The sequence below is a fragment of the Pseudomonas sp. Leaf127 genome (assembly GCF_001423155.1).
GTDB lineage: Bacteria > Pseudomonadota > Gammaproteobacteria > Pseudomonadales > Pseudomonadaceae > Aquipseudomonas > Aquipseudomonas ovata.
Map to the genome: position 1 here is coordinate 683,237 of NZ_LMOA01000021.1, position 57,671 is coordinate 740,907.

At 63.5% G+C, this 57,671-nt stretch carries 44 protein-coding genes and 1 pseudogene (2 of these 45 running past the window's edge); 15 read left to right on the forward strand and 30 right to left on the reverse strand.

Features of this window, described 5'->3' with window-relative positions; translation table 11 throughout:
* Window positions 1–3,056, forward strand: partial view of an efflux RND transporter permease subunit gene (locus ASF84_RS16420; RefSeq protein ID WP_056839872.1) — the 3' portion only. Its footprint begins 46 nt before the window's first position; the window shows 3,056 of its 3,102 coding nt (coding positions 47–3,102); its start codon lies beyond the left edge, outside the window; the stop codon is at window positions 3,054–3,056.
* 211 nt (window positions 3,057–3,267) lie between these two features.
* Here the strand turns inward: ASF84_RS16420 and ASF84_RS16425 are convergent, their stop codons facing one another.
* Genes ASF84_RS16425 through ASF84_RS16440 form a run of 4 tightly spaced genes read right to left on the reverse strand, consistent with a single transcriptional unit; the run spans window position 3,268 to window position 7,944 of the window.
* On the reverse strand, window positions 3,268–4,719 hold the full coding sequence (locus ASF84_RS16425) for an amidase (RefSeq protein ID WP_056840178.1): 1,452 nt from the start codon (window positions 4,717–4,719) through the stop codon (window positions 3,268–3,270).
* Window positions 4,720–4,724: 5 nt separating this feature from the next.
* Window positions 4,725–5,954: an MFS transporter gene (locus ASF84_RS16430; RefSeq protein ID WP_056839873.1), complete on the reverse strand. Its 1,230-nt coding sequence runs from the start codon at window positions 5,952–5,954 to the stop codon at window positions 4,725–4,727.
* A gap of 10 nt (window positions 5,955–5,964) precedes the next feature.
* Complete coding sequence (locus ASF84_RS16435) at window positions 5,965–6,897, reverse strand: SphA family protein (RefSeq protein WP_056839874.1); 933 nt, start codon at window positions 6,895–6,897, stop codon at window positions 5,965–5,967.
* Between the two features lie 60 nt (window positions 6,898–6,957).
* Window positions 6,958–7,944, reverse strand: coding sequence for a helix-turn-helix domain-containing protein (locus ASF84_RS16440; RefSeq protein ID WP_056839875.1), 987 nt, complete (start codon window positions 7,942–7,944; stop codon window positions 6,958–6,960).
* Window positions 7,945–8,176: 232 nt separating this feature from the next.
* Between ASF84_RS16440 and ASF84_RS16445 the strand changes: the two genes are divergently transcribed.
* The 7 genes from ASF84_RS16445 to ASF84_RS16475 all read left to right on the forward strand — a co-directional run bounded on the left by ASF84_RS16445 (window position 8,177) and on the right by ASF84_RS16475 (window position 14,027).
* On the forward strand, window positions 8,177–8,770 hold the full coding sequence (locus tag ASF84_RS16445) for an amino acid synthesis family protein (protein ID WP_056839876.1): 594 nt from the start codon (window positions 8,177–8,179) through the stop codon (window positions 8,768–8,770).
* Window positions 8,771–8,825: 55 nt separating this feature from the next.
* Window positions 8,826–9,659 (forward strand): alpha/beta fold hydrolase, encoded by an 834-nt coding sequence (locus tag ASF84_RS16450; protein ID WP_056839877.1) that lies wholly within the window; start codon window positions 8,826–8,828, stop codon window positions 9,657–9,659.
* Window positions 9,656–11,137, forward strand: a complete 1,482-nt coding sequence (locus tag ASF84_RS16455) for an aldehyde dehydrogenase (RefSeq protein ID WP_056839878.1) — start codon at window positions 9,656–9,658, stop codon at window positions 11,135–11,137. Before ASF84_RS16450 ends, ASF84_RS16455 begins: the two co-directional genes overlap by 4 nt.
* Before the next feature lie 14 nt (window positions 11,138–11,151).
* Window positions 11,152–11,637, forward strand: coding sequence for a flavin reductase family protein (locus tag ASF84_RS16460; protein WP_056839879.1), 486 nt, complete (start codon window positions 11,152–11,154; stop codon window positions 11,635–11,637).
* Between the two features lie 203 nt (window positions 11,638–11,840).
* Window positions 11,841–12,593: a GntR family transcriptional regulator gene (locus ASF84_RS16465; RefSeq protein WP_056839880.1), complete on the forward strand. Its 753-nt coding sequence runs from the start codon at window positions 11,841–11,843 to the stop codon at window positions 12,591–12,593.
* Between the two features lies 1 nt (window position 12,594).
* The gene (locus ASF84_RS16470; protein ID WP_056839881.1) at window positions 12,595–13,158 is read left to right on the forward strand and encodes an NUDIX hydrolase; all 564 of its coding nucleotides are present in this window, start codon (window positions 12,595–12,597) and stop codon (window positions 13,156–13,158) included.
* 41 nt (window positions 13,159–13,199) lie between these two features.
* On the forward strand, window positions 13,200–14,027 hold the full coding sequence (locus ASF84_RS16475; protein ID WP_056839882.1) for an AraC family transcriptional regulator: 828 nt from the start codon (window positions 13,200–13,202) through the stop codon (window positions 14,025–14,027).
* Between the two features lie 393 nt (window positions 14,028–14,420).
* On the opposite strand, the gene ASF84_RS16480 is transcribed toward ASF84_RS16475, so the two are convergent.
* On the reverse strand, window positions 14,421–15,008 hold the full coding sequence (locus ASF84_RS16480; protein WP_056839883.1) for a LysE family translocator: 588 nt from the start codon (window positions 15,006–15,008) through the stop codon (window positions 14,421–14,423).
* 211 nt (window positions 15,009–15,219) lie between these two features.
* On the opposite strand from ASF84_RS16480, the gene ASF84_RS16485 reads away from it, so the two are divergent.
* Window positions 15,220–15,714, forward strand: a complete 495-nt coding sequence (locus ASF84_RS16485; protein WP_056839884.1) for a hypothetical protein — start codon at window positions 15,220–15,222, stop codon at window positions 15,712–15,714.
* 14 nt (window positions 15,715–15,728) lie between these two features.
* Here the strand turns inward: ASF84_RS16485 and ASF84_RS16490 are convergent, their stop codons facing one another.
* The 15 genes from ASF84_RS16490 to ASF84_RS16560 form a co-directional block, all read right to left on the reverse strand.
* A complete protein-coding gene (locus ASF84_RS16490) occupies window positions 15,729–15,953 on the reverse strand; it encodes a DUF6555 family protein (protein WP_056839885.1) in 225 nt (74 codons plus the stop codon).
* Between the two features lie 247 nt (window positions 15,954–16,200).
* Entirely contained in the window at window positions 16,201–17,757 is a 1,557-nt protein-coding gene (gene norR / locus ASF84_RS16495) for a nitric oxide reductase transcriptional regulator NorR (protein WP_056839886.1), read from the reverse strand.
* A gap of 257 nt (window positions 17,758–18,014) precedes the next feature.
* Window positions 18,015–19,052, reverse strand: a complete 1,038-nt coding sequence (locus ASF84_RS16500) for an NADP(H)-dependent aldo-keto reductase (protein WP_056839887.1) — start codon at window positions 19,050–19,052, stop codon at window positions 18,015–18,017.
* Between the two features lie 58 nt (window positions 19,053–19,110).
* Entirely contained in the window at window positions 19,111–20,175 is a 1,065-nt protein-coding gene (locus ASF84_RS16505) for a DUF1615 domain-containing protein (RefSeq protein WP_056840179.1), read from the reverse strand.
* A gap of 66 nt (window positions 20,176–20,241) precedes the next feature.
* Window positions 20,242–21,150 carry a glutaminase B gene (gene glsB, locus ASF84_RS16510; protein ID WP_056839888.1) on the reverse strand — a complete coding sequence of 303 codons (909 nt, stop codon included), beginning with the start codon at window positions 21,148–21,150 and terminating at the stop codon, window positions 20,242–20,244.
* A gap of 61 nt (window positions 21,151–21,211) precedes the next feature.
* Entirely contained in the window at window positions 21,212–22,042 is an 831-nt protein-coding gene (locus ASF84_RS16515; RefSeq protein WP_056839889.1) for a class II aldolase/adducin family protein, read from the reverse strand.
* A gap of 644 nt (window positions 22,043–22,686) precedes the next feature.
* Window positions 22,687–23,637, reverse strand: a complete 951-nt coding sequence (locus ASF84_RS16520) for a D-isomer specific 2-hydroxyacid dehydrogenase family protein (protein WP_056839890.1) — start codon at window positions 23,635–23,637, stop codon at window positions 22,687–22,689.
* Window positions 23,638–23,729: 92 nt separating this feature from the next.
* Window positions 23,730–25,385 carry a dipeptide ABC transporter ATP-binding protein gene (locus ASF84_RS16525; protein WP_056839891.1) on the reverse strand — a complete coding sequence of 552 codons (1,656 nt, stop codon included), beginning with the start codon at window positions 25,383–25,385 and terminating at the stop codon, window positions 23,730–23,732.
* The gene (locus ASF84_RS16530) at window positions 25,382–26,257 is read right to left on the reverse strand and encodes an ABC transporter permease (RefSeq protein WP_201783681.1); all 876 of its coding nucleotides are present in this window, start codon (window positions 26,255–26,257) and stop codon (window positions 25,382–25,384) included. Before ASF84_RS16530 ends, ASF84_RS16525 begins: the two co-directional genes overlap by 4 nt.
* Window positions 26,254–27,252, reverse strand: a complete 999-nt coding sequence (locus ASF84_RS16535; protein ID WP_056839892.1) for an ABC transporter permease — start codon at window positions 27,250–27,252, stop codon at window positions 26,254–26,256. Before ASF84_RS16535 ends, ASF84_RS16530 begins: the two co-directional genes overlap by 4 nt.
* A 208-nt stretch (window positions 27,253–27,460) precedes the next feature.
* Window positions 27,461–29,062: an ABC transporter substrate-binding protein gene (locus ASF84_RS16540; protein ID WP_056839893.1), complete on the reverse strand. Its 1,602-nt coding sequence runs from the start codon at window positions 29,060–29,062 to the stop codon at window positions 27,461–27,463.
* The gene (locus ASF84_RS16545) at window positions 29,059–30,420 is read right to left on the reverse strand and encodes an LLM class flavin-dependent oxidoreductase (RefSeq protein ID WP_056840181.1); all 1,362 of its coding nucleotides are present in this window, start codon (window positions 30,418–30,420) and stop codon (window positions 29,059–29,061) included. The genes ASF84_RS16540 and ASF84_RS16545 overlap by 4 nt, the downstream gene beginning before the upstream one ends.
* Window positions 30,421–30,514: 94 nt before the next feature.
* On the reverse strand, window positions 30,515–32,950 hold the full coding sequence (locus tag ASF84_RS16550) for a TonB-dependent receptor plug domain-containing protein (protein WP_056839894.1): 2,436 nt from the start codon (window positions 32,948–32,950) through the stop codon (window positions 30,515–30,517).
* 6 nt (window positions 32,951–32,956) lie between these two features.
* Window positions 32,957–33,916, reverse strand: coding sequence for an ABC transporter substrate-binding protein (locus tag ASF84_RS16555; RefSeq protein ID WP_056839895.1), 960 nt, complete (start codon window positions 33,914–33,916; stop codon window positions 32,957–32,959).
* 4 nt (window positions 33,917–33,920) lie between these two features.
* Window positions 33,921–34,751, reverse strand: coding sequence for a class II aldolase/adducin family protein (locus ASF84_RS16560; RefSeq protein WP_056839896.1), 831 nt, complete (start codon window positions 34,749–34,751; stop codon window positions 33,921–33,923).
* A 547-nt stretch (window positions 34,752–35,298) separates the two neighbouring features.
* On the opposite strand from ASF84_RS16560, the gene ASF84_RS16565 reads away from it, so the two are divergent.
* On the forward strand, window positions 35,299–36,339 hold the full coding sequence (locus ASF84_RS16565) for an ABC transporter substrate-binding protein (protein WP_056839897.1): 1,041 nt from the start codon (window positions 35,299–35,301) through the stop codon (window positions 36,337–36,339).
* An 81-nt stretch (window positions 36,340–36,420) separates the two neighbouring features.
* Here ASF84_RS16565 and ASF84_RS16570 read toward each other — a convergent pair whose 3' ends face one another.
* The gene (locus tag ASF84_RS16570) at window positions 36,421–37,167 is read right to left on the reverse strand and encodes an outer membrane beta-barrel protein (protein WP_056839898.1); all 747 of its coding nucleotides are present in this window, start codon (window positions 37,165–37,167) and stop codon (window positions 36,421–36,423) included.
* Between the two features lie 202 nt (window positions 37,168–37,369).
* Here ASF84_RS16570 and ASF84_RS16575 point away from each other — a divergent pair, with 202 nt between their 5' ends.
* Both ASF84_RS16575 and ASF84_RS16580 read left to right on the forward strand, forming a co-directional pair.
* Window positions 37,370–37,609, forward strand: coding sequence for a hypothetical protein (locus tag ASF84_RS16575; RefSeq protein WP_056839899.1), 240 nt, complete (start codon window positions 37,370–37,372; stop codon window positions 37,607–37,609).
* A 1,121-nt stretch (window positions 37,610–38,730) separates the two neighbouring features.
* Window positions 38,731–40,584: an ABC transporter ATP-binding protein gene (locus tag ASF84_RS16580; protein WP_056839900.1), complete on the forward strand. Its 1,854-nt coding sequence runs from the start codon at window positions 38,731–38,733 to the stop codon at window positions 40,582–40,584.
* Window positions 40,585–40,694: 110 nt separating this feature from the next.
* Here the strand turns inward: ASF84_RS16580 and ASF84_RS16585 are convergent, their stop codons facing one another.
* From ASF84_RS16585 to ASF84_RS16595, 3 genes are all read right to left on the reverse strand, one after another.
* Window positions 40,695–45,833, reverse strand: coding sequence for a RecQ family ATP-dependent DNA helicase (locus ASF84_RS16585; RefSeq protein ID WP_056839901.1), 5,139 nt, complete (start codon window positions 45,831–45,833; stop codon window positions 40,695–40,697).
* A 273-nt stretch (window positions 45,834–46,106) separates the two neighbouring features.
* On the reverse strand, window positions 46,107–47,042 hold the full coding sequence (locus tag ASF84_RS16590) for a hypothetical protein (RefSeq protein ID WP_056839902.1): 936 nt from the start codon (window positions 47,040–47,042) through the stop codon (window positions 46,107–46,109).
* Between the two features lie 180 nt (window positions 47,043–47,222).
* Window positions 47,223–49,418, reverse strand: coding sequence for an OsmC domain/YcaO domain-containing protein (locus ASF84_RS16595; RefSeq protein ID WP_056839903.1), 2,196 nt, complete (start codon window positions 49,416–49,418; stop codon window positions 47,223–47,225).
* Window positions 49,419–49,641: 223 nt separating this feature from the next.
* Between ASF84_RS16595 and ASF84_RS16600 the strand changes: the two genes are divergently transcribed.
* Window positions 49,642–50,544 carry a LysR family transcriptional regulator gene (locus ASF84_RS16600; protein ID WP_056839904.1) on the forward strand — a complete coding sequence of 301 codons (903 nt, stop codon included), beginning with the start codon at window positions 49,642–49,644 and terminating at the stop codon, window positions 50,542–50,544.
* Between the two features lie 2 nt (window positions 50,545–50,546).
* Here ASF84_RS16600 and ASF84_RS16605 read toward each other — a convergent pair whose 3' ends face one another.
* Window positions 50,547–51,710, reverse strand: a complete 1,164-nt coding sequence (locus ASF84_RS16605; protein ID WP_056839905.1) for a porin — start codon at window positions 51,708–51,710, stop codon at window positions 50,547–50,549.
* 385 nt (window positions 51,711–52,095) lie between these two features.
* Between ASF84_RS16605 and ASF84_RS16610 the strand changes: the two genes are divergently transcribed.
* On the forward strand, window positions 52,096–53,388 hold the full coding sequence (locus tag ASF84_RS16610; RefSeq protein ID WP_082481646.1) for an MFS transporter: 1,293 nt from the start codon (window positions 52,096–52,098) through the stop codon (window positions 53,386–53,388).
* Between the two features lie 24 nt (window positions 53,389–53,412).
* Entirely contained in the window at window positions 53,413–54,588 is a 1,176-nt protein-coding gene (locus ASF84_RS16615) for a M20 aminoacylase family protein (protein WP_056839906.1), read from the forward strand.
* 33 nt (window positions 54,589–54,621) lie between these two features.
* Here the strand turns inward: ASF84_RS16615 and ASF84_RS29935 are convergent, their stop codons facing one another.
* The 5 genes and pseudogenes from ASF84_RS29935 to ASF84_RS16635 form a co-directional block, all read right to left on the reverse strand.
* Window positions 54,622–54,756: a hypothetical protein gene (locus ASF84_RS29935; RefSeq protein WP_269084920.1), complete on the reverse strand. Its 135-nt coding sequence runs from the start codon at window positions 54,754–54,756 to the stop codon at window positions 54,622–54,624.
* 71 nt (window positions 54,757–54,827) lie between these two features.
* Window positions 54,828–55,016 (reverse strand): hypothetical protein, encoded by a 189-nt coding sequence (locus tag ASF84_RS16620; RefSeq protein ID WP_056839907.1) that lies wholly within the window; start codon window positions 55,014–55,016, stop codon window positions 54,828–54,830.
* A 55-nt stretch (window positions 55,017–55,071) separates the two neighbouring features.
* Complete coding sequence (locus ASF84_RS16625) at window positions 55,072–55,632, reverse strand: GNAT family N-acetyltransferase (RefSeq protein WP_056840183.1); 561 nt, start codon at window positions 55,630–55,632, stop codon at window positions 55,072–55,074.
* Between the two features lie 44 nt (window positions 55,633–55,676).
* On the reverse strand, window positions 55,677–56,078 hold the full coding sequence (locus ASF84_RS16630) for a DUF1850 domain-containing protein (protein ID WP_056839908.1): 402 nt from the start codon (window positions 56,076–56,078) through the stop codon (window positions 55,677–55,679).
* Window positions 56,075–57,671 (reverse strand): annotated as a pseudogene (locus ASF84_RS16635) (TRAP transporter permease); its annotated part runs 173 nt beyond the window's last position; the annotation flags it as partial. The pseudogene ASF84_RS16635 and the gene ASF84_RS16630, both read right to left, overlap by 4 nt.

Genomic DNA, 57,671 nt, shown 5'->3' on the forward strand with positions numbered 1-57,671 from the left:
CCTTGTTCATCCTGCTCGCCGGTCTGATCGCCCTGCCGCAACTGCCGGTGGCGCAATACCCGGTGGTCGCACCGCCGCAGATCACCATCAGCGCCAGCTACCCCGGCGCCTCGGCGCAAGTGCTGGTCGACTCGGTGACCAGCGTCATTGAAGAGGAGCTCAACGGCGCCAAGGCGATGCTGTATTTCGAGTCGACCAGCAACGCCAACGGCATTGCCGAGATCAACGTGAGCTTCCAGCCCGGCACCGACCCGGACCTGGCCCAGGTCGAGGTGCAGAACCGCATCAAGAAGGCCGAGGCGCGCTTGCCCCAGCCCGTACTGACCCAGGGGCTGGGGGTCGAGCAGGCCAGTTCCGGCTTTCTGCTGATCTACGCCCTGAGCTACAAAGGCGAGGCCGAAGGACGCAATACCGTGGCGCTGGCCGATTACGCCGCACGCAACGTCAACAACGAACTGCGCCGGGTCCCTGGCGTCGGCAAGCTGCAGTTCTTTGCCTCTGAAGCCGCCATGCGCGTGTGGATCGACCCGCAGAAGCTGGTCGGCTACGGCCTGTCGCTGGCCGATGTGACCGCCGCCATCCGCGCGCAGAACATCCAGGTACCGGCCGGCAGTTTCGGCAGCACCCCGGGCGCCAGCGGGCAGGAGCTGACCGGCGTGCTGGCGGTCAAGGGCACGCTGGACAACCCCGAAGAGTTTGCCCGCATTGTGCTGCGCGCCAACCAGGACGGCTCCAATGTCACCCTGGGCGACGTCGCGCGCCTGGCGGTCGGCAGCCAGGACTACAACTTCGATGCGCGCCTGAATGGCAAGCTGGCCGTGGCCGGTGCCGTGCAACTGTCGCCGGGCGCCAACGCCATTGCCACCGCCGAGGCGGTCAAGCAACGGCTGCAGGAGCTGTCGGTGAATTTCCCGGACGACGTGGAGTTCTCCGTCCCCTACGACACTTCGCGGTTCGTCGATGTGGCCATCGACAAGGTGATCTACACCCTGATCGAGGCCATGGCGCTGGTGTTCGTGGTGATGTTCCTGTTTTTGCAGAACATCCGCTACACCCTGATCCCCAGCATCGTGGTGCCGGTGTGCCTGGCCGGTACGCTGGCGATCATGTACCTGCTGGGTTTCTCGGTGAACATGATGACCATGTTCGGCATGGTGCTGGCCATCGGTATCCTGGTCGACGACGCCATCGTGGTGGTCGAGAACGTCGAGCGGATCATGGCCGAGGAAGGCCTGTCGCCGCCCGCGGCCACGGTCAAGGCGATGGGCCAGGTGTCCGGGGCGATCCTGGGCATTACCCTGGTGCTGTCGGCAGTGTTTTTGCCACTGGCATTCATGGGCGGCTCGGTGGGTGTTATCTACCAGCAGTTCTCGTTGTCGCTGGCGGTGTCGATCCTGTTCTCGGGTTTCCTGGCCCTGACCTTCACCCCGGCGCTGTGCGCCACGCTGCTCAAGCCGATCCCCGAAGGGCACCATGAAAAGACCGGCTTCTTTGGCGGGTTCAACCGGCTGTTCGGGCGCCTGACGCAACGCTATGAGCGGCTCAATTCAAGCCTGCTCAAGCGCACCGGCCGCTACATGCTGATCTACGTCGGCATTGTCGCGCTGCTGGGGTTCTTCTACCTGCGCCTGCCGGAATCCTTCGTCCCCATCGAGGACCAGGGCTACACCATCGTCGATGTGCAGTTACCTCCGGGCGCCACCCGGGCCCGCACCGACGCCACCACCCGACAGCTGGAGCAATGGCTGGTCAACCGCGAGGCCACTGAAGCGGTGACCATGATCCTGGGCTTCAGCTTCTCGGGCATGGGCGAAAACGCTGCCCTCGCCTTCCCGACTCTCAAGGATTGGTCGGTGCGCGGTGACGGCCAGTCGGCCGGCGATGAAGCAGCGGCCTTCAACCAGGCGTTCGCCAGCATTAGCGACGGCACAGTCATGGCCGTGACCCCGCCGCCGATCGACGGGCTGGGCACCTCGGGTGGTTTCTCGCTGCGCCTGCAAGACCGCGGCGGCCTGGGCCGCGAGGCATTGCTCAAGGCCCGTGATCAGTTGCTGGGCCAGGCCAATGGCAACCCGCTGTTTCTCTACGCGATGATGGAGGGCCTGGCCGAAGCGCCGCAATTGCGCCTGGACATCGACCGCGACAAGGCCCGCACCCTGGGGGTGAGTTTCGAGTCGATCAGCAATGCGCTGTCGACGGCCTTTGGCTCGGCGGTGATCAGCGACTTTGCCAATGCCGGGCGTCAGCAACGGGTGGTGGTGCAGGCCGAGTCCGCCTCGCGCATGACGCCCGAAAGCGTGCTCAAGCTGTTCGTGCCCAACAACGAAGGGACGCCGGTGCCGTTGGGGGCGTTCATCACCACGCGCTGGGAAGAAGGCCCGGTGCAGATCGCCCGCTACAACGGCTATCCGTCGATCCGCATTGCCGGCGACGCCGCGCCGGGTGTCAGCACCGGCGAGACCATGGCCGAACTGGAGCGCATCATTGCGCAGATGCCGGCCGGCATCGGCTATGAGTGGACCGGCCTGTCGTATCAGGAGCGGATTGCCAGTGGCCAGGCGACCACGCTGTTTGCGCTGGCCTTGCTGGTGGTGTTCCTGCTGATGGTGGCGCTGTATGAAAGCTGGGCGATCCCGCTGGTGGTGCTGCTGATCGTGCCGGTCGGTGCGCTGGGCGCGGTGCTGGCAGTCACGGCGGTGGGCATGCCCAACGATGTGTATTTCAAGGTCGGGCTGATCACCATCATCGGACTGGCGGCGAAAAACGCCATCCTGATCGTCGAGTTTGCCAAGGAGCTGTGGGAACAGGGCACGCCACTGCGCGAAGCCGCCCTGGAAGCGGCACGCCTGCGCTTCCGGCCCATCGTGATGACCTCGCTGGCGTTCATTCTCGGCGTGGTGCCCCTGACCCTGGCCACCGGCGCCGGTGCTGCCAGCCAGCGCGCGCTGGGCACCGGGGTGATCGGCGGCATGCTCAGCGCCACCCTGCTGGGGGTGGTGCTGGTGCCGATCTTCTTTGTCTGGGTGCTGACGGTATTGCGGCGCAAGCCGAAGTAACCACCGGTTGCGCGCGTGACCGGCAGTAGGAGCGCGCTTGCCCGCGACCGAGTGCGCAGCGCTCGCAAAATTGATGCAGCGCCACAGATTTACAGCTGTGAACACACTCAAAATCTGCGAAACGCCGCAATTTTACGACTGCTGACGCAGCCGGTCGCGGGCAAGCGCGCTCCTACCAGGGAGTCGTGGCGATGGTGGGGTGTCAGGGGTTTTACAGGCCCTGCGCATTCACCGGCGGCACCCTGCCCTGCCATGGCCGGGCACGTTCCAGTTGGGCGGCCAGGGCCATCAGCAAGGCGTCCTCGCCGAAGCGGCCGATGAAGTGCGCGCCCAGTGGCAGCCCTTCGGGGCTCCAGTGCAGCGGCACGGACATCGCCGGCTGGCCGCTGGCGTTGCACAGCGCGGTGTATGGCGAATAGCTATGGAAATGTTCAATCAATTGCCTCAGCGACCAACTGTCGTCCTGCACACCCAGCTCGCCGATGGCTGGCGGCAGGTGCGCCAGGGTCGGGGTGAGGATGATGTCGTAGTCCTGCATGAACACCGCCATGCGCCGGCCAAAGGCATGCATCCACTCCACCGCCGCCGCGTACTGCGCGCCGCTGACCTGGCCTTTGTCGCGCAGGATGATCCTTGTGCGGGCTTCGACTTCGGACTCGCTGACCGGGGCGCCGCGCATCTGCCCCAGCACATCGAGGTAATTGCGCGTGCTGGCGCCGATGATGGTGAACACCTGATCAAGAAACTCCGGCAACACCACCGGCAAGCGCTCAGGCACCACCCGATGCCCCAGTGCTTCGCACAATTGCGCGGCGTCATGCAGGGCCGCACGGCTTTGTGCCGACACCGGCCATGGGCCGACCTGCTCGACCAGCGCGATGCGCAGCGGCACCGGGTCGTCCAGTGTTGCCAGCCGGTAAGGCTGGGCAGCCAGGGGGGCGGCATAGGGTGCGCCCAGATCGATGCCGGCAGTGGCGTCGAGCAAGGCCGCACTGTCGCGCACGCTCAGGGTGATGGCGTGACCGGTACCCATGCCGGCCCAGCCCTCACCGACCATCGGCCCGGACGGCAGCAAGCCACGGCTGGGCTTGAAGCCGAACACGCCACAACACGAGGCCGGTACGCGTAGCGAACCGCCGCCGTCGTTGCCGTGGGCAAATGGCACCACCCGTGCCGCCACCAGGGCCGCTGCGCCACCGCTGGAGCCGCCGCTGCTATGACCAAGGTTCCAGGGGTTGCGCGTGGCCCCGAAACGGTCTGATTCGGTGGTATACGAGGTGCCGAATTCCGGCGAGGCGCTGGTGCCCATCAGCAGGCAGCCGCTGCGCCGCAACCGGGCGACCAGTTCGCTGTCGAAGTCCGGGCGCGCCAGGCCCAGGGCGTGCGAGCCGTTGCTCATCAAGGCGCCAGACAGCGGCGAGAACAGATCCTTGATCAGCGTCGGCACCCCGGCAAACGCACCGTTCAGGGCCTGCGGTTGCCCGGCCGCCTCGCGGGCCTGGTCGTAGAGGCGCTCGACCACGGCATTGAGCTGCGGCTCGACCCGCTCAAGGCGCACGATGGCCGCCTCCAGCAGTTCAGCGGGGTGTACGTCGCCATTGCGCACACGGGCCGCCAGCGCAGTGGCATCTTCCTGGTCGAACAGGGCCTGGATGTCTTGCATGATCGTCATTCCTGATTATTCAAGGGAGAAACCGCGACAGGCACGGCCTGCCGACGTTGCACCGCCACTACGGCGCACAGCAGCGCCAGGGCGAAACCGGCCATGGCCAGGTAAAGGATCGCCTGTGGCACACCGCCGGCCTGGGCGGCCACGGCGAGCACCACCACCGGGCTGATGAACTGGCCCAGGTACAGGCAGGCGGTAAAGCCGCCCAGCCCACGACCCCGGGTGCGGGTGGTCAGGGCATTCATCACCGACGCCATGACATTGGGCACCAGCAGACCGGCGCCCACACCATGGATGAACACCGCCAGCAGCACCGCGTTGTAGCTGTGCGCCTGCATCAGCAAGGCCAGGCCGAGACTCATCAGCACCAGCAGCGCCGCATTGCAACCGGCGACCCCAAGGTGCCGGCGCAACAGGGGCCAGAGCAGCGCGCCGACCAGGGTCGACAGCAGCCCCAGCCCGGCCGACAAACCGATCAGGGTACTGGACGTCACGCCTTGGGCCACCAGCAGGCCCGGGGTCTGGATCGGCACCACGAAGGCCAGCAGCATGCCGCTGAACACCAGCGCATAGCCCAGCAGCACCCGCCCGAGTGCCATCTGGCCTTCGGCTTCAGCGCCCGGCGGTGGCGCCTGGCGATCCGGCTCCCAGAGCCAGCGCATCATCAACGGCACCAGCAGCAGCGGCAGCAGGTAAAGCGCAAACGGCAGGCGCCAGGAATGCTCGCCCAAGGCTCCGCCGGCGACGAAAAACAGCGCACCCACCACGCTGATGGTCACCACTTGGCGATTGACGTAGCGCAGGCGCTGCTCGCCCTGCCAATAGTCGGCGATCAGCACCGCACAACAGGTCATCACCGCCGCCTCGGCACAGCCGAACAACAGCCGCACGCCGACAATGAGGCGCAAGTCGTCCAGCAGCAGCGGCAGGCATCCCAGCAGCGCATACAGCAGCGTGCCGATGATCAACAGGTTCTTGCGCCCGACACGGTCGGCCAGCCAGCCGGCCAAGGGTGCGAACAGCGCAATCGCCAGTGCCGGTCCGGTCACTGCCAGCGGCACCAGCACCTCGGCATGCGCGGTGGTGGGGCCGAATTCGGCGCCGATCTGCGGCAACACGGGTGCAATCATCACCGCGCCCATGATGGTCAGGCTGCTGCCGAGCATCAGCACCACGCCTTCGCGGCGCCCACGGGCCAGCCGTGGGCCGCCCTCGTTCAAGGTGGTCATCGATTAGTCCTCAGAAACTGTGGGAGATGCGCAGCCCGACCGTGTAGCCCTCGGCACGGTTGCGGGCATCGAATTCCTTGTAGGCGTGCAGCCAGATCGGCGGCAGGCCCGGCTTGAAATAGCTCAGCGCAGGGCCCACGGCCATGACCCGGGCCCGATTGCCGGTGGTCAGGTTCGGTGCGTCGTCGTCGCTGAGCTGGCGGTAGTAATAGCCACCGATGCCGGCCGTCCACGGCCCGAAGTGCTGGCCCACGGCAAATTCGTGGCGATACTCGACGCCGCTTTTATAGTCGGTGGCCTTGTTGCGGGTATTGATGTCGACCTCGACGCTCGACGACACCTCGAATCCGGTGTCGCTGATCCAGGTGGCATTGACGATCGGCGAAAAGGTCCAGTGATTCAGGCCCGGCGACACCAAGCGGTTGCGGTCATAGTCGCCGGTGGGTGCCTGGATCTGGAACTGGGTATTGATGAACAGGTTCGGCGACAGGTTCCATTGCAGGATCAGCGGGAGAACCTGCAGGTCGCCCATCCGAAACGGATCAGCCTCGAAGTCCAGTCGGCCCACTGGCGTATCGACGCCCAGACTGGCATCCATCTTGAAAAACGGTGCGACCCCGCCAAACCCGTAGTTGGCGCCGAACAGCGTGTAGTCGGTCATGCGGATGTAGGCCAGGCCCAGTGACAGCACGCTGAGCGAGAAGTCGTTGCCGGTGTCCTGGCCGTGACGGTCCTTTTGCACCTTGGCCGAATACCAGGCCGTGCGCAGGCCCACCGTGCCATTGGGCGTGACCGGCGGCATCATGCCGGCGCTGAAATCGTAGACCCCCACGGCGGTGGTCGGTGCGCCGTTTTCAGTGGCCTGGGTGCTGGTGGCCAGGCCGCCCAGGCTCAGCAACAAGGTGGAACAGAGCGCCAGCTTATAGTTGTTGTCGTGCTTCATCGGATGCCCCCTTTGCATCGTGTTGGTGGGGTCATCCTGAAACCTGTGGGCGGGGTGCCGTTATCCGTTTTCAGCACAGTTGATGCGGCGCAGGGTTTGCGAGGGCAACTCGCCGAACAGCTGCCGGTATTCGCCGGAAAAGCGGCTCAGGTGCCAGAAGCCCCAGCGCGCCGCCACCGCCTGCACCGAAGCGCCGGCCCGGTCGGCCAGCAGTTCGCGGCGCACCGCATTGAGGCGCACCGCACGCAGATAGGCCACCGGATTGATGCCCAACGCTTCCTGGAAGCAATACTGCAACTTGCGCCGGCTGGCGCCGATGCTGTTGCACAGGTCGAGCATCGAGAAGGGCTGGTCAAGATGGCTGAGCGCGTACGCCTGGGCACGGTCGACCATGCGCTTGCGGGCGGTGGCATTGAGGGTTTCGGGGTCGTGGGCGACCTGCTCGAGCAGCTGCAGCATGATCGCATCGCGCAGGGCATGACGAATGGATTCGTGCTTGAGCGGTGAGTGCGCCGCGTCGAAAGCCATCAGGTCATCGAGCAACTGGCGCAGCTCAATGTGTAACCCGCCCTCCTCCAGGCGGTAACAGGTGGGAAGCGCAGTAATCCGGAATTCACTGTGCTGGCGCTGCAACATGCTCTCAAGCGCCTGGCGATCAACGGCCATGCACAGCAGGTCGATGGGCCCCGGCGTGCGGATCTGTGGCAAGTCCTCGGCATGGGCGACCAGCAGGCTGGGCGTGCGAATGATGTGCCCGGCGCAGTACACCTCGTCGTGCGATGCCAGTGGCAGGCTGAAGGCCACCGCCCCTTTCCAGGCCTGGCCACTCTTGATCATGGCCTGATTGGAGCGGTCGCGGACCAGTTGCATCCAGCCGCAACGCAATTCGGTCAGTTCGCCATCGAAGCGTCCAGGGGTGAGCTGGTCGTAGCGCAACTGCCAGTTAGACAGGTTATGGGCATGCTCATCGATGTCGGATGCCCGCCGGTGAAGAATGTCACTGGAGGTGGAAACAGGTTCAAGGCCTGTGCTGCTGAGGGTGTTCATCGCCTGTCACTCCCGACGTAATCGAAAGGCTCAAGGCAAGTTTCGTTCCCTGCAGCAAGGCACCAGGAGATTTGTGCCGAAAACGGATAGTGGGCCCGACCTGGATTCACGCCAGGCGTATGAGGGTAAGTGCAGAGGGATTTTTCAGTGTTCATAAGAGAAAGCACTTGCACGTCCGATCTTATGGTATACCATCATACGAAATACAACAGACCACCTTCCGGGAGTCCCCATGAGCTTTGAAATTCGCAAGATCGTCACCTACACCGAAGAAACCCTGATCGAAGGCGGCAAGGCCACCGACAAGCCGGTGACCATGGTTGGCCTGGCAGCCGTGATCAAGAACCCATGGGCCGGCCGTGGTTTTGTTGAAGACCTCAAGCCGGAAATCCGTGCCTGGTGTTCCGACCTCGGTGCCTTGATGGTCGAGCGCCTGACCGCCGCCATCGGTGGCGCCGACAAGATCGAAGCCTATGGCAAGGCCGCTGTGGTCGGCGCCGATGGCGAGATCGAGCACGCCTCGGCGGTGATCCACACCCTGCGCTTTGGCAACCATTACCGTGAAGCGGTCAAGGCCAAGAGCTACCTGAGCTTCACCAACAAGCGCGGCGGCCCGGGCACCTCGATCCAGATCCCGATGATGAACAAGGACGACGAAGGCCTGCGTTCGCACTACATCACCCTGGAAATGCAGATCGAAGACGCGCCTCGTGCCGACGAAATCGTCGTGGTCCTGGGGGCTGCCAACGGGGGTCGCCTGCACCCGCGCATCGGCAACCGCTATATCGACCTGGAAGAACTGGCGGCTGAAAAAGCCGGTCAGTGATCCACGCCCGCGCCCATACAAGAACGCCCATAAAAAGACTGTGCAGGAGCAATCCATGATTCAGCTCACCGCTGAACGCACCCCGGCCGGCACCAGTTACCTGGAAACCGGCCATGGCCATCCTGTGGTGTTGATTCACGGGGTGGGACTGAACAAAGAGATGTGGGGCGGCCAGATCGTCGGTCTGGCACCGCACTACCGGGTCATTGCCTATGACATGCTCGGCCATGGCGCCAGCCCGCGTCCGGACCCGGACGCCGGCCTGCCAGGCTACGCGGCTCAGTTGCTGGAACTGCTCGACCACCTGGGCGTGCCCCACGCCACGGTGATCGGCTTTTCCATGGGCGGCCTGGTGGCGCGCGCCTTTGCGCTGCACTATCCGCAGCGCCTGGCGGGGCTGGTGATTCTCAACAGCGTGTTCAACCGCACCGCCGAACAGCGCGCCGGAGTGGTCGCACGCACCAGCCAGGCCGCCGAACACGGCCCGGATGCCAACGCCGGTGCCGCGCTGTCGCGCTGGTTCAGCCGCGAATACCAGGCGGCCAACCCGGCGCAGATCGAAGCGCTGCGCCAACACCTGGCCAGCAACGATCCGCAGGGTTACCTGACCACCTATAAACTGTTTGCCACACAAGACATGTACCGTGCCGAGGACCTGGGCAGCATCGATGCCCCGACCCTGATCGCCACCGGCGAACTGGACCCCGGCTCGACGCCTGACATGGCCCGTCAACTGGCCATGCGCATCAAGGGCGCGGAAGTGGCGATCCTGCCCGAGCAACGGCATATGATGCCGGTCGAGTCGCCGCGCCTGGTCAATCAGGTGTTGCTGGATTTCCTCGACAAGTCCGCCGTCTTACACAATCCGATCAAAGGGGACGTTGCATGAGCCTCACCCGTTTCCAGATGTGCATCGACGGCCAATGGGTCGATGCCCTTTCCGGCAAGACTTTCGACAGCCTCAACCCGGCACTGGCCGAGCCTTGGGCACAACTGCCCGATGCCGACGAAGCCGATGTCGAGCGCGCTGTGCAGTCCGCCCAGAAAGCCTTCGAAAGCCCGGCCTGGCGCGGCCTGACCGCCACCGCACGGGGCAAGCTGCTGCGTCGCCTGGGTGACCTGATTGCTGAAAACAAGGAACACCTGGCCCAGCTCGAAAGCCGTGACAACGGCAAGCTGATCCGCGAGACCCGCGGCCAGGTCGGCTACCTGCCGGAATTCTTTCACTACACCGCAGGCCTGGCCGACAAGATCGAAGGCGGCACCCTGCCGCTGGACAAGCCCGACCTGTTTGCCTATACCGTGCACGAACCGATGGGCGTGGTGGCCGGGATCATTCCCTGGAACAGCCCGCTGTACCTGACCGCGATCAAGCTGGCCCCGGCCTTGGCGGCCGGCAACACCATCGTGCTCAAGCCGTCCGAACACGCCTCGGCGACCATTCTGGAGCTGGCGCGCCTGGCCCTGGAAGCGGGCTTTCCGGCCGGCGTGGTCAACGTGGTCACCGGCTACGGCCCGACCACCGGCGCCGCCCTGACCCGCCACCCGCTGATCCGCAAGATTGCCTTTACCGGCGGCGCGGCCACGGCCCGCCACGTGGTGCGCAGCAGCGCCGAGAACTTCGCCAAGCTGTCGCTGGAGCTGGGCGGCAAGTCGCCGAACATCATTTTTGCCGACGCCGACCTGGACAGCGCCGTCAATGGCGTGGTCGCCGGCATCTATGCCGCGTCCGGCCAGAGCTGCGTGGCCGGTTCCCGCCTGCTGGTGCAGGACGAGATCTTCGATGAGTTCGTCGAGCGCCTGGTCGAGCGGGCCAAACGCATCCGCATCGGCAGCCCGCAGGCCGAAGACACCGAGATGGGCCCGATGGCCACTGCCCAGCAACTGGCGGTGGTCGAAGGCCTGGTGGCCGACGCCCTGGCCGAAGGCGCGCGCCTGCGCCTGGGTGGCAAGCGCCCGCAAATCGCCGAAGCCGGCTGGTTCTACGAGCCGACCCTGTTCGAGTGCGACAGCAACTCGATGAAGATCATGCAGGAAGAAGTCTTCGGCCCGGTGGCGTCGGTCATCCGCTTCAAGGACGAGGCCGAGGCGCTGGCGATCGCCAACGACTCACAGTTCGGCCTGGCAGCCGGAATCTGGACCCGTGACCTTGGCCGTGCACACCGGCTCGCTCGCGACGTGCGTTCCGGTATCATCTGGGTCAACACCTACCGCGCGGTGTCAGCCATGGCACCGATCGGCGGCTTCAAGAACAGTGGCTACGGCCGCGAGAGCGGCATCGATTCGGTGCTGGCCTATACCGAACTGAAAACGGTGTGGATCAACCTCTCGCAAGCCCCGATGCCCGACCCTTTCGTGATGCGTTAACCGAGAGTGCAGCAATGATCGAACCCGGTATCTACAAAGAAGTCATGGGCTCCTTTCCCTCGGGCGTGACCATCGTCACGACCCTGGACCCGGAAGGCAACCTGGTCGGTATTACCGCCAGCGCCTTCAGTGCCCTGTCCATCGATCCGGCGTTGGTGCTGTTCTGCCCCAACTACGCATCGGACACCTACCCGATCCTGCGCGACAGCAAGCGCTTTGCCATTCACCTGCTGTCGGCCGAGCAGACCGCCGAAGCCTACGCCTTTGCCGGCAAGGGCAAGGATAAGGCCAAGGGTATCGAGTTCACCCTGAGCGAGCTGGGCAACCCGCTGCTGGCCAAGGCCACGGCGATCATCGAGTGCGAGTTGTGGCGCGAATACGACGGCGGCGACCATGCCATCATCGTCGGCGCCGTGAAGAACCTGATCCTGCCGGAAACACCCGCCACCCCGATGATCTATCATCGCGGCAAGCTGGGCGCCCTGCCGGCGATGGTGTAAGGACCGGCCGGGACAGGCGCCCCGACATGAGGGCGCTTGTTGGTTCGGGGCAAGTGCGTGATAAACTCGGCAACGGCCCGGGCGCCCCGAGGGTGCCCGGGCCTTTGCATAAGCCCAGTCCACCCCTGGCTGCCTGCGGATATGAGTGTTCGTGCCACGAACCGACCCCTGGCCTGCAGTCAACCCCACTCCGAGCCGAACCGATGAAACGCCTGCCCCTCGACGACACCTTCAAGGTCAACCGCAACCCCGTTACCCTGCGGGAAATCGTGTTGGACAAACTGCGCAGCGCGATCATGAATTTCCAGCTGTTGCCGGGCGACCGCCTGGTCGAGCGCGACCTGTGCGACCGCCTCGGGGTCAGCCGTACCTCGGTACGCGAAGCCTTGCGCCATCTGGAATCGGAAGGTCTGGTGGAATTTGCCGATGCCAAGGGCCCGCGCGTGGCGATCATCACCCTGGCCGATGCCTGTGATATCTACGAGTTGCGCTGTGTGCTCGAGGGCATGATCGTGCAGTTGTTTACCCTGCGCGCCAAGCCCAAGGACATCAAGGCACTGGAAAATGCCCTTGAAGAAAACCGCCAGGCGCTCAAGGAAGGCGAACTGCAACAGGTGATCGACTCGGTACAGGGCTTCTACGACGTATTGCTCGAAGGTTCGGGCAACCATGTGGCGGCCACCCAGCTGCGCCAGTTGCAGGCCCGCATCAGCTACCTGCGCGCCACCTCGGTGTCCCAGGAAAACCGCCGCGGCGCCAGCAACCAGGAAATGGAACGCATGGTCGAGGCGATCAAGAGCGGCGACCCGCAGGCCGCGCACCAGGCCTCGGTCGATCACGTGCGCAACGCTGCACGCGTGGCGCTGGAATACCTGCGATCAAAACAGGATGACGGCACCCAGCCGCGCGACATCGTGGCCCCCGTCGCACTCAAAGACCCACGCATAGGTCACTGACATGCCGCTGCCGTGTTACTGCCCGCAATGCGGCAGCCAGGATCTCGCCCACCGCACCCCGGACGGCGACACCCATGAACGCCTGATGTGCGGCGCCTGCGCGTACATCCACTACATCAACCCGAAGATCATTGCCGGCTGCATCATCGAGCAGGACGGCAAGTACCTGCTGTGCCAGCGCGCCATCCCGCCGCGCCCCGGCACCTGGACCTTGCCGGCCGGCTTCATGGAAGGCGGCGAGACCACCGAACAGGCGGCCCTGCGTGAGGTCTGGGAAGAAACCGGCGTGCGCGCCGAGATCGTCTCGCCCTATTCGATCTTCAGCGTGCCTAAAATCAGCGAGGTGTACATCATCTTTCGCGCCCAGGCCTTGGAGATCACCGGGCAATATGGTCCCGAAACGATGGATTACCGCTTCTTCGCCCCTGAAGACATTCCATGGGACAGCATCTACTACCCTGCCATCCGGCAGATTCTGGAACGCTACATCTGCGAACGCCAGGCCGGGGTGTACGGTATCTACATCGGCAACGACGACAGCGGCAAGGTGCATTTCATTCGCTGACCGGTGCAAGACAACACGCGGCATCGACCAAGGACCCGGACATGAGCAACGCCACCGCCCCTCGCCCCGCCACCCGGCCGTTCTTCTGGCGCGATGCCGAGCTGCCATTCATCGAGGCCCGTTCGGTCGAGGATGGCCGGCAGGTGTGCTATTCGCGCCACTCGCATACGGTGTTTTCGATTGGCGCGATCACCTCCGGCTGCAGCACCTACCTGCTGGAAAAGTCCACGCTGCGCATTGGCGAAGGCACCGTGGTGCTGATGAACCCCGGCCAGGTGCATGCCTGCAACCCCATCGACGACCAGCCCTGGTCGTACATCATGCTGTACGTCGACCCCACGTGGCTGGCCACCCTGCAGCACGAGCACGAAGGATCAGCGTCTTTCCAGCCGCTGGCACCCTCGCACAGCCATGACCGGGCCCTGTTCGATGGCCTGCTCGAACTCTATGCCATCTTGATCGACGCCGACGCCAGTGTGTTGCACAAGCACTGTACGGCGGTGGCGTTCTTTGCCCTGATGCAGCGTTTGCTTGGCAGCGCGACAGCGCTGAACGACAAGCCTGCACCGCGCATCGAGCAGGCAGCCGACTACATCGATACCCACTTCAGCCAGGCGATTCGCCTGGACGACATCTGCCAGGCGGTACACCTGTCGCCGTCGTACCTGATCCGGGCCTTCGAGCAGCGCTACCACATGACGCCACACGCCTATCTGCTCAACCGGCGGATCCAGCAGGCGCATCGGCAGCTCAGGGAAGGCCGGCTGATCGCCGACGTTGCCTGCGACACCGGGTTTGCCGACCAGGCGCATCTGCAGCGCGAGTTCAAGAAGCACCTGGCCGCTACCCCGGGTCAGTACCGCCTCTGAGCCACCAACCAGTACAACGCGATCTCGGGCCTGGCACCGGGCTGATCTGCACCCTGATACAGTGCCTGGCACACTGTGGGAGGCAGCAACTGTCTGGCAATGACGGGTTTACAAGCGCTGCCTGTCTGTCGGCTGTACCGGCCTCATCGCCGGCAAGCCGCCTCCCACAGGGTTGATGCAGCCCTGGATTTCAGGCCTGGCATCGGACTGTGGGAGGCAGCTCTGCTGGCGATGGCGATGGGACAGGCGCAGCAGGTGTGTTGGTCTTGCTGGCCTCATCGCCGGCAAGCCGCCTCCCACCGGATTGATGTTGCCCTGGATTTCGGGCCTGACACCAGATTGTGGGAGGCTCCTCCCCCAAGAGCATTTTGACCTTGACCGGGTGTACCGCCTCTACCCCACCAGCAAGTACAACGCACACGCCACCAGCAGCAACGCCATGACCCGGTTGAACAGCCGCACCCGGGTGGCGCTTTGCAGGTACTGGCTCAGGCGGGCGCCGGCCACGGCCCAGCAGGCCAGTGACAGGTAGCAGACCACCAGGTAGATGGCCGCGAATTGCCAGATCAACCGCGGCTGACCGTCGGCGACGAACACCCCCATGCCGGCAATCGACGCCAGCCAGGCCTTGGGGTTGAGCCACTGCATCAGCGCGCCCTGCATGAAGGTCGGGCGGGCCTGGGCCTGTTCGATGCTCAGGCGACCCTCATCGCCGGCCAGCCTGAACGCCATATACAACAGGAACACGACCCCGGCCCATTGAATCAGGCGGGTCAGGAACGGCCATTGCTGCAGGGTCTCGTTCAGACCGAAGCCGATCAGCACCAGTAACAGGGTGAAACCCAGGGTGGCGCCCAGCACGTGGCGCAGGCTGGCGCGCAGGCCAAAGCGCACCCCGGCGCTCAGCGCCACGATATTCACCGGCCCCGGCGTGATTGACGACGCCAGTGCAAACGTCGCCATGGAAATCAAAACGCTCATGCTCCTACCCTCTTGGCTATCGAAATGACAGCGCCAAGGTAGTGCTCGCGCTCCACGGCTGTATTGAAGGAAATTACCCTGATCGGTGCCTTGACAGGTCGTGGACCGATGCAGAAAAACCGCCGGGCTCTTGCTTTTTTACTGTTTCACTCTACAAATGCGAGCTGTGAGGCAGACCATCGCCATCGTTGTCACTTATCGAGTTCATTGCATGTACAAAGCCATTGTTTTTGCCGTCGCCTGCAGCCTGTCCGGAGCGGCACTGGCCGCTTGCCCGGCCACGACCCCGGTCGACACGGCCCGCTGGATCTTCACCCAGCACGCCGATTTCTACGTCAAGGGCAAGGGTGGCCCGCAGTACCTGTCGGCAACGCTGCTGGAATGGCTGAAAAAGGATTGGGCCTGCCAGGCCTCGGGCGATCAATGCGCGATTAGCGCCAACCCCTGGACAGATGCGCAGGACGGCAGTGTGCTGGAGCCCATCACCTGGAAGACGGTCTCCACCCCCGACCAGCAGGTGGTGGTCGAAATGAATTACGTGCTCGGCTACCCGAACGCGCCCTCCCAACCGGGCGTAGAGCAGACCACCCGGTTGTTACTGGCCAAAAGCCCGACCACCCAGTGCTGGATGCTGGACAACGTGCAGGGCCCGGGTGACCGCCCGTTGCTCGAGATCCTGCAGGAGTTCCCGTACGACGGCGACTGACCCAGGCTGGCGCTTTATGCCTGGCTCCATTCCACATTGGTAATGCCGAAGTGCTCGGCGTAGGGCTTTGACACCCGTGGCACGCGCTCCAGACGGTACTTGGGAATGCGTGCCAAGCCTGCATCCACACTTGCATAGTGCCAGGCCTCGGCATTGTCCATGTTGGTGGCACGGATGTAGAAACTCTTGAAAGCACCGTTCAACAGGTAATCGATTCGATAGTGTTTTTCCTGAGCCATTTACAGCATTGCCTCCCTTATTGATGATCCGGTGCCCTTTCTGCAAAACAACCTGCCGGGTGAACGAAAAAGTCATTGGCGGCTGCCGTTGATCCACTCCGGACCCAGGCAACGGTCAATCTTTCACTCGCTCGGCAACGCCTTGATATTGAAAGGACACTGAGCAATAACGGACATATGGCAGATGTGAAAAATTCCTTATTTTTTCCAGACAGACGCCCGGCGGCACGTCTGGCCCGGCAGTCTGCTAGCGAATGGCCAGCCTTTTGGCCAGGCGACTGAGGTTGGCGCGGTCGACGCCCAGCTCGCGTGCCACCTCGGCCCACTTGCCCTGGTGACGTTCCAGCGCCTGCTCGATCAGGCGTCGCTGGAACGCGTCCACCGAGGCCTTGAGCCCCTCGCCTGCGGTCGGCAAAGGGTCGTGCTCGACGTCAGGTGCCTGTGCCTCGGGCACGATGACAGGCTCGCTGTCCAGGCCCAGCATGGCGGCTTCGACCGTCACCATCATGGGCCGCTCGGCCGGCGTCACCAATGCCTTGAGCACCGCCCGGCTGATCAGATGCTCCAGTTCGCGCACATTGCCCGGCCAACGGTAGGCCACCAGCCGCTGCTGCGCCTCGCCGGTCAGGCGCACACTGCGCAGCCCCATGCGCACGCGGTTCTCTTCCAGGAAAAAGCCGGCCAGCAACAGCACATCACGACCGCGCTCGCGCAGCGGCGGCACCTGCAGCGGGTAGACACTCAGGCGGTGATACAGGTCCGCGCGAAAGCGGCCCTGTCGCACTTCCTCGGCCAGGTCGCGGTTGGTGGCGGCGATGATGCGTACATCGACGTGATGCTCCTGATCCGAGCCCACGCGCTGCAACTGGCCGCTTTGCAACACGCGCAACAGCTTGGACTGCACCGGCAGCGGCAGCTCCCCGACCTCATCGAGAAACAGCGTGCCGCCGTCGGCCAGTTCGAACTTGCCGCTGCGCCCGGCCACGGCACCGGAAAAGGCACCGCGCACATGACCGAACAGCTCGCTCTCGACCAGTGTCTCGGGCAAGGCTGCACAGTTGATGCTGATCAAGGCCTTGTTTGCACGCGGCGAATGCAGGTGGATCGACTCGGCGACCAGCTCCTTGCCCACCCCGGTCTCGCCGGTGATCAGTACGGTCAGCGGGCTGTTGCCCACCAGGGCGATTTCCTGCTGCAAACGCTTGTGCGTCGGGCTCTGGCCGATCAGTTCGCGCGGTGCATGGCCGCCAGCGACGCGTTTGTAGACTTCGACCAATTGACGCTGCTCCTCGAACCCGCGCAGCAATTGCTGGATGCGCTCACTGGCCATGACCGTGGCGGCGGCCAGGCTGGCGAACGCTTGCAGGGTGTCCAGGTCGACGCTGCCGAAGGTGGCGGCATCCAGCGCATCGAGGGTGATCAGGCCCCAGGGCTGGCCCTGAATGATCAACGGGCAGCCCAGGCAATCATGGACTTCAAGGGGACCGTGGCCGTCGAGCAGACCGTCATAGGGATCGGGCAGCTCGCAATCGGCGGCGAACCGCACCGGCTTGTGGCCGTACAGCAGAATCTTCAGGCGCGGGTGCTCGCTGACCCGAAAGCGCCGCCCGAGGGTGTCGGCGCTCAGGCCATCGACCGCCAGCGGCACCAGCACATCCTCTTCAAGCTTGAGCAACGCCACCGCATCGCACGGCAGCAATTGGCGCAAGGAATGCAGCAGCCGCCGATAGCGCTCCTCGTCAGGCAATTCGCGCGACAGGTCGGCCACCAGCGGTAACAACGAACGCAGCAGAGGGTGAGGCATCAGGGCACCGGGCAGGCAGGAAACATGAGGTCATTATGACCTCAACCTGCCTGTCCTGACACACCCCGGCCTTGTGGGAGGACCGTAGGAGCGCGCTTGCCCGCGACCGAGTGCGTAGCGCTCGCAAAATGTGTCAAACGCTGCAATTTTTTGATTGCAAACACATTCAATATCTCGGAAACACCACAATTTTACGAGCGCTGCGCACTCGGTCGCGGGCAGAGCGCGCTCCTACGGGGGGCCAGGCCGTGGGGTGGTTACGGGGCCGGGTTGGGTTGGGCGGTGTGGATGGCCTCAATGCCGGCAATCACTTCATCGGACAACGTAAGGTCAATGCTCGCCAGGTTGCTGGCCAGTTGTTCGAGGTTGGTCGCGCCGATGATGTTGCTGGTCACGAATGGACGACTGGTGACGTAAGCCAGGGCCATCTGACCAGGGTCCAGGCCATGCTCGCGGGCCAAAGCCACGTAGCGGGCGGTGGCGCTCTGGGCCTCGGGGTTGTTGTAGCGCTGGAAGCGCTCATAGAGCGTCAGGCGGCCATCGGCCGGACGAGCGCCGTCGAGGTATTTGCCGGTCAGCACGCCGAACGCCAAGGGCGAATAGGCCAGCAGGCCGATCTGCTCGCGAATGGCGATTTCCGCCAGGCCCACTTCAAAGGTGCGGTTGAGCAGGCTGTAGGGGTTCTGGATCGACACGGCGCGCGGCAGGTTCAGGGTCTCGGCCAGGTGCAGAAAGCGCTGGGTGCCCCACGGGGTTTCGTTGGACAGGCCGATCTGGCGCACCTTGCCTTCCTTGACCAGGTCGCCCAGTACCGACAGGGTTTCCTCAATGGCCACCGCGTCGTCATTGGCATCATGCTGGTAACCCAGCACACCGAAGAAGTTGGTCTTGCGGTCCGGCCAGTGCAACTGGTACAGGTCGAGGTAATCGGTGTTCAGGCGCTTGAGACTGCCTTCGAGGGCGGCGGTGATGTTGCGTCGGTCAAGGCGCGGGTTGCCGTCACGGATGTGTTCCATGCGGCCGGGACCTGCGACCTTGCTGGCCAGTACCCAGTCATTGCGGTCGCCGTGGGCCTTGAAGTACTCACCGATGATGCTTTCGGTACGGGTGTAGGTTTCGCCACGCGGCGGCACCGGGTACATCTCGGCGGTGTCGATGAAATTGATGCCGGCCTGCTTGGCCAGGCGAATCTGCTCGAAAGCCTGTTCCTGAGTGTTCTGCTCGCCCCAGGTCATGGTGCCCAGGCAGATGGCGCTGACAGAAATGTCCGTCTTGCCGAGTGAACGAAATTGCATCGATGACTCCCTTTTATCGAAGAAATGCGACGGCCAGCGCCGCCGCTGTTCAGGCCCTTCAGGTGCGCCGCATACAGCGCAGGTAACGCTCATTGACCCGCTGGGCGAACCAGGCGGTGGTCAGTTTACGGGTGATCTTCGGGCTTTGCAGGGTGATGCCCGGCAGTATCGCGCGCGGCAGCTGTTTGCCGGCTGTCTGCTCGGCCAGTTCGAACACCCGCGCATACACCCGGGTCTCTGCAAACTCGGGGCCGTCGCCCTTCTTGAGCTGGTTGTAGAGGGCCGCATTGCTCAGCCCCAGGCGCGGCGCCAGGCTGCGCACGGCCCGCTCGGTCGCGCCAGGGTCCAGCGAGTCACGCAGGATCAGGTCGCCGTCCAGTGCCAGCTCGATGCCGGTCAGGCGACTCACCGCGTTCTGGAACGCCGCGTTGCGACTGGCGTACCAGCCAGCGTTGAAATCGGCAAAGCGGTACAGCGGCTCGGGGTAATCGACCGGGTAACCGAGCAAGTGGGCGATACCGAAATACAGGCCGCCACGGCGGCTGAACACTTCGCGGCGAATCGAGCCGTCCACCGCATAGGGGTAATTGTTCGCGTGCTCTTCGGCAAAGGCGATGCTGACCTGCATCGGCCCGCCGGTGTGCACCGGGTTGAAGCGCCCGAACAGGGTCTGGCCGAGCGGCACCATGCTGGTGAAATCGTCGAAGATGGCGCTCAGTTGCTTTTCGGTACGCGCCGCCGCCAGCCGCGCCGCATAGGTCTTGCCGTCCGGCGAGCGTAGGCCCAGGGCGGCGTCGATCAGCGCCGCCGGGATGTGCAGGCGGGCAGCACGACGGTCGATTTCCTGCCGGGCGATACGCGCCAGCCCCGGCACCGGCGGGTCGGCCTGGTAGGTCGACTCCTGCTCGGTCACCGCCAGGGCGGCGCAGAGGTTCGAGTCGTTCAGGGCAATGTCCTGGGTGGTGAACGCGGTCTGGAAATCCGCCGCCCAGCCCTGGCGGTCGCTCACGTTGGCCGGCAGCCGCTCAAGAATGCGCACCCGCGCCTGCTCCGGGCTGAGCGGCGGCGGTCCCGAGGGCGCCGTGACACAGCCGCTCAGCAGCAGCGCTGTCGCGGCCAGCAGGCTCAATAGCAGGTTTGGACTCACCTCGATCTCCTGAAAACATGAAACGGATCGAGGGGCTGGCCGTCAGAACACCGACCACTCGATTCGCGCGCTCAAACGTTCCAGCGCTGCCATTCCGACCAGTGAGTTCCCGGCCGCGTTCAACTCCGGCGACCATACACACACCGAGAAACGCCCCGGCACCACCGCGACGATGCCGCCCCCTACCCCGCTCTTGCCTGGCAGGCCGACGCGGTAGGCAAAGTTGCCGGCCTCATCGTACAGCCCGCTGGTGGCCATGATCGAGTTCAATTGCGTGGTCTGGCGCGCCGTGAGGATCTGCTCGCCGCTGTGGGTGCAGAAGCCTTCGTTGGCCAGAAAGCCGAAGGCCCGCGCCAGGTCGATGCAGTTCATGCTCAGTGCGCAATGGTGAAAATAACTGCGCAGCACGTTCTCGACTTCACCGTGAAAATTGCCGAACGACTTCATCAGCCAGGCCGCCGCCGCATTGCGTGAGCGATGCTGGTACTCGGATTCGGCCACTTTGGCATCGGAAATCACCTTGGGGTTGCCACACAGACGCCGCACGAAATCGCGCATCGACAAGGATGGCGCGGCAAAGCGCGACTGGTTGATGTCGCAGATGATCAGGGCGCCGGCATTGATGAACGGGTTGCGCGGCTTGCCACGCTCGAACTCCAGCTGCACCAGCGAATTGAACGGCTGGCCGGACGGCTCGTGGCCGACGCGTTCCCAGATTTCTTCGCCGGAATGCTGGATGGCCTGGACCAGGCTGAAGACCTTGGAAATGCTCTGGATCGAAAACGGCGTTTGCGCGTCCCCGGCCTGGAAGACCTCGCCACTGTTGCTGTACACCGCGATGCCCAGTTGATCGGGACGCACCTCGCCCAGCGCCGGGATGTAATTGGCGACTTTGCCCTGGCCGAGCAACGGCCTGACTTCATCGAGGATTTCGTTCAGCAAGTCTTGCATGTGGGCACCCCGTGTTTTTGGGTGCGCACACTACACCAAGCGCCGGGAAATTACCTGACGATTAATCCTTGTAACCGGTGCCCAGGCGATCCAGCTCGCGAATCAGCGCGTTCCAGTGGCGGGCCACACCGGGACCGTTGCCATCCTTGAAGACCCGGGCCTGCTCCTCGACCTTGGCGACCACGTCAGGGGGCGGCAGGATCAACTCATCGTTGCCGGCCGATTGCGCGGCAATCTGGATATTGCAGGCGTATTCCAGGCCATGCAGTTGCTGGAAGGCATGGGCCACGCTCACCCCGCCGGTCAGCAGGCCATGATTGCGCAGGATCATCACGCTTTTACTGCCCAGGTCGGCCACCAGGCGCTCGCGCTCGTCCAGCTCCAGCGCCACGCCCTCGTAGTCGTGATAGGCGATGCGCCCGGAGAAACCCAGCGCGTGCTGCGAGATCGGCAACAGGCCGCGCTTTTGCGCCGACACGGCAATGCCGTCACGGGTATGAGTGTGCAGGACCGCCACCAGGTCCGGACGCGCACCGTGGATGGCGCTGTGGATCACGTAGCCTGCGTAGTTGATGCCAAGGCCGGTCGGGTCGTCGACGATCGTGCCGTCCAGGTCGACCTTGACCAGGTTCGAGGCGGTGATTTCGTCGAACAACAGGCCGAAGGCGTTGATCAGAAAGTGCTCTTCGGGGCCTGGCACCCGCGCCGAAAAGTGCGTGTAGATATGATCGGTCCAGCGCTTGTGGGCCGCCAGGCGGTAAGCGGCGGCCAGTTGCACCCGCACCTCCCACTCGGCAGCCGAGACGCGGTCACGCACCGAGGCCGAGGCCGAGGCCGAGGCTGAGGGTTGGGGGGCATCCTGCTGGATGGGCAAGGCACTGACGTTGCTCATGGGGTGGCTCCTGAAGGGCATGTAAAGCATGTGGCGCCAGACTATGCGCAGAAGCGGATCTTTAAAAAGCACATTTTCTTCTAAGCTAATTATTAAAAAATAGAATATTAAAAAGACGCTTTATGCTCTTGTTCGCGCTTGCCCCCATTACCGACCCCTTTGCCAGGCGGAGGTCTTGTTCTTTTGACCTGCCTGGAGCCTGAACATGACCGTGCCATCAAGTCGCCCACTGACCCTTGCGTTGCACGTCAAACGGACACACGACACGCCAACCAGCACTGGCGCATGGACGCCATTTTCGCCCTGGCACGGGCAACACATGGCGGTCGCAACGAACCGAAGATGCACGGGTGTTGCGCTGCTGCACCGCGCCAAGGCGGCGCGCCAAGGCGGAGCACTGTCGCGCAGCAAACACTGGACCGGTGTAGGAGCGCGCTTGCCCGCGACCGGCTGCGTTAGCAGTCGTAAAATTGTGGCGTTTCGCAGATTTTTAACGTGTTCACGGCTGTAAATCTGTGGCGTTTCGCAGATTTTTAACGTGTTCACGGCTGTAAATCTGTGGCGTTTCGCAAATTTTACGACTGCTGCGCAGCCGGTCGCGGTGGTCCGGCATTCCGGCAGAGCGCGCTCCTACCGGCGGTGTTTCAATACCCTCTGGCGAAATCCACCACATCGCCCAACGGTTCGTTTTTGTGATAACGCAGCAGATTGGCCACGAAGTGTTCGACGATGTTGTGCCAGATCACGCCGCTGGCCGGGGACACGTGGGGTGACAGGCGTACCTTGGGGTGGGTGTAGAACGGGTGGTCCGCCGGGGTCGGCTCGATGGCGGTGACGTCCAGGGTGGCGCGGCTCAGGCGGCCTTCGTCCAGGGCCTGGACCAGGGCGGCTTCGTCGATCAGGCTGCCGCGGGCAATGTTGACCAGGTGCAGGCCAGGTTTGGCGTGGTCGAGCAATGCCTTGTCGACCAGGTGACGGGTCGATGCGGTGGCCGGCGCGGCCAGCACCACGTGGTCGGACTCGGCAAACAGGTGTGGCAGGCCGTCGGCGCGTGCTACACCGGGCACGCCAAAGGGCTTGCCGGAATGGTTGACGGCGATGACCTTGACCCCCAGCGCCTGGGCGCGAATGGCCAGGTCGCGGCCGATGGCGCCAAAGCCGACGATGCCCAGCGTACTGCCGCTCAATTGCTGCAACGGGAAGCGCTGCCATTGCTCGACGCTGTCGATCCACACCTCGGGGAACTGCTTGACCTGTGCCAGGATCGCCGCCAGGGCAAATTCGGCCACCGCCACAGAAGCGGTGCCACGCGCCGACGACACCGGCAGGCTGTCGAACAGCCAGGCCGGGTAACCGTCGATGCCCGACGAGGTCAGTTGCACCCACTTGAGGTTGAACGGCCAGCCGGCCGGCTGCTCGGGCAGCTCCTGGGTACGGAAGTTGCCGAAGAATGGCCGGGTCAGCAGAATGCTCGCTTCAGGCGGCACCTCGGGCGTGCCCTGGCCAATCGGCACGATGGTGTATTCAGGCAGGCGCTGGCGCAGCAAGGCGTTGATTTCTTCATCGTGCTGGCTGGCAATCACGGTAAGGGGCATGCATCACTTCCTGTTCAGTCAAGTCATGTCGGCATCCTAGCAACCCGCATTAAATGCCGAAAATGAATTAAAAATATAAGCTAATATGCATTTTAATAATTAAAAGCAGGCTCCTTCATAACTGCCTGAGCCTGCAGATAAAGGCGTCCCGGCACATCAGCCAGCAATTGCGCCGTGTAAGGCGATGACGGCGCTTCAAACACTTGGGCACAGGCGCCCTGCTCCACCACCCGGCCTTCGCGCATGACCACCACCTGGTCGGAGATCTGCCGCACCACGGCCAGGTCATGGGAGATAAACAGGTAGGTCAGGCCTAGGCGCTGCTGCAACTGGCTGAGCAGCTCCAGGATCTGCGCCTGCACCGAGACGTCCAGCGCCGACAACGCTTCGTCCAGCACCAGCAGTTCCGGTTCCAGGGCCAGTGCCCGGGCAATCGCCACGCGCTGGCGCTGGCCACCGGACAACTCAGTGGGCCGGCGTTGCAGCAAGTGCGCCGGCAGTTCCACCTGCGCCAGCAACTGCGCGGCGCGTTCGGCCCGCCAGGCGCGGTCGCCAACGGCAAAGGCGTGTAAGGGTTCGCTGATGATCTGCGCCAGGGTCCAGCGCGGGTCCAGCGAGGCATAGGGGTTCTGGTAGACGATCTGGATGCGCCGGCGCAGCGGCTGCCACTGGCGCGCCGACAGGCCCACAAGGTCCTGACCGTCAAACAGCACCTGGCCACGATCGGCCTGCTCAAGCCCCAGGATCAACCGGGCGGTGGTCGACTTGCCCGAACCGGACTCGCCCACCAGGCTGGTGGTGCCGTGCCGCACCACGTCGAACGACACCGCCTGCACCGCCGGCTGGCCAGGGTTGCGCCAACTGGAGAAGTCCTTGTGCAAGTGCTTGACCTGCAACAGCGGCACTGCACTGGCTGCACGCGCATGCAGCGCCGGGCGCACACGCTGCCGGGCTGCCGCCAGGCTGGGCGCGGCACTGAGCAACTGCCGGGTATAGGCATGCGCCGGCTGTTCGAAAATCGCCCGCGCCGAGCCGGTTTCGACAATCCGCCCGTGCTGCATGACGATCAGGCGGTCGGCCCGGTCCAGCGCCACGCCCAGGTCATGGGTGATCAACAGCACCGCCGTGCCGCGCTCGCGGGCCAGTTGCTGCAACCGATCAAGCACCTGGCGCTGCACGCCGACGTCCAGCGCGCTGGTGGGCTCGTCGGCGATGATCAGCGGCGGGTCGTTGGCCAGGGCGATGGCGATCAAAATGCGCTGGCGCATGCCACCGGACAACTGATGCGGATAGCTGCGTGCCACCCGCTCGATGTCACGCAGGCCCACTTGCTGCAACAAGGTCCGCGCACGCTCGCGGGCTTCACGGCGCGCCACACCGTGCACGGTCATGGCCTCTTCCACCTGGCGGTCGATGCGCTTGACCGGGTCCAGCGACAGGCCCGGGTCCTGGGGCACAAAGCCCACCTGCCGGCCGCGCACAGCGCGCCAGTCCCGCTCATTCAGTCCGACCCGCTCAAGACCGGCCAGGTGCAGGCTGCCGGCCTCGATCACGGCATTGCCGGCCAACAGCCCGACCAGCGCGGCGGCGGTGGTGGACTTGCCCGAGCCGGACTCGCCGACCACGGCCACGATCTCGCCGGGGTACACCGCAAAGCTGACCTGATCGACGCCCTCGACCCGACCGCGCTCGGTCTGATAACCGATGCGCAGGTCCTGCACCTGCAAGACAGGCATTGGTGCACTCATCGCCGTACTCCTTGCAGGTCCTGAAGGGCACGGGCGAGCTGGTTGGCCGCCAGCACCACGGCGGCCAGTACCAGGCCCGGCAAGCTGGTGTACCACCAGGCGGCGACCATGTAGTTGCGGCCTTCGGAAATCAGCAGCCCCCATTCCGGCTGCGGCGGTGGTGCGCCAAAACCGAGAAAGCTCAGCGCCGACACCGACAGCACCGCCGCGCCGAACTCCAGTGCCGCCAGGGCCAGCACCGGGCCGGCGGCGTGGGCCAGGATATGTCCGTAGATGATGCGCCACGGCCCGACTCCAGAGACGCGTGCGGCTTCGACAAACAGGCAGGTGCGCCAACGCAGCACCTCGCCGCGCACCAGACGGGCAAAGGTCGCCACCGATGACAGTCCCACCGCCAGGGCGATGTTCAGGGTGCCAAAACCGAGCACCGTAATGATTGCCATGGCCAGCAGCAGCGAAGGAATCGCCATCAGCACTTCCACCACACGCATCAGCACCGCGTCCAGCCAGCCACCGAAATACCCGGCGACCACCCCCAGGACAATGCCGAGCAATAAGGCAATCAGCACCGCCAGCGCCGTGGCCTGCAACGACAACGCCGCGCCATGCACGGCCCGGCTGTACAGATCGCGGCCCAGGTGGTCGGTGCCGAACCAGTGCCCGGCGCCAGGTGGCTGCAACGCCTGGGCCGGCTGGCCGAGCAAGGGGTCGTAATGGCTGAACAGCCCGGGCCACAACGCCCAGGCCAGGGCCAGGAGCAGCACGGCAAGCCCCAGCGGCAGCAGCGGACGCTTGCGCAGCAGGCGCCAGGCGGTGTGCCACCGCACGGCACCGGGTGAACGCGGGTAAGGCATGGCTACAGACAGGTTCATCGCTGACCTCCACGGATGGATTGACGCAGGCGCGGATCGAGTAAGGGGTACAAGAGGTCCACCAGCAGGTTGACCGCAATGAAGATAAACGCAGCCAGCAGCACCACGCCCTGGACCATCGGAATGTCCTGGCTGCCGACCGCCGCTTGCGCCAGGCGCCCGACGCCCTCGCGGGAAAATACGGTTTCGGTGACCACCGCGCCGGCCAGCAAGTTGCCGACCACAACGCCGGCCAGGCTCAAGACGGGCACGGCAGCGTTGTGCAGCAGGTGCACGAACAACAGGCGCCGGTCGCTGACGCCCTTGGCGCGCAAGGCTTCGGCAAACGGTTGCTGGCGCACGCCGGCCAGCGAACGCACCAGCACTTGGGCGATCACGGCAGCCGCAGGAATGGCCAGGGTCAGCGCTGGCAGTATCAATGAGGCAAAGCCCCGGTTACCCATGGCCGGGAACCAGTGCAGGTTGAACGAGAAGCCCTGCAACAGCAGCAGGCCGACCCAGAACGTCGGCAGCGACACCGACAGGGCCGGCACTCCCAGCAAGGCGTCGCGCAGCCAGGGCCAGCGCGTCAGGTTGGCCGCCAGCGCCAGGCCGATACCCCCGAGCAAGGCCAGGCCCAAGGCCAGGAAGGTCAGTTGCGCGGTGGCCGGCAAGGCCTGCGCCAGGGCGGCCACCACCGACTCGCCGCTCTGGATCGAGCGGCCCAGGTCCAGCTGCAGCGCTTTCCACAAGGCGATGCCGTACTGCATGGCCAACGGCTCATCCAGGTGATATTCGGCGCGCAGGGCCTGGATCTGCGCCTGGTCTGCCGCCGAGGGTTCGCCGTTCTGATTGAGCATGATGCTGACCGGATCACTGGGCAGCGCGTACAGGATCACGAACGACAGGCTGAAGGCAGCCCACAGCACCAGGGCGCTTTGCCAGAGCCGGTGCACAGCGGCCAGTGTCGCCTGCCGCCAGCGCCGCCCTGGGTGAGGGATAGAAAGGTCTGTCATCAGAAAAGTCTCACAGGTTGGCCAACAGCGGCCAGTAGGAGCGCGCTTGCCCGCGACCGGCTGCGCAGCAGTCGTAAATTTTCAGCGTTTCGCAGATTTTGGATGTGTTCACAGCTATAAATCTGTGGCGTTTCGCAGATTTTGCGAGCGCTACGCACTCGGTCGCGGGCAAGCGCGCTCCTACGGGCCAGAGGCATTGTCTGAAACGTTATTGTTTTTCCAGCCATGTATCGAAAAACTGCAAACGCGACGAGGCCTCGAAATGCAGGCCATTAACGCGCTTGCCGTGGGCAATTACCGTGGCCAGCTCGACCAGCGCAATGGCATGGCCCTGCTCGATCAGCTCGCGGCTGATTGCATCGACACGTTGCTGGCGTACCACCGGGTCCAGGGTCGCGGCGCTGGCTTCGAGCCTGTCATCCAGGGCATCACGCTGACGCTTGCCGTAGTTGCGGCCGCTGACATGGAACAGCGTGCGCAGCACGTCCGGGTCGGCCCGGGTCAGGTTGTAGAAGTACAGGCTGATGTCGCCACTGGCCTGCAAGGCCGCGACCTGGCTGATGGTGGTGCGGTTCAGGTTCAGCTCGACGCCCACGCCTTTGAGTTGCTGCTGGACCAGTTCCAGGATGGGCGTGTTCTGCCAGTAGTCCACCCGCAGGCTCAGGCGCTGGCCATCCTTGACCCGGACACCGTCGGCACCCGGCTGCCAGCCGGCCGCGTCGAGCAGCGCCCTGGCACCTTCCGGGTCAAAGGCCAGCAAGGCCGAGAGGTCCTTGTAATGCGGCGTGCTGCTGGCCAGTAATGCCGTGGCGGGCCGTTGATAACGGGAAATGATGCTGCGCAGTTGCTCGCGGTCGATGGCCTTGACCAGCGCCTGGCGCACACGCACGTCGGTATAGGGTGCGCGGCTCAGGTCCGGGGTCAGGTTGAAGACCACACCGGGATTGGCGCGGGCCAACAGCGGCAGGCCTTGAGATTCAAGGGTTTTCTCGTTCTGCGCCACCACCGCGGTGTCGACGTCGATCTGCCCGGACACCAGGCTGCCCAGGCGCACGCCGGATTCGGGCACGATCAGAAATTCGATGCCGGCCAGCCAGGCCTTGCCACTGTGGGTGGCCAGTGACGAGGCCCAGTGGTAGTCATCACGGCGCGACAGGCTGAGGGTCTGGTTGTGCACGAAGCGCTCAAGCTTGAACGGCCCGCTGCCGATCAACCGGCCCTGGCAACGGTCGGCCGGGCTGCTGGCCAGGGTCGCGTTGGCCAGCAGGCCCAGGCTCATGGTCGAGGTGGCTTGCAGGAACTGCGCGTTGGGTTGGTCGAAGGCGACCACCACGGTCAGCGGATCGGGAGTCTCGATGCCCTTGAGCCCGGCCAGGTAGGTCGCGCCCAGGATCGAACGGGCGCCCAGGGCCAGGATCTGCTCGAAGTTGGCTTTCACCGCCTGCGCATCGACCGCTGTGCCATCGCTGAAGGTGACGCCTTCGCGCAGATGGAAGGTAAAGCGGCGCGACTCGGCATCCACTTCCCAGCGCGTGGCCAGCCACGGCACGATCTCACCGCTGTCGGGATCCTGGTCGGTCAGCGAGTCGACCAGTTGCCGGCCGACATTGAGCGCCGTGTTGTTGCCAGCCTGGTGCGGGTCGACGCAGTTGGGGTCGCCATCGAGTGCGACCTTGAGCACGCCTCCCGCCACCGGCGTGCCGGCAGCGGCCTGGACGACGGGCGCCGACGACTCGCCACACCCGGCCAGCACCAGCAGCGCCAAGCCCAGGGCCGCGGGCTTGAAACCGCGGTTCAAAGGCCGGCTCATGCGGCACTTCCGGTGGCTTTGCGGTTGGCGATGTACGGCAGGCCGAGGTTTTCACGCAGGGTCGCGCCCTGATACTCGCGGCGGAACAACCCACGCCGTTGCAGCTCCGGCACCACGCCGCTGGCGAAGGCGGCAATGCCTTCGTGCAGGCCGGAGAACATCACGTTGAAGCCATCGGCGGCGCCTGCCTCGAACCAGCCTTGCAGGTCATCGGCGATGCTTTGCGGGGTGCCGATCAGGATCCGGTGCCCGCCAGCTGTCAGCTTGTTGAACAGCTCGCGCACCGTAGGCCGCTCTCGGCGGATCAGGTCGAACACCAGCTTCTGGCGGCTCTTGTGGGTGTTGGTGTCGAACTGCTCGGGCGGCAGCGGCACCACCTCGTCGAACGGCAGTTCAGACAGATCGAAGCCCAGGCTGGCGAAGCGCGAAATGCTGCGCAGAAAGGTCTTGGGCTCCAGCAATTGCTGCAACTGGTCATAGCGTGCCTGGGCCTCGGCCTGGGTCTTGCCGACCACCGGCGAGACACCGGGCAGGATTTTCAAGTGCTCGGGGTGGCGACCCAGTTTTGCCGCCTGCGCCTTGATCTGCCGGTAGAACGCCTGGCCCTGCTCGATTGTGTGCTGGGCGGTGAAGATCAGCTCGCCGGCCCGGGCCGCCAGCGCCCGGCCGGAGTCCGAGGAACCCGCCTGGGCAATCACCGGGTAGCCCTGCAGCGGGCGCGGCGCATTGAGCGGGCCGCGCACCTGAAAGTGCTTGCCGTGGTGGTTGAGCACATGCAGCTTGGCGGTGTCGAGAAAACGCCCGCTGGCCTTGTCCTGGACAAAGGCGCCGTGTTCGTAGCTGTCCCAGAGCCCGGTGACCACGTCGTAGAACTCTTCGGCGCGCTCGTAGCGGTCGGCATGCAGCACGTGCGCATCCAGGTTGAAATTCTCACCGCCACCCAGTGAGGTCACCAGGTTCCAGCCCACCCGACCGCCGCTCAAGTGATCGATATTGGCCAGCTTGCGGGCAATGTTGTACGGGTCGTTATAGGTGGTGCTGGCGGTGCCGATCAGGCCGATATGGCGGGTGACCATTGCCAGCGCCGGCAGCAGCACCAGCGGGTCCCAGCGCACGCTGTTGGGGCCGCGTTCGAGCACCTCCAGGTCGGCGTCGACATTGACCGTGTCGTTGAAGAACACCGCGTGAAAGCGCGCCGCCTCCAGCGTCTGGGCAATCCACTGGAAATGCCCGAAATCGCTGAACGAATCAGGCGCGGCACTGGCATGCCGCCAGCTGGCACCCATGATCCCGGCGCTGGGAATGAAGGCGCCGAGCAGCAGTTGCCGCTCCGGTGTTTTATTGTCTGTCGTGCTCATGAACATGCTCACCCAATTATTGATATTGACCCCAGGCCGCAGGACCGGCTTCAGCCGGGAAGCAGCCCCTGCGGCCAGACGCGGCGGTTAAAGATCAGAAGTCATAACTCAGGCGGGTGTACCAGAAGCCGCCATAGGGATTGAACGGCGAGATGCTGCCGAATTTTGGAAAGCCATTGACGTCACCGGCCGGGTAGCCGTTGTTGTCGGCGCGCACGTCGAACAGGTTGTTGGCCCCCACCGCCAGGCCGAGCTGATCGGTGACCGCGTAGGCCACTTCCAGGTCGGTGATCCACTTGGCGCCGAAGGTGGCGTCGTAGTTGGGGTTCGCATCCCGGGCAATGACCTTGTCGTAGCGGGTCACGCCCAGGTTGATGTCGAAGCGGTCGATCTTCCACTGGCCGCTGAGGATCAGCTTGGTCTTGGGGTTGGCCACGGTCAGGTAGCTCTGGGCCACGCGGTCGAACAACTCAAGGCCGCTGCCGGCCAGGGCACCGGGGGTGGACTTGATGCTGTCCAGCTCGGTCTTGTTGTAGTTGAACGCCACGCCGTACTTCACCGTGCCGAAGCGGCCGTAGTCGACCCGGTAATCGGTCACCAGGTCGAGGCCGCGGGTGGTGGTGTCGGCGGCATTGGTGAAGTACTTGACCCGGTAGCCGGGTGTGTAGCCCTGCTGCTGCAGGATCTGGTTGACGCCGCTGCCGAACAGGAAGCCGGTCAGGGCAATGCGGTCCTTGATCTCGATCTGGTAGGCATCCAGGGTCACGTTGGCCTGGGGCAAGGGCTTCCAGGTCAGGCCCAGGCTGATATTGCGCGACTTTTCCGGTTCCAGGTCTTCAGCGCCCAGGGCGCGGGCCAGCGGCGAGTCGACCCGGGCGGTCTTGGCCTCGACGAACTGCGAGACACCATTGACCGTGGTGTACTGGTTGGAGGTTTGGGCATAGGCCGACTGTGACAGTGAAGGCGCACGAAAGCCGTTGCTCAGGGTGCCGCGCAGGGCGAACTCGGGGGTGAAGTCATAGCGCGCCGAGACCTTGCCGCTGGCGGTATTGCCGGCACTGTCGTCGTATTTCTCGAAGCGCCCGGCCAGGCCCAGGTACAGCTTCTCGGTCGGGTTGACGCCCAGGTCCAGGTAAGTGGCATAGCTGTTGCGGCTGGCCTGGGCCGCGTCTTCCGGGGTCAGGGTGATTGCGCCCTGGGCACCCACCGCCGCCGGCTGGCCGGCCAGCGGGCCGCTGGGGTAGATGTAGCCGCCGTTGATCCAGGCTTCGACATCCTCTGACTCGGTCTTGTAGCGCTCGTGGCGGTGCTCGGCGCCCCAGGACACTTGCAGTGGCTTGGCCAGGCCGACATCGAAGGCGCGGGTCAGGTCCAGGTTGTTGGTCCACTGGTCGAAGGTGTTGGTGTAGCTGTCGAAACGGGTCGGGCTGGCCGGACCCAGCGAGGCATTGAGGCTTTCGTCGGAGCCGGCCAGGGATCGGGCCCGGCCAAAGGTCGAACTCAGGTCCCAGTCCCAGCCGGCGACCAGGCCCTTGGCACCGGCGGCGGCCTGGAAGTCGGTTTCGTCGAGGGTATAGAACGGCGCGGTGCCGTCCGGGTAGATCTCGGGAATGATGTTGGTCGAGTTCGGCCGGCGATAGTTCTGCCCGCCCCGGGCCTCGCGCTGGCTGTAGGTGCTGAACGAGTACAGGGCCAGGTCGTCGTTGATCGGCAGCTCGGCGTTGTACGCCAGATTGTAGCCCTTGATCTTGGGCAGGCCGTTGCGCTGCACCTGGCGGTCGGCACCGGCCTCGCGGGCATCGCCGGGGAAATACAGGTTGCCGGTGGCATCGCGCGAGCGCACGGCAGTCTGCTGCGACTTGGCGTCGACCGAAATGTTCAGGAAGCCGTCATTGGGCAGCGCAAAACCCGAATTGACCGCCGAGCGGATCGTGCCGCCGTCGCCGCCTTCATAGTATTCGCCGTACTGGGTACTGGCCGAGCCACCGTGGTCGGTCTGCTTGAGGATGATATTGATCACCCCGGCAATAGCGTCCGAGCCGTACTGCGCCGAGGCACCGTCGCGCAGCACTTCGACATGGTCGATGGCGCTGACCGGAATCAGGTCCAGGTCCACCGGGTTGGTGCCGTAGGCCGAGGACGAGTCGAGGTTGATCACCGAGCTGTTATGGCGGCGCTTGCCATTGACCAGCACCAGCACGTTGGAGCCGTTCAGGCCGCGCAGGCTGTAGGGCCTGGCAATGCTGTCGTTGGAGCTGCCCGAAGGCCGCTGGCTGAAGGACGGCAGGGCTTTTTCCAGGGCGCCGCGCAGGCTGGCGGAGCCGGTCTTTTCCAGTTGCGCACCACTGACCACGTCGATCGGTGCCGGGCTGCTGGTGACGGTGCGTGCTTCGCTGCCACGCGAACCGGTGACGACCACGGTTTCCAGGCTTTCGGGGGCCTCGGGTGCGGCGTACAACGGCTGCAAGGCGAAGCCGGCCAGCAGCAAAGGCGTCAGCGCCAGAGGCGTATTGAGGGAAAGGTATTTCATGGCAGGTCAGGCTTCCAGAAAGGGTTTGAAGTCGTCTTGCCACAACGGGCGTACATCGACGCGCTGACGGACCAGACGGTTTTCGAAAAAGGTGTCGGCAACGTGCTGTGCCGAACGGATAGCCGGTTCGCTGATCGCTTCCAGGCTCACGGGCCGGTCGCGCTCGCGGAACTGGCGCAGGTAGAGATCGGCGGCGATGCCGGTCAGGCTGGCGCTGTGCTCGGCCCAGGCCTGCGGATGGGTCGCCACCCAGGTCCAGGTGGCCCGCTCGCGGCGCAGAAAATCACCGATCTGCGCGCGCTTGACTGTATCCTCCAGCGCCCCGTGGCGCGCCGCGATCAGGGTGTTGCCCAGAAACAGGCTGGCGTTTTCCAGGCGCACGCCTTGCTCGGCGGTGGCCTGCAAGGCGCTGATGCCACCGGCCACCAGAGCGTCGACATGACCGCTGCGAAAGGCGATCAGCGCTTCCTGCATGGGCATGGGTACCGGCTGGATGTCGCTCAGGCTCAGGCCCGCACGGTTGAGCAGGTCGATCAGGTAATACTGGTTGTTGGTGCCACGCACGTAGCTGACGCTGCGGCCCTTGAGATCGCTGACCCGCTCGATGCCGGCTGTGCGCGACACGATCAGGCCGATGTCCTGGCGCGCACCGGGTAGCACGGCGACCACCGCCAACGGCACCTGGGCGATGGCCGCAAAAACCGGCGGCACTTCGCTCATCTGCGTGTAATCCAGGCTGCCGCTGCGCAGGGCTTCAAGGACGAGGGTGCCGCCGGCGATGTCGACCCATTGCACCGGGTAAGGTGTGTCGGCCTGGCCGGCCAGGCTCATGTACGAAGCGGCCGAGCCCTTGTAGCGCCAGACGCGCAGCGGCTCGGCGGCCTGCGTCAGCACCGGTGCAAGCAGGCCGCCAGCGGCCAGGGTGGCGCTGGCACCAAGCAGGCGGCGTCGTGTCAGGACAGTCATCGCCTCACGCCAGCAGGTCAGGTTGCAGGGCAATGATCTCGTCCCACAACGGCTGGAAATTAAGCCAGGCGAACAGTTCGCCACGCGCCCGGCCCTGGGCGGTGAGCGGATCGACCGGCGGCACCACCGGCACCCCGGCGGCACGGGCCAGCAGGTGCGAGCGCGCCACGTCTTCGGCCAGGATGAAACGCCAGGCGGCACTTTCGACACTCTCGCCGGTGGTCCAGACCCCGTGGTTCTGCCAGAACAGCAAGTTGTTGCCAGCAAAGCTGTCGACGAACGCGGCTGTGACGCGGTCGCGGTCGTTGTCCAGCAGGCCCTCGGGGGTGCGCAGGTCATGCCGACGAAAGATCGCCTGATCCTCGATAAAGGCCCCCGACTCGGCCGTGATGGGGTCGAACAGTTGCCCCAGTGCCGACCAGGTGCGGCCATGAAAGCCATGCAGGTGAGCGATGCCGACCACTTCGGGGCGTGCCTGCTGAATGCCATCGTGCAGTTCCAGCGCGCTGGTGTTGAGCAAGCCCTCGCCCTCTACCACCTGCCCCTGGCGATTGACGCGCAACAGGTGGGAAACCGTGATCTGCGAAAACGGCACGCCCAGCGGGTTGATCCAGTAATGCTCGGGTTCAACAGGGTCACGGGCGGTAAAATGCCCGGCCAGGCCGACTTCGAAACCGTAGCGGGCAAACAGGCGATAGGACGCGGCCAGGCGCTGTTTGCGGTGCAGGCGTTCTTGCAACGGGTCCTGGTGACGAGGCACCGCTTCGAGCTGCAAACGGTTGTTGGCGTGGGGCAGTTTCAGCAGGCTGTTGGAATACGCGGGGGTGTGGCTCATGCCGGATACTCGGGCTGATGCTCGTCTTGGCGAGCGATAGTCAGGGCGAACGCGGGCGCTGGGCGTCGTGCAGGGCTCAGGTCGGATTCACGGTGCAAACCGGGTGCGCGGTGCAAGACCGACGCGTGGGGGATGGAATCAGGTATTCATCGCTGGGAACCCTCGCATGATGGTGCTGACAGCTCTCCTCCACCGTGCGAGGGGTCGGGTTGAGCGTGCGCAGGCGCAAGGCCTGCGCATCGAAAAAGAGGCCTGGCGTCCTGCCAGGCAATTGCGCTATCCCTGCCGGCCCGTACGCAACGAAAAAGACGCTGCCCGGCGGCCGTGGCTAGAACATAAGCGCAGGTCAGGTCGCTGTGAAATTCTTTATTGGCATAACCTAATATTAATATTGGTAATTAATATATTTCTTATTAATTAGCTAAAAGCATAAAAATACGGAGGCTAATCTGGCTTATACATATTCAATTTTGATATTTAAATTTATTTTTTAATTCCCATATGATCCATGTCGTAAATGCCATCCTCGACAGACCTCGGAGCCTGCATGACTCAGCCTACCCGTTTCTTCCCGCGCTTCAGCCGCCTGGCCACTGCCCTGGGCCTGTGCTCCAGCCTGCTGGCCGGCGCGCTCATGGCCCCGGCGACCGCTCAGGCCGAAGGTGAGATCCGCATTGCCGAACAGTTCGGCATTGTCTACCTGCTGCTCAATGTGGTGCGCGACCAACACCTGATCGAGAAACACGGCAAAGCCGATGGCCTGGACATCAAGGTCGACTGGACACAGTTGTCAGGGGGCTCTGCGGTCAACGATGCGCTGCTGTCGGGCTCGATCGACATCGCCGGTGCCGGCGTCGGCCCGTTGCTGACCATCTGGGACCGCACCAAGGACCGGCAGAACGTCAAGGCGGTCGCGTCGCTGGGCAATTTTCCGTACTACCTGGTGAGCAATAACCCGAACGTCAAGACCATCGCCGATTTCACCGAAAAGGACCGTATCGCCGTGCCGGCCGTGGGTGTGTCGGTGCAGTCGCGCTACCTGCAATACGCCGCCGCCCAGCTGTGGGGCGACAAGGAATTCAATCGCCTGGACAAGTACACCGTCAGCCTGCCGCACCCGGACGCCACGGCCAGCCTGGTCGCCGGCGGCACCGAGCTGACCGGCCATTTCTCCAACCCGCCCTTCCAGGACCAGGCCCTGAAAAACCCGAACGTGCACGTGGTGCTCGACACCTACAAGCTGCTTGGCCCGAACTCGCCGACCGTCTTGTTTGCCACCGAGAAATTCCGCGCCGAGAACCCCAAGACCTATAAGGCGTTCATCGAGGCGTTGAGCGAAGCCGAGACGTTTATCAAGAACGACATTGGTGCAGCTGCCGACACCTACATCCGTGTGACCCAGTCAAAAATCGACCGCGCCGAGCTGCTGCAGGTCATCGACAAACCTGAGTTCCAGTTCACCATTACACCCAGGAACACCTATCCGCTGGCCGAGTTCCTGCACCGTGTCGGCGCGATCAAGCACAAACCGGCTTCGTGGCAGGATTATTTCTTCCAGGACGCCTTCAACCCGCTCAAGGGCAGTTGAGCAGGCTGAGGGGATAAACGAAAAAAGCGGACCGTGTTCAACACGATCCGCTTTTTGCTGTTACCGGTCAGGTCAGGGCAATCAGAATGCCATGCCGACCTTGACGCCAAACTCATCGCGCTTGAGCTTGGTGTTGTCAGCCACCTCCGAATCGCCGTCCAGCTTGTATTCGGTACGGGTGTAGTACACGCCGGCCTGGATCGGCAGGTCGCCTTTCTGGTTCATCAACAGGCTGACTTCGGCGTATGGGTTGGTACGGTCCTTGAGGTCGACGCTGTCGTTGCCGAAATCTTCGACATCCAGCTTGGCACGGCCATCGAGGGTGCGACGGGCGCCCAGCTCGACACGCAGGGTCGAGGTGTCGAACTGGTGGTTGTAGCCCAGCGCGGCCTTGGCGAACGGCGACTTGTTGGTCAGCTCGACATCGACGCCATTGATCGCCGGCTCAAAGCGCGACCAGCTGTAGCCACCGCCCACGATCACATCGACGAAGTTGCGGGCGTCCAGCGCTGCACGCCAGCCCAGGTCCAGGTCGGCCTGGGCTTCCTTGAGCTTGTTGTCGTTTTTCTCGCCGTACTTGGCCTGGCCGCCAATCTGGTACACCAAGCCCGACTCGGCTGTCATCTTGTTACCGAAGTTGGCAAACACGCCGCCCTGACCCAGGTGGTCGGTGTCGGACTCATCGCCACCTTCGAACTTGAATTTGTCGTAGCTGCCCAGCAGGCCAAAGGTAAACAGCGGATCGGTGCTGGGCGCAGCTACGGCAGCCAGGGGTGCACCCAGCAGGGCCAGGATGCAGGTGTGACGTAGCAGTTTGCGCGTGGACATGTCTGAAAAGTCTCCATGACTGAGGGGTTGGATAAACGCACCACTATGAGGCGCAGGGTGTGTAAAAAGTTCGAAATAAATTGACGACCGGGTCAGGAATACAGGTTTTTGCAATGGCCACACGGCTTGAGCAAGGCGCTGTCGGGCTGGACCGGGCAATTGCTGTTAGGCTCTTGTTGAACCCGAACACAAGGTGAATCCCATGTCGATGGCTGACGTCGTGATGACCGACACCGCGAGGAATGAAGCACTCAAGATACTGGCCGAGATCGAACAGGCCGAAGGCCTGCTGGAAATGTCCCAACTGGCCGGGGTCGCCGAGGGCTTTACCCGAGGGCTGGCCTGCGGGCTGGCGATTACGCCAGAGGATCTGCAGAGGCTGGAAGACGTGTTCGATACGGCGATCAATCGCCGGATGGGGGCGATCAGGCGGGGGGAGTGATGACTGGCCAATCCTTGAAGGCATGGCCTGAATAACAGGACCTCAAGGGTTCATGCCACCCGTCAGGCGCGCCGCAATCAGCTGTGGGAGGGGCCGCTCGGCGCCCCGATCTGCCTTCTAAGACGGCGGTCCAGGCGCAATGGATAGGTCGGACTGACTGACCTCTTCGCCGGCTCTGCCCGCGATGAGGCCAGCAAGCCCAGTCTGTCACATCGCCATCGCCGGCAAGCCGCCTCCCACAGTCGGTGCCAGACACAAAATCCTGAGTGACATCAAACCTGTGGGAGGGGGCTCTGCCCGNGTCTGTCACATCGCCATCGCCGGCAAGCCGCCTCCCACAGTCGGTGCCAGACACAAAATCCTGAGTGACATCAAACCTGTGGGAGGGGGCTCTGCCCGCGATGAGGCCAGCAAGCCCAACACACCTGCTGCGTCTGTCACATCGCCATCGCCGGCAAGCCGCCTCCCACAGTCRGTGCCAGRCACAAAATCCTGAGTGACATCAAACCTGTGGGAGGGGGCTCTGCCCGCGATGAGGCCAGCAAGCCCAACACACTGCGTCTGTCACATCGCCATCGCCGGCAAGCCGCCTCCCACAGTCGGTGCCAGACACAAAATCCTGAGTGACATCAAACCTGTGGGAGGGGGCTCTGCCCGCGATGAGGCCAGCAAGCCCAACACACGGTGCCAGACACAAAATCCTGAGTGACATCAAACCTGTGGGAGGGGGCTCTGCCCGCGATGAGGCCAGCAAGCCCAACACACCTGCTGCGTCTATCACATCGCCATCGCCGGCAAGCCGCCTCCCACAAGGTGTCGACAGCGATATGGCGGGCAAACTGTACAGCGCAGGGTACTGCAGACCATCAGGCCCACTTGAAAACACCGTGCAACCAAATCCTGGGCACCCTTGCAGCAATAACGCGCCCCAAGCTGTCAAGATTGCCGACCTCTGGAACGCGCGCCCTGCCGGGCTGACGTTTCAAGCACTGACCCGAGGCCGGTGCGTTGATCTTCCAGGCTGAACGCCTGCCGAAGACAGTCAGATCCACCGGCCCCTGGCTCTGCCCTTCCCCGTTCGATGGCACAATTGCCTTGACCTGATCATTCTGGAGTCCCTCATGCTGGGAGCATTTGAACGCAAGCTTGACCCTTTTCCGCCCGACGAGGCGCCGCCGCCGCCCGAAGGCATGGCGCGCTTTTTGTGGGCGTGCACGCGCGGTGCGCGTGGCTACATTCTGGCGTTTGCCCTGCTCAGTGCCGGCGTGTCGATTTACGAAGCCTGGCTGTTTTCCTTCCTCGGCCAGGTCGTGGACCTGTTGTCGACCTGGCAAGCCGGTGGTGATACGGCCGGACAGGAAAGCCGCGTACTCTGGGGCATTGGCATCGTCCTGGTGGTCAGCATTGTGCTGGTGGCGCTGCGCACCATGGTCCAGCACCAGATCCTGGCGATCAACCTGCCGTTGCGGCTGCGCTGGGATTTCCATCGCCTGATGCTGCGCCAGAGCCTTTCGTTCTTTTCCGACGAGTTCTCCGGCCGGGTCACGACCAAGGTCATGCAGACGGCGCTGTCGGTGCGCGAGGTGCTGTTCACCCTGATCGAGATTGTGCTCGGGATCGGCGTGTACTTCATTGCGATCATTGCCCTGGCCGGCGGCTTCGACCTGAAGCTGATGCTGCCTTTCCTGGCCTGGGTCGTGCTGTTCGGGCTGGCCATGCGCTATTTCGTCCCGCGCCTGGGCAAGGTCGGGCAGGAACAGGCCAACGCGCGCTCCTCAATGACCGGGCGTATTTCGGACGCTTATACCAACATCACCACGGTAAAACTGTTCTCGCACTCCAAGCGCGAGGCGCATTTTGCCCGCGCCGCGATGGAGGATTTCAAGCAGACCGGCTTTCGCCAGATGCGCCTGGTCAGCCAGTTCGAGATCGTCAACCAGGCGCTGGTGGTGGCGCTGATCATGGGCGCCGGCGGCTATGCCTTGTGGCTGTGGCACCAGGGCGAAGTCGGCACCGGGGCGGTGGCGGCCATCACCGCCATGGCGCTGCGCATCAATGGCATGTCGCACTGGATCATGTGGCAGATGACGTCGCTGTTCGAGAACATCGGCACAGTGCAGGACGGCATGGAAACCCTGACCCGCGGCCCCAAGGTGCAGGATGCACCGGACGCGAGCGCGCTGGTCACTTCCGGCGGTGCGGTGACGTTCGATAATGTGAGCTTCAACTACAACGGCGAGCGTCAGGTGCTCTCAGGCCTGAACCTGGATATTCGCGCCGGCGAGAAAATCGGCCTGGTGGGCCGCTCCGGGGCCGGCAAGTCGACGCTGATCAACCTGTTGCTGCGCTTTTACGACGTCGACAGCGGCGCGATTCGCATCGACGGGCAGAACATCGCGCAGGTCACGCAAGACAGCCTGCGCAGCGCCATCGGCATGGTGACCCAGGACACCTCCCTGCTGCACCGCTCCATCCGCGACAATATCGCTTACGGCCGTCCCGAGGCGACCGACGAGCAGATCCGCAGCGCTGCCGCCAGTGCCCAGGCCGATGGTTTCATCAGCCAGTTGAGCGACAAGCAGGGCCACTCCGGCTACGACACGCTGGTGGGCGAACGCGGGATCAAGCTGTCCGGTGGCCAGCGCCAGCGTATCGCCATTGCCCGGGTCATGCTCAAGAACGCGCCGATCCTGCTGCTGGACGAGGCCACCAGTGCGCTGGACTCGGAAGTCGAGGTGGCCATCCAGGAAAGCCTCAACGGCATGATGGAAGGCAAGACGGTCATTGCCATCGCTCACCGCTTGTCGACCATTGCCGCCATGGACCGGCTTATTGTCATGGATGACGGGCGCATCATCGAACAAGGCACCCACGCCGAGCTGCTGGCGAAGAACGGTATCTATGCGCGGCTGTGGCAGCACCAGAGTGGCGGGTTTCTGGGAGAGGATCAGGGCGTGGCCGAGGCGATGGAATAAACGCCCACGCCGGCACTGCGCTTGAACGGCAGGTACGTCGCTTGTCGTTCAAGGCCGCCAGGCCAGCCCATGAGCTGGCCTTTTTGCTGCAATCGGCCGAGTCTGGCTACTCAGGATTTGTGCCCCCCCACCCTCCTTCTGGGGACGACCACTTCCCACCGCTCGCACCGGCTGAAATCCCGGTACTGCGCTTCGCTGTCCTGCGCAAAGCGCACCAGCACGGCCGCCACCTCGCACTCGTCAAAGCCTGCGTGTGGCTGAAATGACCTGGCAGTCCTGCCTACGACATTGCCATGACGATCGACAAACACAAACCGTTCGGCCTCACGCCTGAAGGTCAGCGGATCGCCCTCGCCAAGCCGGCCCAGGGCCTGGTGTATCGGCGCTTCGGCGCACTGGCGCCCGGCAAAACCTATGTCGATATCGCCCAGCGCCATGGGCTCGAAGCGCTTTTCGAGGGCCGGGCAATAAACAGCTTGCACGCGACGCGATTGCACCTCGTGAGTCAACGCCGGGCTGAACGGATTGCCGTCGGCGAACTCGCACAGGGTCAGGGTCTGTTCGGCACGGGTCATGCCGACGTAGTACAGACGGCGTTCATCGCATAGCGTGTCGGCCTGCCGGCTCCAGCCACCGTCGAGTACCGTCACATGGCGAAATTCCAGGCCCTTGGCCGAATGAATTGTCCCCAGGTACAGGCCTTTGGCCGGCTGTTGGCGCAATTGACGGGCATAGTCATACAGCCAGTCGACCAAAGCCTGGGGGCTGATCTGGCAACTGCCCAACTCTCCTTGCAGTTGCTCACAGGCGGTCTGGAAAAATCCCGCCCATACGCCCTCGATCAGCGAGGCCCTGGCCGACAGGTGCTGCCAGGCATCGTCGGCGCAAAGCGACTCATCCAGACCGCGCAGGTAATCGATGACCGCCACGAAGCCGCGCTGTCGGGTGGTCGGCAAAACCGTATCCTTGTTGGCCGCCAGAAAAAACGGGACGTCGTGCTGCTCGCACCAGGCCTGGATCGGCCACAGGTAACGATGTGTACGGGCCAGGATGGCGCAGCCATCCCAAGTGCCCTGCTCCAGCGTCAGCAGGCGTTGCAGTTCTTGCAGAGCCGCTTGTGCCTGCAGATTGCCATGCTCGCAATCATGGCGGTCAAGCAACAGGCGCAGGATCCGGCCGTGCCGCTGGGTATCGCGATGCGCCCATTCGCCACCGTCGGCATGCGCCTGGCGTGCCAGATCGATGCGGATAGGGTGAGCCTTTTTCAGCCGTGCCGGGTTCTGCCCGATGGTGTCGTTGGCGGCCTGGATGATGGCGTTCGAGGAGCGATAGTTATCGACCAGAAAGCTGATCGAGGCATCGTACTCTTCGCGAAACCGTTCGATATAACGGTTGTTGGTTTCGCGCCAGCCATAGATGTTCTGGTCATCATCGCCCACGGCCATGATGCACAGCCGGCCATCCTCCTGGGTATGCCGTCCGGCCAGCGCACTGACCAGGCGGTATTGCAAGTCGTCGATGTCCTGGTATTCATCGACCAGAATGTAGCGATAGCCACGCAGCAGTTGTTCACGCAGGTCGTCTTCGCCTTCGATGCTGCGCTTGCCTTCGAGCAACTGGACCGCATCGTCGAGCACTTTCCTGAGCGCAGGTTCATCGACACTGTCGCCGCGCTCGAAGCGGCTACCGGTCAGGCGCATGGCCAGACTGTGGTAGGTCAGTACGCTGACACCGTAGGCATCGCTGCCGACCAGGGCGGTCAGGCGCTTGCGAATCTCGTTGGCGGCATGACGATTGAAGGTCAGCGCCACGATGCTGGTCGGCGGCACACGCCGCACGCGCAGCAGGTAGGCGATACGGTGCACGATGACCCGCGTCTTGCCCGAACCCGGGCCGGCGAGCACCAGCCGGTTGAGGTCGTCATCGTCGGCAACGATCAGTTTCTGGGTGGTGCTCAGGCTGTCGATAATCGCTTTCCAGGAGCCCTCGCTGGTGGCCAGCTTGAGCACCTCTTCACGCCCGGGGAAATAGCGCCTGATAAAGGCTTGCCTGGGGTCTGTGAAGTAATGGAGCACCAGCTGCAATGCCTGCGTCATTTCCTTGAGCGCCACTTCGGCGTATTCGCGCATCACATGCACCTGGAAGCGCTTTTCACGATAGTGCTCGTCAAGACGCAGGTAATCCTCCTTGAGAAAGGTCTTGCGTTTGTCTTCCTTGTGTATGTGCAGGGTCATGGCGCGACGCATGACCGTCATGCCGTGGTTGAGCGTCAGGACTTCCTGGCGGTGCAGGTAGAGCAATACATGCTCGACCACTTTGCGCCGCTTGTGGGGGGCGATCAGGTGCGGCAACTCCAGATCGGCCTCGATGACCTTGACCAGCTCGCCGAAACTGGTCTCGACCAGCAGGTCGGCGCCGCGCAAGCCTGGCGGCAGCTTGCCCACCAGAAATGCGACAAACTGACTGGCCAGGACGCGGCGCACTTCGCCAAAACGCACGATCTTTGCCCAGGTATGACCGCCCTTGACCCGCAGCTTGAGGTAATCACGGTTGAGCTGACGCAGCTCGAAACTACTACGTTGCTGACCGTCGCTGTCATGATCCTGGGCCAGGCTGCGCAACAGCCGCAGCACATGCAGCGGCAACAACGCCTGCTGGTCAGTAACGGCCTTGAGTTCGGCGGTCAAAGGCAGCAAGTTGAGATCCTGCCAATCACCATGCCCGGCATCCGGTGCCTGCTCGCTCAGGCAGTGCAACAGCGCGTTTTCCAGTTGCAACGTTGTGTGCAGGCGCTGGCTGCTCGCACCGGCAATGCCATGACGCAAATACAGTGTGAGCTGCGAGTCATTGACCAGCAGGCCCATCTCTTCGAGTTGCTTGAGCACGCAGGCCACCTCGTCCGAGGTCAGCCCGGTCAGGGCCATCAACTGGTCGGTGTTGACCCGCTCGTCAGCACCGGCGCTGTAGAGAAAGCGCAGGATGGCACGAAACTCCTCAAGCCGCCGGGCCGGCAGCCGGGCCTGCAGCAAACGCTTGTCGGCCTCTTCGGCGCTGACTTCCAGGCGCGCCGGAAAGATCTGCGTGTGGTTTTCTTCGCGCTTGAGGTAATCGCCACGCTCCAGCCAGGCGACCGCAGTAACGACCTTGGTTTCGGCGTCGCGGTCATCGGCTGCAAAGCTGGTTTCCACGGCCTCGTCCATGAGTATCTCGCCGGCGGTCAGCACCAGCTTGCCGCCTTTGCGCCGGTGACTTTCGCTGCGCAACTTGCGAAGGATCTGTTGGATGTCGCGCATGGTAAGCCGCGAGCGTTCGCTCAGGCCGAACTGGGTCTCGATGTCCTGGGCGTCATACAGCAAGACGCAGCGCGCCTGATCCTGATCACGTCCGGCCCGGCCTGCTTCCTGCAAATAGTTTTCCAGCGAGCCGGGGATGTCGGCGTGCACGACCAGCCGGATGTCGGCCTTGTCCACTCCCATGCCGAAGGCGTTGGTGGCGACAATGATCTGCAGCCGACCAGCCTTGAAGTCATCCTGAATATCGGTTTTGGTATTGGGCTCAAGGCCGGCGTGGAAGTGCCGGCACGACCAGCCCTGGTCGATCAGGAACCCGGAAAGCTCCTCAGCGCTTTTACGGCTGGACACGAAGACCACCGCCCCACCCGCCTGGTCGTCAAGGTGCTCATGCAACAGGCGATCTGTGTAGGGCCACTTTTCTGCCCGGGTGCAGGGCAAGACATCGAAATGCAGGTTGCGCCGCTCATGGCTGCCAGCAAACAGCTCGAACTCGATGCCCAGTTGTTCCTTGAAGTGACTGCGAATGTCGGCCATCACATCCGGTTTGGCCGTGGCCGTAAAACAGCCAATCGGCGCCAGTGGCTGATCACCGGTGTATTCGCGGATAAAGCGCGAGACATAGAGGTAGTCGGGGCGAAAATCGCTGCCCCATTTGGACAGGCAATGCGCCTCATCGAACACCCAGGCACCGACCTGACGCTGGCGAATGGCCCGCCGAAAGGCCTTGTTGCGAAACTGCTCGGGCGAAACCAGCACAATGCCGACATCACCCATCTGGATCTTCTCCAGGACGTCTGCACGCTCGGGCATGCTCAGCAGGCCATTGAGGGTCGCCGCGCATTGGACGTTGCGCGCCAGCAGGCCGTCGACCTGATCCTTCATCAACGATTGCAGCGGTGAAACGATCACCGTAAGGCTGCCATTGCGATGAAAGCGATTGAGCGCCGGCAACTGATAGCACAGCGACTTGCCGCCCCCGGTCGCCAGGATGGCCAGTACATGCTGCCCGCGCATGCCGGCCAGGACGATGTCGTGCTGCAGGCTCTTGCCCGGCGTCTCGTAACGAAAGTCTGCGAAGCCGAAATAACACTGCAATTGATGGCGCGGGTTGTGGGTGGTCTGGCAATACTGACAATCGCGCTGCCCGCAGGGCTGATCACGCAACTGTGCAATCAGCCGCCCCACCGCTGGAAACTGATGACGCACCCAGGGTGCCAGTACCGAATTGCCCCCCGACACCCGCAACCAGGCCAGTGCATAGGCCAGCGGCCAGTGCAGATCCTGGTTGCACAGGTCTTCATCAAGCAGTTGCGCAAGGCGTGTGCGGCAGACTTTCAGATCGCGTTGCCACGAAGGATCGGTTTCCTGCAGCACATGCACGATCAGCGGGCCAAGTTCGGCCAAGGGGATGGCTGGCTGGCCAGTGATGGCCATGAACAGCGCGCTCAAATCGCTCTGCGAATCAGGTGCCAGCAGCGCCTGATAACACAGCAGTTCGTGGCGACTGGCCTCGTTCAACTGCGCAAGCGCTGCACGCTGATCATTGAACAGCACCAGGGTCGAGCGGCAATCGGACAACGGTGAGTTGAGACTGTCGCGGATGAGTTTGTAGTCCTTGATCAGCCGGTGATAAGGATTCTGAGGGAAAGCCAGGGGCGAAAGGCGTAGCGTGTCGATGACGGCCAGTGCATGCAGGGCCAGGTGCGGCGCCTGTTCGCTCAACAGTGGCAGGTCATGCTGGATGACATTGTGACCGAGCACGAAGCTGGCGCCGGTACTCAGTGAGTCCAGACGTTGCAATGCAGACAAAGGGTCGGCCGCTACAGGCAGCTCGAGTTCAGTACCAAGATCAGGGCGCAGCGCACCGATCGATGTGATACGCGCCGGTTTTCCCTCACTGGGCGGTACGCACTCAAGGTCAAAGATCAGGCCGTTGGGCGGGGTGACAAACGACATTGCGCAGCAGTCCTTGCGTCAGAATCTGTAACCATTCTAATGCGAAATGTTCACTGAGCAGGACATTGAGGGGGGTGCGTCAGACACGGACTGAACATGACGGCTCTGCCAGACGCAAAAAGGCGGGCCTCGCAAGGCCCGCCGCTCGGATCAATGCATGAACAGGGCGATCAGGATAATGATCGGGATGGGAACGCCGAGAAACCACAAGAGTAAGGAACGCATGTCTGTCTCCTGGCCCGGACAGTGCCGGGCAATGATTGCAATCGAGGCTTAGCCGAGGGTAGTACGGTCACGCACAACGGGGTCGTACGGGTCTTCGATCCATTGCGCACGGTCGCGCTGACGACCGCCGAACAACGCGGCAACGCTGGCGAAGAACGCCCCGCACAACAGCGCCACGAAGGTCCAAAGGGCCGTGTGGGCGGCAACGCTGGCGGCCGCGTCGGCGGCCTTTTGGGCCGCGACCTTGGCGTCTTGCGCGGCTTTAAGGGCTTCGGCATAGACCTGATCGACACGCTGCTCGGCTTCCTGCTGGCTCAGGCCGGTGCGTTGGGCCACGAACTGTGCCAGGTAGGTCCGGTCATCGGCGTTCAAAGCCGCATCGCCGGCCAGGGCCTTGTTGAAGATGCGGCGGGTCACGCCCTGTGCATCGGTCTGGCTGGCCTGGGACGGGTCAGTGCTGCGCAGCAGCTTGTCGACGAAATAACCGCCTTCGTCCTGGGCATTGGCAGCTGCGCCGGCAGCGGCTGCGCCACCGGCACTGATCACCGCACCAGCCGCCTGGCCGCCGGCCTGGGCCACGCTGCTGGCAGTGGCGCCGACAGTACTGGCCAGCAGCACGGCGGTCACCAGCGACGCGACCGCCCAGGCCAGGAAACCATGGCTGGTGTCGCGAAAATACACTTCGTCGCCATGCAGGTTGGCCCACTTCACACGCAGGCGTCCAGCCAGGTAACCCCCCAGGCCAGAGGCCAGGATCTGCGTGACCAGCAGCCAGACAATGGTCGAAACGCCCAGCGCCTTGGCACTCAGGCCTTCATTGGCCCATGGCGATGACGCCGCGAAACCCAGTCCGGCGCCGAGCACCAGCAGGATCATCGACAGGGCCGCCGCCGCCGCGGCACCGGCGAAGATCGCCGCCCAGGAGACCCCCGACTGGCTGGCCCTTTCAGGTGAGTAATCGGGGTATTGCACAGGTGTGATCATGATTGCAGGCCTTTTGCAGTTAATGATGTGGTCCATCACTGCTTTTGACCTGCCCGCTTCGCCAGATGTTTCAAAATATTAAGGCGCGCTGACGTAATGACGTTTACAGACACGCCTGTCAGCCAGAAACAAAAAAGCACCCGAGGGTGCTTTCATGCTTGATGCAGGGCGCTTATGCACTCAAGCCACCGTATTGGCGCGCGCCGCATGCAGTTTTTTATAACTGTCGACCAGTCGCAAATGCCGGTCCAGGCCTTCGAGTTTCAGGCTTGTCGGGGTCAGGCCATAAAAGCGTACGCTGCCGTCGATCGAGCCCATGACCGCGTCCATGCGCGGATTGCCGAACATGCGCCGGAAGTTGACGAGGTAATCGTCAATGTTCATCTCCTCGTCCAGCGTAACTTCCAGCGCCGCATTCAAGGCCTGGTAGAACAAGCCGCGCTCGACCGTGTTGTCGTTGTACTGCAAGAAGGCCTCGACCAGTTCCTTGGCCTCTTCGAATTTCTTCAGCGCCAGGTAGATCAGCAGTTTCAGTTCCAGGATCGTCAACTGGCCCCAGACTGTGTTGTCGTCGAACTCGATGCCGATCAAGGTGGTGATGGTGGTGTAGTCGTCCTGGTCGCTTTGTTCCAGGCGCTTGACCAAGGATCTGAGGCCGACAACGCTCAGGCTGTGCAGGTTGAGAATGTCGGCGCGGTACAGCAGCGCCTTGTTGGTGTTGTCCCACACCAGGTCTTCGACCGGGTAGATTTCCGAATAGCCCGGCACCAGGATGCGGCAGGCCTTGGCACCGATGTGCTCATAGACCGCCATGTACACTTCCTTGCCCATGTCTTCGAGAATGCCAAACAGGGTGGCGGCTTCCTCGACGTTGGCGTTCTCACCCTCGGCCGAAAAATCCCATTCGACAAATTCGACATCAGCCCTGGCACTGAAAAAGCGCCACGACACCACACCGCTGGAGTCGATGAAGTGCTCGACGAAGTTGTTCGGCTCGGTCACCGCATGACTTTCGAACGTCGGCGGCGGCAGGTCGTTCAAGCCTTCGAAACTGCGGCCCTGCAGCAGTTCGGTCAGACTGCGTTCCAGCGCTACCTCAAGGCTTGGGTGCGCGCCGAACGAGGCAAATACGCCGCCGGTGCGCGGGTTCATCAGGGTCACGCACATCACCGGAAACTGACCACCCAGCGAAGCATCCTTGACCAGCACCGGGAAGCCCTGCTCTTCAAGCCCCTGGATACCGGCCAGAATGCCCGGGTATTTGGCCAGCACTTCCTGCGGCACATCCGGCAGGGCCATTTCGCTCTCGAGGATTTCACGCTTGACCGCACGCTCGAAGATTTCCGACAGGCACTGCACCTGCGCTTCGGCCAGCGTGTTGCCGGCGCTCATGCCGTTGCTCAGGTACAGGTTTTCGATCAGGTTGGACGGGAAGTACACCACTTCGCCATCGGACTGGCGCACGAACGGCAGCGAGCAGATACCGCGCTTGGTATTGCCGGAGTTGGTGTCGTACAGGTGCGTGCCGCGCAGTTCGCCGTCGGGGTTGTAGATCGCCAGGCAATACTCATCGAGAATGTCGGCCGGCAGCGCACCCTTGGGGCCGGGCTGGAACCAGCGCTCGTCCGGGTAGTGCACGAACGCGGCATTGGCGATGTCCTCACCCCAGAACTGGTCGTTATAGAAGAAGTTGCAGTTGAGCCGCTCGATGAACTCGCCCAGCGCCGAGGCCAGCGCACCTTCCTTGGTGGCACCCTTGCCGTTGGTGAAGCACATGGGCGAATGGGCATCGCGGATGTGCAGCGACCAGACATTGGGCACGATATTGCGCCACGAGGCGACTTCGATCTTCATGCCCAGGCCGGCCAGGATGGCCGACATGTTGGCAATGGTCTGCTCCAGCGGCAGGTCCTTGCCGGCAATGTAGGTGCTGGCATCGCAGGCCGGGTCGAGCAGCAACAGGGCGTCGGCATTGGCGTCCAGGTTGTCGACTTCTTCGATCACAAATTGCGGACCGGCCTGCACCACCTTCTTGACCGTGCAGCGGTCGATGGAGCGCAGGATGCCCTGGCGGTCCTTGTCGCTGATGTCGGCCGGCAACTCGACCTGGATTTTGAAGATCTGGTTGTAGCGATTTTCCGGATCGACAATGTTGTTTTGCGACAGGCGAATATTCTCGGTCGGAATGTCGCGTGTGGCGCAGTACAACTTGACGAAGTAAGCCGCACAGAGGGCCGAGGAAGCCAGGAAATAATCGAAGGGTCCGGGCGCCGAGCCGTCGCCTTTGTAGCGGATCGGCTGATCGGCGATGACCGTGAAGTCATCGAACTTCGCTTCCAGTCGAAGGTTGTCGAGAAAGTTGACCTTGATTTCCATGCGGGAATTACCATCGTCGCGTAACACAAATTGGCGCGCATTATCCCGGTTTTACCGGCTCACGTCTTGTGCTTCCGGGCGGCGGCGATCTACCTGCACGGCATGACAGCGGCCATTCAAGCGCCCACTCGGTGGACGGCCCGCCACGAGCCCGGTGGATAGACGCCATTGCCCGACACCTGCTAAAAGGCTGGGCATTGAACGATCGGCCCCAGGAATAACAATGAAACTGCATCAACTCCGCGCGCTGGTCTGCATCCATGAAACCGGCAGCCTGCAGGACGCCTCGGCCGTGTTGCACCTGACGCAATCGGCCTTGAGCCGGGCGATCAAGGAGCTGGAAAGCGAGCTGGGCATTACCTTGCTGGTGCGCTCGAACAAGGGCATGAAGCTGACCGAATATGGCCAGCGCATGCTGGGCCATGCGCGCCAGGCCCTGGAAAGCGTGCGCCGTGCACGCCAGGAAATCGAAGACATGAAGGGGCTGGTGGTGAGTGAAATCACCATTGGCGTCACACCGGTGACCGCCCTGCTGCACCCGCTCAAGCAAGCGCTGGTCGAGTTTCAGCAGTTGTACCCGCAAGCCACGCTGAGGGTGCTGGAAATGCGCCCGACCCAACTGTTGCAGCACCTGCGTGACGGCCTGCTGGATTTCGCCCTGACCTCGCAGTTGCCGGCCAGCACCGTGGGGCTGGACTGGCAGCCGTTGTGCCGGGTCAAGGGGGCCGTGGTGGTGCGCAAGGACCATCCGTTGCGTCACGTCAAGTCGCTGCGTTTGCTGCAGCAGGCGCAGTGGATCAGTGTCGATCCACTGACTGACAGCCAGTCGCAGTTCAACCAGTTGTTCGAAGGCAGCGCCCTGGCCCGGCCGCGCAAGGTGTTCGAGTGCACAGCGATGAACCTGGCCATCAAGCTGCTGATCGACAGCAACGTAGTCATGACCATGAGCGAGGCGGCGCTGGGGCATGACCTGGTGGGCCTGAGCGACATGTCCAAATACCTGCACAAGGTCGAGATCCAGGAGCCGGTGCCCGACTACTTCGTCAATCTGGTCTGCGTCAACCGCAGCTTCCTGACCAAGACCGCCGGGCAGTTGTTCAGCATGCTCCAGGCACGGCTGCTCTGACTTCAGAAGTTGTAATACACCCCGACGGCCAGGTCTTGCGGGGTGTCGTCACGGGCGGCCAGGGGGATGGCGGCATAGGTCTGGCCTGCATCGCCCTGGTTGACGACCATCCCCGCACGGACATACACAGCGGTGTGCGGATTCAGGAAGTGATCGTAGCCTACCATCACACCCCAGGCATCGTTGTCGCGCCCCGGCACCTGGCGCTTGACCACCACGGCGCGGGCCAGGTGTTTGCCAACCGGTACCATCAGGCCGCCGGTGACCACATTCAGGTCAGGTACGGCAGCCGCGTCGACCGCCTGACGCTGCCATGCCAGGCTGACACTGAACGAACCGAAGTCGTACAGGCCCAGCAGGCTGTAATAGTCGTTGCGGGTCTGCCGGTCGGTCTGGGTCGCGGTGTCGTAGGGATTGCTGAGGTAGCGGTTATAACCGGCCAGCACCGCCAGGGTCGGGCTCCAGTAATCGAGCCGGACACCGCCGCCGCGCAGCATCTTGCCATCGGCGGCGGCATCGTCGAGACCGAAGGTCAGCATGCTGCCCAGGCTGAAGCCGTGCCACTTGGGCGTGGTGTAGGCCAGCGAGTGCTTGGGCCGCAAATCCAGTGCATAGGCGCCGGGCGCATTGACCGGCCGGCTCAATGAGCTGTAGGGCGACAGCTTGGCCACGGCCAGGAACGGGTCGACAAAGGACGGTGCATTCATGGCGAAGGTCTTGCCCAGCTCCAGCTTGCCCCAGCGCCGGGAGCGCACGGCCACGGCGGCCAGGCGCAGGCGGCTGACGTCACGTTTCCAGTGGCCGTCCTCTGACAGGGCGTCGTCGTCGAAATTGAAGCCCTGCTCCACCACCGCCTGCACCGCCAGGTCATCGCCCAGGGACTGGCGCGCAAACACGCCGACCTTGTTGGTCCACGCCCCGCCACCGCCGACCCGGGTGCCGGAGCGGCCACCGGAATCATAGGTGTCGACGTAGCCGTCCAGCGAGCCATAGACCTTGAAGGCATCGCCGTAGCCGGCGTCATTGACGTACGGGCCCAGCCCCGGCGCCAGCGCTTGCAGGCCAGGAAAACCGGCGGCCTGGGTGACCTGCGCATGACACAGGTAAACGCCGAGCACCACACTGCCCGACAGCGGGCGCCAGAACGGTAAAACGTGCAAAGCCATGAGCAACCACCTTGTGCTGAGTGAAGGTGGCCGGAGCATCCGCCACATCCACGGCACGCCCCCATTCACCTTTGCTCAAGGCCTTGAGTGAAATGACAGGCATCGCTCTGGGACGCGCCATAACCAAGCCCAAGGGGGTGACGGCCGTTTGCGGATGGCCACGAGGGCTCGCCAGGCGCGCAAAAAAGTTACCGATCCACTCACCGGTGCAGCACCGGGGTTGTGCACGTCGGGTCGTAAATGCCCAGTGACCGGCCAGGCGTATCACACCGGCCAGCCACGGCCAGTACCAACGCTCAGGGGCTTGCAGAAAAGCCAAGTGCAGATTGCCGGCGCATCGCCAACACTGCCGGCACACCCGCTCACCGGTTCAGGAAACAACCCGATGAAGACAACCCCAGCCGACCGTTTGCAGCCGCTTGCCCTTGACGACGCCGCCCGCAGTAAAACGCGCAAGGTGGTCATCGCGTCGTCTCTGGGCAATGGCCTGGAAATGTACGACTTCACCGTCTACAGCTTTTTTGCCGTGATCATCGGCAAGCTTTTCTTCCCGGCCGACTCGGAGCTGGCCTCGCTGCTGATGTCGCTGGCGACCTTTGCCGTCGGCTTTCTGATGCGACCGCTGGGGGCCGTGGTGGTTGGCCGGGTGGCCGACCGCCGTGGGCGCAAGGCGGCCCTGTCGCTGACCATCGGCCTGATGACCCTGGGCACTGCAATCATTGCCTTTACCCCGACCTTTGCCAGTATCGGCATCAGTGCGTCGGTGCTGCTGGTGTTCGGGCGGCTGTTGCAAGGCTTGTCGGCCGGCGGTGAAGTGGGCACGGCCTCGGCCTTTCTCATGGAATCGGGCCGGCGTGACAACCGCTGCTTCATGGTCAGTTGGCAAGGCGCCAGCCAGGGTGCGGCAGCCTTGGTCGGCGCGTTGACCGGGCTGGCGCTGAGCAGCAGCCTGAGTGTCGAGGCGCTGGAATCGTGGGGCTGGCGCATCCCGTTCATGATCGGCCTGCTGATCGGCCCGGTGGGGCTGTATATCCGCCGCAACCTGGATGAAACCCATCAGGACACCGAGGCCGTCACGCCCTTCAGGGCCTTGCTGCGTGATCAGGGGCGCACCTTGCTGCTGGGCATCCTGCTGATGGCCAGCACCACCGTGTGCATGTACATGGTGGTGTTCTACATGCCGACCTACCTGGTCAAGACCCTGCATTACCCGAGCCAGACTGCTTTTGCCCTGGTCGGCCTGGCCAGTGCCATCCTGGCGATCATCCCGCCGATCGCCGCACGCTTTGCCGACCGGCTGACACGCCGCAAGCCCCTGCTCTACTGGACCCTGGGCTTGCCACTGGTGCTGGTCTACCCCTCGTTCATGTTGCTGGGCGGCGACAACACCGTGCTGTTCATGCTGGCCATCACCCTGCTGATCCTGCCGATGGCGGTCGGGGTGGGCGCGTTCATGGCGCTGTTGATGGAAGCCTTTGCGCAATCGGAGCGGGCCACCGGCATGTCGATCATCTACAGCTTCGGGGTCACGATCTTTGGTGGTTTTTCACCGTTGCTGATCACCTGGCTGATCGGCGTGACCGGCAACCCGCAGACGCCGGCGCTGTACCTGAGCGCCACCGTGGTGCTGAGCCTGATTGCCTTGCGCCTGTACCCCGAACACCCCGGCCGCACCTGATCCCCCTGAAACAAGGAGCCTCTCATGACAAACCTGAGCTTGAAACCTTCGCCAGCGGCGACTGAACAGTTCATCCGGATTCGCCGTGACATCCATGCGCATCCCGAACTGGGCGGCGACACCCCACGCACGGCCGCGCTGGTCGCCGAACTGTTGGCCGGATGGGGCTATCAGGTGCACACCCGGGTCGGCGGCCAAGGCGTGGTCGGCGTGCTCAAGCGTGGCGAAGGCACACGCACCTTGGGCATCCGCGCCGACATGGACGCCCTGCCCATCCTCGAAAAGAACGGCCTGCCCTGGGCCAGCCGTCACACCGGCACGATGCACGCCTGCGGCCATGACGGGCACACCGCGACCCTGCTGGCAGCGGCCGAGCAGTTGGCACGCTCGACGTTCAACGGCACGTTGAACCTGATTTTCCAGCCGGACGAAGAAGGCCTGGCCGGCGCCCGGCAGATGCTCGATGACGGTCTGTTCAGTCGTTTTCCGTGCGATGCGGTGTATGCCTTTCATAACATGCCGGGGCTGCCGGTCGGGCAGGCAGTGGTGCAGGCCGGCGGTTTCATGGCGTCGTCCGAACGGGTCACCATTACCTTGACCGGGCGCGGCGGCCATGGCGCCATGCCGGAACGGGCCATCGACCCCACCCCAGCCCTGGCCTCGCTGGTCATGGCCCTGCAAACGGTGGTCTCGCGCAACCTGGCCGCTGATGAAGCGGCGGTGATCAGTGTCGGTACGATCCAGGCCGGCACGGCCTACAACATCATTCCGGAAACCGCGCAGCTGACGCTGAGCGTGCGCACCACCGCCCCCGAGGTACGCGAGCGGATCGAGCGGCGCATTGGTGAAATCGTCGACGGCCAATGCGCAGCGTTTGGCGTCAGCGCGCAGGTCGACTATCGGTTACTGGCTCCGGTGCTGGTCAACAGCGAGGAACAAAGCCTGCGCATGGCCGAAGTGGCGCGCCAGGTGCTGGGCGCAGCCAATGTGCTGGAGCGCATGCCGGTGCAACTGATGGGCAGCGAGGATTTCGCCTGGATGCTGCAGGCCCGACCGGGCTGCTACTTCGTGCTGGGCAACGGCCAGGGCGAGTTCACCGGTTGCTCGGTGCACAACGATCACTACGACTTCAATGACGAGGTGATTGCCCTGGGCGCAGCGTGCTGGGTGAAGTTGGTGGAAAGCTATCTGACAGCTTGATGGCGGTGTGGCGGATTCTAGAGGCGACGACCGTCAGTCGTCGTATTCATCGTCAAAGAAAGAATCCGCCGGTTCATATTCTTCGTCTTCGTCAGCCTCGTCGACGGCAAACTCGTGGTCGAGCAAGTGTTCGTGTTCGGGTTCAAAGGCGTCGTTGTCGGTGCTCATGGGGTTACCTGCCAGTCCAGAGGGTCAAGGCGTTCTATATAAGGCGCAGGTTATCCGGGGTCAACCGCCACTCAAGGGTTGCCGCGCCGGCGCCTGGCCCACAGTGCACTGGCGACCATGACCAGTCCCGGAATGAGCAGGCCCACGCCTGTGTAGGCAAAGGCCGGTTGCCCGGACAAGCCCACGGCAATGAAACCGGCGCCCATGGCAGTCAGGGGGCCGCCGGCGGCAATGAATGGGCTGGTCGCTGTCTTGCTCATGTAAATCCTCCTTGTCGAGCCGGTATTGAAACACATCATGCAAAGGCAACAAACGTCACCTGCAAAGCGCCAACGCCGCAGCATCGTCAGCCAGCAGGCTGTACTGATGCAGGCTCAGGTAATGTCCGCCCTTGAATTCGACGTCACGAAGCGTGCCTTCGCGCTGGAACCCCACTTTTTCAAGCAACGCCCAACTGGCCACGTTCTCAGGCTCGACATCAGCGTGGATGCGATGCACGCCCATGTGCCTGAACGCATGGCGCAGGATAACCGGCAGTGCCTTTGACAGATAACCCTGACGCCAGTACTCGGGCAGCAGCCAATAGCCGAGCTTGATACGGCGGTGTTCATGGCACTTGTCGTTCAGGCCACAGGCACCGAGCATGGCATCGCTTTCAAGGTCTGCAATGGCCCACCAGATGCCGGTCTTTTCGGTCAGGATGCGCTCGAACCAGCGCATCTGCTCATCCGTTGCTTCCAGGCTGGAATAAGAGACACCGTAGTGGGCCGTGACCACGGGATTGGATAAGCCCGCATACACGGTGCTCACCTCCTGCGGCCGGATTTTTCGCAGCCTGATTCTTTCAAGCACAAATTCTGGAAAGCTGTTCGACACGCTCAATACTCGTTGTTCATGAATCCCGGATCGACCTGGACAGGTCAGTTGGCAAGCGGCGCATCAACCGTGCACGCCCACAGCTGTATGAACGGCTGGCGGGCGTCCGGGGCGCCGATCCATTCGCTCAATGCCTGACACCCCTCAGTCAAGCACAGGAAATAATCGCCTGCCTCAGGCGTCCGACCAAGGTTCAGCGGTTGCAGGGGCGCCAGCCTGGGCCGGTAATGCCAGCTGCTGTCTTGCAGCCAGGCGTCGGCCGGGATTTCCATCCCGGCCCCGCTGCCCCGAATCCGGGCCTCCTGCAACAGCAGGCCGGTCTCGGTGACACGGTAGTCTTCCTCCCAGCGGATTTTCTCGATGGTGTGATGCCAGGCCAATGTGAAGCCGGAAACGGAAAGCTGGGCCCAGACTGCGCCGGCCAGGCCCAGGCACAGACCGATCATGCCCTGGCCAGCCCCCTCTGACGCGCGCGCCAGACGTGCTGCAGGATGACGACGATGCCCAGTGCAAAACCGATTTCATCGGTCAGCGGCAATGCCACCACCAGCAAGGCCCCGGCCGCAAAGCTAAGCAGGCGTTCCCATGCCGGCATCTTCTGTTGCAGGTAGCCGGTGGAGGCCATGCCCCACAAGCCCACCGCCAGCACGGTCTTGATCAGCATGTAGGCGGTCATCCACAGGCTGTCGCCCTGCAGCATCAGCGCCGGGTTGTAGACCGCCATGAACGGGATCACGAAGCCGGCCAGGGCGATGCGCACCGCCCACAGGCTGATCCTGAAGCCGGTCTCCTTGGCAATCGGGGCGGCGGCAAAACAGGCCAGGGCGACCGGCGGGGTCAGGTCCGCGAGGATGCCGAAATAGAACACGAACATGTGCGAGACGATCAGTGGCACCCCAAGCTCCAGGAGCGCGGGCGCAGCAATCGAGCTGGTGATGATGTAGTTGGGAATGGTCGGAATGCCCATCCCCAGCACCAGGCAGGTGATCATCGTCAGGATCAGCGACAGCAACAGGTTGTCACGTCCGATCGCCAGGATGTAGCCGGCAAAGGTCGAGGCGACCCCGGTCAGCGACACCACGCCGATGATGACGCCCACCAGGGCACAGGCGATGCCCACCGGCACCGCATGGCGGGCGCCGTCGACCAGCGCGTGCAGGCAGACCACCAGGGTTTCCCGACCGCCCTTGATGACCCAGCAGACAGCCACCAGCACGGCGATGACGGCAAAGATCACGCCGATACCCAACTGGAAGAAGCCCACGCACAGAATGCCCAGCGAAATCCAGAAGGCGCAGCGCAAGGCGAAGCTGGAGACCCGCAGGATGATGGCCGACCCCAGGATCACGATGGCGGTCAGGGCCAGCCCGACCATGCCGGAGAACAGCGGCGTACGCCCGGAAAACAGCAGGTAGACCAGCACCAGCAGCGGGATCAGCAAGTACCAGCTTTCCTTTACCGCCCCCAGCGCGCTGGGGCACTGGTCCTTGGGCAACCCTTTGAGATTCGAGCGCTTGGCCTCCAGGTGAACCATCCAGAACACCGAGCCAAAGTAGAGAATGGCCGGAATCAGGGCTGCCTTGGCAATCTCCACAAAGGGCACGTTGATGGTCTCGGCCATGATGAACGCCACGGCGCCCATGACCGGTGGCATCAACTGGCTGCCCATGCTGGCCGTGGCCTCGACCCCGCCGGCAAAGGCGGCCCGGTAGCCGAAGCGTTTCATCAGCGGGATGGTGAATTGCCCGGTGGTGACCACGTTGGCGATGCCGGAGCCGGTGATGGTGCCCATCAGCGCGGATGAGGCGACCGCCACCTTGGCCGGCCCTCCCAGCTTGTGGCCGAACAGGCCCATGGCGAAGTCGGTGAACAGCTTGATCATGCCGGCCTGTTCGAGAAACGAGCCAAACAGGATGAACAGGAAGATGTAGGTGGCCGAGACGTAGGTCGGTGTGCCGTACAGGCCCTCGGTGCCGAACGCCAATTGGTTGATGATCTGGTCGACCCCGTAGCCCCGGTGGGCCAGGTCGCCGGGCAGG

Coding starts and splice junctions, on each gene's coding strand:
- ASF84_RS16425 (WP_056840178.1), bottom strand. CDS start 4,719: ATGCAAGACATCCAGGCCCTGTTCGACCAGGAAGATGCCACTGCGCTG.
- ASF84_RS16430 (WP_056839873.1), bottom strand. CDS start 5,954: ATGACCACCTTGAACGAGGGCGGCCCACGGCTGGCCCGTGGGCGCCGC.
- ASF84_RS16435 (WP_056839874.1), bottom strand. CDS start 6,897: ATGAAGCACGACAACAACTATAAGCTGGCGCTCTGTTCCACCTTGTTG.
- ASF84_RS16440 (WP_056839875.1), bottom strand. CDS start 7,944: ATGAACACCCTCAGCAGCACAGGCCTTGAACCTGTTTCCACCTCCAGT.
- ASF84_RS16445 (WP_056839876.1), top strand. CDS start 8,177: ATGAGCTTTGAAATTCGCAAGATCGTCACCTACACCGAAGAAACCCTG.
- ASF84_RS16450 (WP_056839877.1), top strand. CDS start 8,826: ATGATTCAGCTCACCGCTGAACGCACCCCGGCCGGCACCAGTTACCTG.
- ASF84_RS16455 (WP_056839878.1), top strand. CDS start 9,656: ATGAGCCTCACCCGTTTCCAGATGTGCATCGACGGCCAATGGGTCGAT.
- ASF84_RS16460 (WP_056839879.1), top strand. CDS start 11,152: ATGATCGAACCCGGTATCTACAAAGAAGTCATGGGCTCCTTTCCCTCG.
- ASF84_RS16465 (WP_056839880.1), top strand. CDS start 11,841: ATGAAACGCCTGCCCCTCGACGACACCTTCAAGGTCAACCGCAACCCC.
- ASF84_RS16470 (WP_056839881.1), top strand. CDS start 12,595: ATGCCGCTGCCGTGTTACTGCCCGCAATGCGGCAGCCAGGATCTCGCC.
- ASF84_RS16475 (WP_056839882.1), top strand. CDS start 13,200: ATGAGCAACGCCACCGCCCCTCGCCCCGCCACCCGGCCGTTCTTCTGG.
- ASF84_RS16480 (WP_056839883.1), bottom strand. CDS start 15,008: ATGAGCGTTTTGATTTCCATGGCGACGTTTGCACTGGCGTCGTCAATC.
- ASF84_RS16485 (WP_056839884.1), top strand. CDS start 15,220: ATGTACAAAGCCATTGTTTTTGCCGTCGCCTGCAGCCTGTCCGGAGCG.
- ASF84_RS16490 (WP_056839885.1), bottom strand. CDS start 15,953: ATGGCTCAGGAAAAACACTATCGAATCGATTACCTGTTGAACGGTGCT.
- norR (WP_056839886.1), bottom strand. CDS start 17,757: ATGCCTCACCCTCTGCTGCGTTCGTTGTTACCGCTGGTGGCCGACCTG.
- ASF84_RS16500 (WP_056839887.1), bottom strand. CDS start 19,052: ATGCAATTTCGTTCACTCGGCAAGACGGACATTTCTGTCAGCGCCATC.
- glsB (WP_056839888.1), bottom strand. CDS start 21,150: ATGCAAGACTTGCTGAACGAAATCCTCGATGAAGTCAGGCCGTTGCTC.
- ASF84_RS16515 (WP_056839889.1), bottom strand. CDS start 22,042: ATGAGCAACGTCAGTGCCTTGCCCATCCAGCAGGATGCCCCCCAACCC.
- ASF84_RS16520 (WP_056839890.1), bottom strand. CDS start 23,637: ATGCCCCTTACCGTGATTGCCAGCCAGCACGATGAAGAAATCAACGCC.
- ASF84_RS16525 (WP_056839891.1), bottom strand. CDS start 25,385: ATGAGTGCACCAATGCCTGTCTTGCAGGTGCAGGACCTGCGCATCGGT.
- ASF84_RS16530 (WP_201783681.1), bottom strand. CDS start 26,257: ATGAACCTGTCTGTAGCCATGCCTTACCCGCGTTCACCCGGTGCCGTG.
- ASF84_RS16535 (WP_056839892.1), bottom strand. CDS start 27,252: ATGACAGACCTTTCTATCCCTCACCCAGGGCGGCGCTGGCGGCAGGCG.
- ASF84_RS16540 (WP_056839893.1), bottom strand. CDS start 29,062: ATGAGCCGGCCTTTGAACCGCGGTTTCAAGCCCGCGGCCCTGGGCTTG.
- ASF84_RS16545 (WP_056840181.1), bottom strand. CDS start 30,420: ATGAGCACGACAGACAATAAAACACCGGAGCGGCAACTGCTGCTCGGC.
- ASF84_RS16550 (WP_056839894.1), bottom strand. CDS start 32,950: ATGAAATACCTTTCCCTCAATACGCCTCTGGCGCTGACGCCTTTGCTG.
- ASF84_RS16555 (WP_056839895.1), bottom strand. CDS start 33,916: ATGACTGTCCTGACACGACGCCGCCTGCTTGGTGCCAGCGCCACCCTG.
- ASF84_RS16560 (WP_056839896.1), bottom strand. CDS start 34,751: ATGAGCCACACCCCCGCGTATTCCAACAGCCTGCTGAAACTGCCCCAC.
- ASF84_RS16565 (WP_056839897.1), top strand. CDS start 35,299: ATGACTCAGCCTACCCGTTTCTTCCCGCGCTTCAGCCGCCTGGCCACT.
- ASF84_RS16570 (WP_056839898.1), bottom strand. CDS start 37,167: ATGTCCACGCGCAAACTGCTACGTCACACCTGCATCCTGGCCCTGCTG.
- ASF84_RS16575 (WP_056839899.1), top strand. CDS start 37,370: ATGTCGATGGCTGACGTCGTGATGACCGACACCGCGAGGAATGAAGCA.
- ASF84_RS16580 (WP_056839900.1), top strand. CDS start 38,731: ATGCTGGGAGCATTTGAACGCAAGCTTGACCCTTTTCCGCCCGACGAG.
- ASF84_RS16585 (WP_056839901.1), bottom strand. CDS start 45,833: ATGTCGTTTGTCACCCCGCCCAACGGCCTGATCTTTGACCTTGAGTGC.
- ASF84_RS16590 (WP_056839902.1), bottom strand. CDS start 47,042: ATGATCACACCTGTGCAATACCCCGATTACTCACCTGAAAGGGCCAGC.
- ASF84_RS16595 (WP_056839903.1), bottom strand. CDS start 49,418: ATGGAAATCAAGGTCAACTTTCTCGACAACCTTCGACTGGAAGCGAAG.
- ASF84_RS16600 (WP_056839904.1), top strand. CDS start 49,642: ATGAAACTGCATCAACTCCGCGCGCTGGTCTGCATCCATGAAACCGGC.
- ASF84_RS16605 (WP_056839905.1), bottom strand. CDS start 51,710: ATGGCTTTGCACGTTTTACCGTTCTGGCGCCCGCTGTCGGGCAGTGTG.
- ASF84_RS16610 (WP_082481646.1), top strand. CDS start 52,096: ATGAAGACAACCCCAGCCGACCGTTTGCAGCCGCTTGCCCTTGACGAC.
- ASF84_RS16615 (WP_056839906.1), top strand. CDS start 53,413: ATGACAAACCTGAGCTTGAAACCTTCGCCAGCGGCGACTGAACAGTTC.
- ASF84_RS29935 (WP_269084920.1), bottom strand. CDS start 54,756: ATGAGCACCGACAACGACGCCTTTGAACCCGAACACGAACACTTGCTC.
- ASF84_RS16620 (WP_056839907.1), bottom strand. CDS start 55,016: ATGAGCAAGACAGCGACCAGCCCATTCATTGCCGCCGGCGGCCCCCTG.
- ASF84_RS16630 (WP_056839908.1), bottom strand. CDS start 56,078: ATGATCGGTCTGTGCCTGGGCCTGGCCGGCGCAGTCTGGGCCCAGCTT.